The organism is Psychrobacter sp. W2-37-MNA-CIBAN-0211 (assembly GCF_040309405.1).
Classification (GTDB): domain Bacteria; phylum Pseudomonadota; class Gammaproteobacteria; order Pseudomonadales; family Moraxellaceae; genus Psychrobacter; species Psychrobacter glaciei.
Genome location: NZ_JBEOOU010000002.1, coordinates 1 through 57,671 on the forward strand (window position 1 = coordinate 1; position 57,671 = coordinate 57,671).

Annotated in this window: 51 protein-coding genes and 1 rRNA gene (1 of these 52 running past the window's edge); 31 read left to right on the forward strand and 21 right to left on the reverse strand. The window is 42.9% G+C overall.

Translation table 11 applies throughout. The features are described 5' to 3' along the window. Positions 1–101 precede the first annotated feature (101 nt). The 7 genes from rrf (at position 102) to AAEY72_RS02880 (ending at position 5,711) form a co-directional block, all read left to right on the forward strand. Positions 102–216, forward strand: a 5S ribosomal RNA gene (gene rrf, locus AAEY72_RS02850). Positions 217–595: 379 nt separating this feature from the next. Next, the gene (locus AAEY72_RS02855; RefSeq protein WP_189586626.1) at positions 596–1,654 is read left to right on the forward strand and encodes a TRAP transporter substrate-binding protein; all 1,059 of its coding nucleotides are present in this window, start codon (positions 596–598) and stop codon (positions 1,652–1,654) included. A 17-nt stretch (positions 1,655–1,671) separates the two neighbouring features. Further along, positions 1,672–2,199 (forward strand): TRAP transporter small permease, encoded by a 528-nt coding sequence (locus AAEY72_RS02860; RefSeq protein WP_010197787.1) that lies wholly within the window; start codon positions 1,672–1,674, stop codon positions 2,197–2,199. Beyond that, complete coding sequence (locus AAEY72_RS02865; protein ID WP_194621109.1) at positions 2,196–3,485, forward strand: TRAP transporter large permease; 1,290 nt, start codon at positions 2,196–2,198, stop codon at positions 3,483–3,485. The genes AAEY72_RS02860 and AAEY72_RS02865 overlap by 4 nt, the downstream gene beginning before the upstream one ends. Positions 3,486–3,629: 144 nt before the next feature. Further along, entirely contained in the window at positions 3,630–3,848 is a 219-nt protein-coding gene (locus AAEY72_RS02870) for a dodecin family protein (protein WP_194621108.1), read from the forward strand. Positions 3,849–4,014: 166 nt separating this feature from the next. After that, positions 4,015–5,067, forward strand: coding sequence for a 5'-nucleotidase (locus AAEY72_RS02875; protein ID WP_194621107.1), 1,053 nt, complete (start codon positions 4,015–4,017; stop codon positions 5,065–5,067). Between the two features lie 41 nt (positions 5,068–5,108). After that, positions 5,109–5,711 carry a rhomboid family intramembrane serine protease gene (locus tag AAEY72_RS02880; protein WP_194621106.1) on the forward strand — a complete coding sequence of 201 codons (603 nt, stop codon included), beginning with the start codon at positions 5,109–5,111 and terminating at the stop codon, positions 5,709–5,711. A gap of 125 nt (positions 5,712–5,836) precedes the next feature. Here the strand turns inward: AAEY72_RS02880 and AAEY72_RS02885 are convergent, their stop codons facing one another. The 3 genes from AAEY72_RS02885 to AAEY72_RS02895 all read right to left on the reverse strand — a co-directional run bounded on the left by AAEY72_RS02885 (position 5,837) and on the right by AAEY72_RS02895 (position 8,679). Continuing rightward, complete coding sequence (locus AAEY72_RS02885) at positions 5,837–6,385, reverse strand: hypothetical protein (RefSeq protein WP_352309384.1); 549 nt, start codon at positions 6,383–6,385, stop codon at positions 5,837–5,839. Between the two features lie 160 nt (positions 6,386–6,545). Further along, positions 6,546–8,414, reverse strand: coding sequence for a sodium:solute symporter family protein (locus AAEY72_RS02890; protein WP_189586642.1), 1,869 nt, complete (start codon positions 8,412–8,414; stop codon positions 6,546–6,548). Positions 8,415–8,418: 4 nt separating this feature from the next. Beyond that, positions 8,419–8,679: a DUF4212 domain-containing protein gene (locus AAEY72_RS02895; protein ID WP_010197775.1), complete on the reverse strand. Its 261-nt coding sequence runs from the start codon at positions 8,677–8,679 to the stop codon at positions 8,419–8,421. A 759-nt stretch (positions 8,680–9,438) separates the two neighbouring features. Here AAEY72_RS02895 and AAEY72_RS02900 point away from each other — a divergent pair. Next, the gene (locus AAEY72_RS02900; protein ID WP_194621102.1) at positions 9,439–10,935 is read left to right on the forward strand and encodes an alanine/glycine:cation symporter family protein; all 1,497 of its coding nucleotides are present in this window, start codon (positions 9,439–9,441) and stop codon (positions 10,933–10,935) included. A gap of 107 nt (positions 10,936–11,042) precedes the next feature. Here AAEY72_RS02900 and AAEY72_RS02905 read toward each other — a convergent pair whose 3' ends face one another. Beyond that, positions 11,043–12,680, reverse strand: a complete 1,638-nt coding sequence (locus tag AAEY72_RS02905; RefSeq protein ID WP_352309606.1) for an electron transfer flavoprotein-ubiquinone oxidoreductase — start codon at positions 12,678–12,680, stop codon at positions 11,043–11,045. Positions 12,681–13,420: 740 nt separating this feature from the next. On the opposite strand from AAEY72_RS02905, the gene AAEY72_RS02910 reads away from it, so the two are divergent. The 4 genes from AAEY72_RS02910 (at position 13,421) to AAEY72_RS02925 (ending at position 17,318) form a co-directional block, all read left to right on the forward strand. After that, the gene (locus AAEY72_RS02910) at positions 13,421–14,104 is read left to right on the forward strand and encodes a DUF1285 domain-containing protein (protein WP_352309385.1); all 684 of its coding nucleotides are present in this window, start codon (positions 13,421–13,423) and stop codon (positions 14,102–14,104) included. Between the two features lie 175 nt (positions 14,105–14,279). Next, positions 14,280–15,281 carry a glutamate racemase gene (gene murI / locus AAEY72_RS02915; protein ID WP_352309386.1) on the forward strand — a complete coding sequence of 334 codons (1,002 nt, stop codon included), beginning with the start codon at positions 14,280–14,282 and terminating at the stop codon, positions 15,279–15,281. Between the two features lie 428 nt (positions 15,282–15,709). Continuing rightward, a complete protein-coding gene (locus AAEY72_RS02920; RefSeq protein ID WP_352309387.1) occupies positions 15,710–16,714 on the forward strand; it encodes a DUF4062 domain-containing protein in 1,005 nt (334 codons plus the stop codon). 304 nt (positions 16,715–17,018) lie between these two features. Further along, on the forward strand, positions 17,019–17,318 hold the full coding sequence (locus AAEY72_RS02925; protein WP_010197759.1) for a hypothetical protein: 300 nt from the start codon (positions 17,019–17,021) through the stop codon (positions 17,316–17,318). A gap of 276 nt (positions 17,319–17,594) precedes the next feature. Here the strand turns inward: AAEY72_RS02925 and AAEY72_RS02930 are convergent, their stop codons facing one another. Beyond that, positions 17,595–19,076, reverse strand: a complete 1,482-nt coding sequence (locus AAEY72_RS02930) for a lytic murein transglycosylase (RefSeq protein WP_352309388.1) — start codon at positions 19,074–19,076, stop codon at positions 17,595–17,597. Positions 19,077–19,370: 294 nt separating this feature from the next. On the opposite strand from AAEY72_RS02930, the gene AAEY72_RS02935 reads away from it, so the two are divergent. Together AAEY72_RS02935 and AAEY72_RS02940 are read left to right on the forward strand one after the other, a co-directional pair. Continuing rightward, positions 19,371–20,897, forward strand: coding sequence for an AAA family ATPase (locus AAEY72_RS02935; protein ID WP_352309389.1), 1,527 nt, complete (start codon positions 19,371–19,373; stop codon positions 20,895–20,897). Continuing rightward, on the forward strand, positions 20,884–21,489 hold the full coding sequence (locus tag AAEY72_RS02940) for a retron system putative HNH endonuclease (RefSeq protein WP_352309390.1): 606 nt from the start codon (positions 20,884–20,886) through the stop codon (positions 21,487–21,489). Before AAEY72_RS02935 ends, AAEY72_RS02940 begins: the two co-directional genes overlap by 14 nt. Before the next feature lie 23 nt (positions 21,490–21,512). Here AAEY72_RS02940 and AAEY72_RS02945 read toward each other — a convergent pair whose 3' ends face one another. The 3 genes from AAEY72_RS02945 to msrA form a co-directional block, all read right to left on the reverse strand. After that, positions 21,513–22,226, reverse strand: a complete 714-nt coding sequence (locus AAEY72_RS02945; protein WP_352309391.1) for a DUF1499 domain-containing protein — start codon at positions 22,224–22,226, stop codon at positions 21,513–21,515. Positions 22,227–22,295: 69 nt separating this feature from the next. Beyond that, entirely contained in the window at positions 22,296–22,964 is a 669-nt protein-coding gene (gene tmpT / locus AAEY72_RS02950; protein WP_352309392.1) for a thiopurine S-methyltransferase, read from the reverse strand. Positions 22,965–23,138: 174 nt separating this feature from the next. After that, positions 23,139–23,660 carry a peptide-methionine (S)-S-oxide reductase MsrA gene (gene msrA / locus AAEY72_RS02955; protein WP_189586668.1) on the reverse strand — a complete coding sequence of 174 codons (522 nt, stop codon included), beginning with the start codon at positions 23,658–23,660 and terminating at the stop codon, positions 23,139–23,141. A gap of 263 nt (positions 23,661–23,923) precedes the next feature. Between msrA and cmoA the strand changes: the two genes are divergently transcribed. Together cmoA and cmoB are read left to right on the forward strand one after the other, a co-directional pair. Then, positions 23,924–24,721 carry a carboxy-S-adenosyl-L-methionine synthase CmoA gene (gene cmoA, locus AAEY72_RS02960; protein WP_352309393.1) on the forward strand — a complete coding sequence of 266 codons (798 nt, stop codon included), beginning with the start codon at positions 23,924–23,926 and terminating at the stop codon, positions 24,719–24,721. Positions 24,722–24,771: 50 nt separating this feature from the next. Further along, positions 24,772–25,815, forward strand: a complete 1,044-nt coding sequence (cmoB, locus tag AAEY72_RS02965; protein ID WP_352309394.1) for a tRNA 5-methoxyuridine(34)/uridine 5-oxyacetic acid(34) synthase CmoB — start codon at positions 24,772–24,774, stop codon at positions 25,813–25,815. 113 nt (positions 25,816–25,928) lie between these two features. Here cmoB and AAEY72_RS02970 read toward each other — a convergent pair whose 3' ends face one another. After that, entirely contained in the window at positions 25,929–26,147 is a 219-nt protein-coding gene (locus AAEY72_RS02970; RefSeq protein ID WP_010200696.1) for a DUF2788 domain-containing protein, read from the reverse strand. 557 nt (positions 26,148–26,704) lie between these two features. Here AAEY72_RS02970 and argS point away from each other — a divergent pair. From argS to AAEY72_RS02985, 3 genes are all read left to right on the forward strand, one after another. Beyond that, complete coding sequence (gene argS, locus AAEY72_RS02975; protein ID WP_352309395.1) at positions 26,705–28,534, forward strand: arginine--tRNA ligase; 1,830 nt, start codon at positions 26,705–26,707, stop codon at positions 28,532–28,534. 101 nt (positions 28,535–28,635) lie between these two features. Beyond that, the gene (locus tag AAEY72_RS02980; protein ID WP_352309396.1) at positions 28,636–29,451 is read left to right on the forward strand and encodes an SPOR domain-containing protein; all 816 of its coding nucleotides are present in this window, start codon (positions 28,636–28,638) and stop codon (positions 29,449–29,451) included. 143 nt (positions 29,452–29,594) lie between these two features. After that, the gene (locus AAEY72_RS02985; RefSeq protein ID WP_352309397.1) at positions 29,595–30,689 is read left to right on the forward strand and encodes a PTS sugar transporter subunit IIC; all 1,095 of its coding nucleotides are present in this window, start codon (positions 29,595–29,597) and stop codon (positions 30,687–30,689) included. 108 nt (positions 30,690–30,797) lie between these two features. On the opposite strand, the gene AAEY72_RS02990 is transcribed toward AAEY72_RS02985, so the two are convergent. The 5 genes from AAEY72_RS02990 to rdgB form a co-directional block, all read right to left on the reverse strand. Beyond that, complete coding sequence (locus AAEY72_RS02990) at positions 30,798–31,814, reverse strand: SDR family NAD(P)-dependent oxidoreductase (RefSeq protein ID WP_194621089.1); 1,017 nt, start codon at positions 31,812–31,814, stop codon at positions 30,798–30,800. 369 nt (positions 31,815–32,183) lie between these two features. Beyond that, on the reverse strand, positions 32,184–33,461 hold the full coding sequence (clpX, locus tag AAEY72_RS02995; protein ID WP_189586686.1) for an ATP-dependent protease ATP-binding subunit ClpX: 1,278 nt from the start codon (positions 33,459–33,461) through the stop codon (positions 32,184–32,186). A 116-nt stretch (positions 33,462–33,577) separates the two neighbouring features. Continuing rightward, the gene (gene clpP / locus AAEY72_RS03000; RefSeq protein WP_026037287.1) at positions 33,578–34,273 is read right to left on the reverse strand and encodes an ATP-dependent Clp endopeptidase proteolytic subunit ClpP; all 696 of its coding nucleotides are present in this window, start codon (positions 34,271–34,273) and stop codon (positions 33,578–33,580) included. A gap of 391 nt (positions 34,274–34,664) precedes the next feature. Further along, positions 34,665–36,008 carry a trigger factor gene (tig, locus tag AAEY72_RS03005; protein WP_352309398.1) on the reverse strand — a complete coding sequence of 448 codons (1,344 nt, stop codon included), beginning with the start codon at positions 36,006–36,008 and terminating at the stop codon, positions 34,665–34,667. A 612-nt stretch (positions 36,009–36,620) separates the two neighbouring features. Continuing rightward, positions 36,621–37,283: an RdgB/HAM1 family non-canonical purine NTP pyrophosphatase gene (gene rdgB, locus AAEY72_RS03010; protein WP_352309399.1), complete on the reverse strand. Its 663-nt coding sequence runs from the start codon at positions 37,281–37,283 to the stop codon at positions 36,621–36,623. Between the two features lie 552 nt (positions 37,284–37,835). Here rdgB and sodB point away from each other — a divergent pair. Continuing rightward, positions 37,836–38,465 carry a superoxide dismutase SodB gene (sodB, locus tag AAEY72_RS03015; RefSeq protein ID WP_352309400.1) on the forward strand — a complete coding sequence of 210 codons (630 nt, stop codon included), beginning with the start codon at positions 37,836–37,838 and terminating at the stop codon, positions 38,463–38,465. Between the two features lie 109 nt (positions 38,466–38,574). Here the strand turns inward: sodB and AAEY72_RS03020 are convergent, their stop codons facing one another. From AAEY72_RS03020 to AAEY72_RS03030, 3 genes are all read right to left on the reverse strand, one after another. Next, on the reverse strand, positions 38,575–38,973 hold the full coding sequence (locus tag AAEY72_RS03020; RefSeq protein ID WP_352309401.1) for a hypothetical protein: 399 nt from the start codon (positions 38,971–38,973) through the stop codon (positions 38,575–38,577). 352 nt (positions 38,974–39,325) lie between these two features. Beyond that, positions 39,326–40,144, reverse strand: a complete 819-nt coding sequence (locus AAEY72_RS03025; RefSeq protein WP_352309402.1) for a DUF72 domain-containing protein — start codon at positions 40,142–40,144, stop codon at positions 39,326–39,328. 70 nt (positions 40,145–40,214) lie between these two features. Then, the gene (locus AAEY72_RS03030; protein ID WP_352309403.1) at positions 40,215–41,303 is read right to left on the reverse strand and encodes a polyprenyl synthetase family protein; all 1,089 of its coding nucleotides are present in this window, start codon (positions 41,301–41,303) and stop codon (positions 40,215–40,217) included. 806 nt (positions 41,304–42,109) lie between these two features. Between AAEY72_RS03030 and fadB the strand changes: the two genes are divergently transcribed. The 6 genes from fadB to AAEY72_RS03060 all read left to right on the forward strand — a co-directional run bounded on the left by fadB (position 42,110) and on the right by AAEY72_RS03060 (position 49,833). Beyond that, on the forward strand, positions 42,110–44,269 hold the full coding sequence (fadB, locus tag AAEY72_RS03035; protein ID WP_352309404.1) for a fatty acid oxidation complex subunit alpha FadB: 2,160 nt from the start codon (positions 42,110–42,112) through the stop codon (positions 44,267–44,269). A 230-nt stretch (positions 44,270–44,499) separates the two neighbouring features. Further along, positions 44,500–45,672 carry an acetyl-CoA C-acyltransferase FadA gene (gene fadA / locus AAEY72_RS03040; RefSeq protein WP_189586714.1) on the forward strand — a complete coding sequence of 391 codons (1,173 nt, stop codon included), beginning with the start codon at positions 44,500–44,502 and terminating at the stop codon, positions 45,670–45,672. Between the two features lie 239 nt (positions 45,673–45,911). Further along, on the forward strand, positions 45,912–47,627 hold the full coding sequence (locus AAEY72_RS03045) for a rhomboid family intramembrane serine protease (RefSeq protein ID WP_352309405.1): 1,716 nt from the start codon (positions 45,912–45,914) through the stop codon (positions 47,625–47,627). Positions 47,628–47,806: 179 nt separating this feature from the next. Further along, complete coding sequence (locus tag AAEY72_RS03050; protein WP_189586717.1) at positions 47,807–48,382, forward strand: isochorismatase family protein; 576 nt, start codon at positions 47,807–47,809, stop codon at positions 48,380–48,382. A 124-nt stretch (positions 48,383–48,506) separates the two neighbouring features. Further along, a complete protein-coding gene (locus tag AAEY72_RS03055) occupies positions 48,507–49,136 on the forward strand; it encodes an HD domain-containing protein (protein ID WP_352309406.1) in 630 nt (209 codons plus the stop codon). Positions 49,137–49,227: 91 nt separating this feature from the next. After that, the gene (locus AAEY72_RS03060; protein WP_352309407.1) at positions 49,228–49,833 is read left to right on the forward strand and encodes a DUF1287 domain-containing protein; all 606 of its coding nucleotides are present in this window, start codon (positions 49,228–49,230) and stop codon (positions 49,831–49,833) included. A 147-nt stretch (positions 49,834–49,980) separates the two neighbouring features. Here the strand turns inward: AAEY72_RS03060 and asd are convergent, their stop codons facing one another. After that, positions 49,981–50,823, reverse strand: coding sequence for an archaetidylserine decarboxylase (gene asd / locus AAEY72_RS03065; RefSeq protein ID WP_201593197.1), 843 nt, complete (start codon positions 50,821–50,823; stop codon positions 49,981–49,983). Between the two features lie 116 nt (positions 50,824–50,939). Here asd and dtd point away from each other — a divergent pair, with 116 nt between their 5' ends. From dtd to phoR, 3 genes are all read left to right on the forward strand, one after another. Continuing rightward, entirely contained in the window at positions 50,940–51,392 is a 453-nt protein-coding gene (gene dtd, locus AAEY72_RS03070) for a D-aminoacyl-tRNA deacylase (RefSeq protein ID WP_201593198.1), read from the forward strand. A 144-nt stretch (positions 51,393–51,536) separates the two neighbouring features. Further along, positions 51,537–52,241 carry a phosphate regulon transcriptional regulator PhoB gene (phoB, locus tag AAEY72_RS03075; RefSeq protein ID WP_010200659.1) on the forward strand — a complete coding sequence of 235 codons (705 nt, stop codon included), beginning with the start codon at positions 51,537–51,539 and terminating at the stop codon, positions 52,239–52,241. Positions 52,242–52,312: 71 nt separating this feature from the next. Further along, entirely contained in the window at positions 52,313–53,392 is a 1,080-nt protein-coding gene (gene phoR, locus AAEY72_RS03080) for a phosphate regulon sensor histidine kinase PhoR (protein WP_201593229.1), read from the forward strand. Here phoR and AAEY72_RS03085 read toward each other — a convergent pair. After that, complete coding sequence (locus tag AAEY72_RS03085) at positions 53,389–53,979, reverse strand: M23 family metallopeptidase (RefSeq protein ID WP_352309408.1); 591 nt, start codon at positions 53,977–53,979, stop codon at positions 53,389–53,391. The two genes, phoR and AAEY72_RS03085, sit on opposite strands and share 4 nt — an antisense overlap. Before the next feature lie 180 nt (positions 53,980–54,159). Between AAEY72_RS03085 and AAEY72_RS03090 the strand changes: the two genes are divergently transcribed. Further along, positions 54,160–54,900 carry a putative quorum-sensing-regulated virulence factor gene (locus AAEY72_RS03090; RefSeq protein ID WP_352309409.1) on the forward strand — a complete coding sequence of 247 codons (741 nt, stop codon included), beginning with the start codon at positions 54,160–54,162 and terminating at the stop codon, positions 54,898–54,900. A gap of 70 nt (positions 54,901–54,970) precedes the next feature. Here AAEY72_RS03090 and AAEY72_RS03095 read toward each other — a convergent pair whose 3' ends face one another. Continuing rightward, on the reverse strand, positions 54,971–55,924 hold the full coding sequence (locus AAEY72_RS03095) for an alpha/beta hydrolase family protein (RefSeq protein ID WP_352309410.1): 954 nt from the start codon (positions 55,922–55,924) through the stop codon (positions 54,971–54,973). A gap of 504 nt (positions 55,925–56,428) precedes the next feature. Here AAEY72_RS03095 and AAEY72_RS03100 point away from each other — a divergent pair. Further along, positions 56,429–57,106: an LOG family protein gene (locus AAEY72_RS03100; protein ID WP_201593202.1), complete on the forward strand. Its 678-nt coding sequence runs from the start codon at positions 56,429–56,431 to the stop codon at positions 57,104–57,106. Positions 57,107–57,262: 156 nt separating this feature from the next. On the opposite strand, the gene AAEY72_RS03105 is transcribed toward AAEY72_RS03100, so the two are convergent. Next, a protein-coding gene (locus AAEY72_RS03105; protein WP_352309411.1) for an FAD-dependent oxidoreductase crosses the window boundary here: on the reverse strand, positions 57,263–57,671 show its end. The gene runs 1,259 nt beyond the window's last position; 409 of the gene's 1,668 nt are visible here — the last part of the coding sequence; its start codon lies off the right edge, out of view; it ends in the stop codon at positions 57,263–57,265.

The window sequence follows — 57,671 nt, forward strand, 5'->3', positions numbered from 1 at the left end:
TCACCTTTAACCTTGATTCAGTTAGGTTACAAGTTGGTCGACCAATAGATAATATCTTGACGTCAATAATAACAACATCAGACTCATATCTAACCCCCTTTGCTGACGACAATAGCGCGATGGCCCCACCTGATCCCTTCCCGAACTCAGAAGTGAAACATCGTAGCGCCAATGGTAGTGTGGATTCGTCCATGTGAGAGTAGGTCATCGTCAGCTCTCTATTCAAAAGCTAAACCCCCCTTTGCGAAAGCAGAGGGGGGTTTTGTTTCGTGTGCGGTTTGGTTATTTACAAACATTCGTTGTTTGAAATATTTTGCTTGCGGTCGGTAATCGCTCAAAATTTAGTACTCTGAGAGTACTATTAGATTTGTTAATTGAGTTTCGTTAATCTATGCTTATTTTTGAATGGATTATTACCTTATATGCTCAAAATGATTTGACTTATATCATTATAGCTGCTAATTTTATATAGTATATTTATTGCAGATTTATTAGAAAGACGTTTTAACTTTGTAAATGATTAATTATTTCATCGACTTAGAGTGCTAAACGTAAGCTCTACTCCTCATCTCATAATTATCAAAAGGAATTGATAATGAAGCTAGCTCCTCTTTTTTCAATTGGTGCCTTGGCAGCGATCAGTCTTTTAGGCTGTTCTAACCAATCCGCTGATACTACTGATGGCTCATCAGCAACTTCTCAAGAAACCACCGTTTTACGCTTTTCTCACTTTTGGCCAGCAACATCATCTATTAGTACGGAGGTTTTTGAACCTTGGGCTAAACAAATAGAGACAGATTCTAATGGTCGCTTGAAAGTAGAATTGTATCCCTCAGCAGGTCTTGCTAAAGCAGATGTTACCTATGAATCTGCTGCAAAAGGTACGATCGATATAGGCTCACAGGCTCATGGCTATACTAACGGCCGCTTCCCTTTAACTCAGATTACTGAGCTCCCCGGACTATCAAATTCAGCCACTCAAATGGGCTGTATGCTCCAGACCCTTTATGATGATGGCACACTTGCTAGTGAATATGAAGATTCTCATCTCCTGTTTATGTACGGTGCTGGTCCTGGCGCACTTCATACCACTGACAAGCTAATTCGAACGCCTGAAGATATGAAAGGTATGCGTATCCGTCGTCCTTCAGCCGTGGCTGGTGATATCATCGAAAGCGCTGGCGCTTCACCGGTAGGTCTACCTGCTAATGATATGTATACCTCTTTACAGCGCGGAGTTGTGGATGGCTTGAGTTTCCCTTGGGAAGCAGTGACTGCTTTCAAAATCGATGAGATTACGAAATATCATACCAATATTCCTTTTTATAGTTCAGCGCTTATGGTGACGATGAACAAAGATAAGTACGATAATTTGCCTGATGATCTAAAACAAGTCTTGGATAAAAACTCAGGGATGGCATTGGCTAATAAGGTCGGTGAAGTGTTTGATAAGCATGATCAGATGGCAATTCAAGCTGCCAAAGATAAGGGTGACGAAATTATCGAAATTCCTGATCCACTAAATGATCCAGATTGGAAAGGTCCGCTGGAAAGAGGAACGCAAAAATATCTAAAAGACGTTAATGCTTTAGGTTTGGATGCTGATAGTGTCTATGAAAAGGCCAAAGCTGCCAGTGCTGCCTGTAAGGTATAACCTATTGGAGGTGTCACATGGCATTTTTAGTCAAAATCAGTACCTTTATTTCTAGATTATGCCAATTTTTTGGTGGTGTCAGTCTTATTATTATTGTTCTAACCACCATGTTGGATGTGACGGCTCGTTATATATTCAAGCTCACTGGTGGTGAGTTTGGATTTACGGTCAAGGGTAGCGTGGAAATTGTGTCTTATTTCATGCTATTTTCCTTGCTTGCCGCCTTTGCCGCTTTCGTCGAACGCTCACAAATCATCGTTGATGTCTTTACTCAAAAGATGCCTCAAGCCGTTAAAGGCTACATGATGGGCATCTTTATGATGGGCTTTTTTGTCATTGGTATTGTGTTCTCATGGGGTCTCTATGAGAGCGCCATTGATGCCATAGAATACGGTAAAGTTACCCAAGATCTTCGACTATCAATGATGCCCATCTATGCATTTAGTGCATTCTTAAGTCTTTTACTCGCTATTCGCTCGCTAATCGAATCCATTAATATCTTTAAAACGGGCGAGTTCTTTGACGCCGAGGAGACAGGCGCATGAGTCCAGAAATTATTGGAGCCATTGGCTTAGTCATCATGATCCTGCTTGTTGTCCTGCGAGTGCCAGTGGCACTTGCCATGTTGGGTGTGGGATTGGTTGGTTTTGGGGCAGTGACTGCGCCAAGCGGTGCTTTACAGATGCTCAAAGACATTCCGGTAGATGTCTTGGCAAAATATGACTTTAGTGCTATTCCGTTGTTTATTTTAATGGGAGTCTTTGCCACACATTCAGGTATGGCAGGAAAGTTGTTTGAAGCTACCCGAACCATTTTTGGTGGAGTACGAGGGAGTCTTGGTATCGCGGGTATCGGATCATCTGGTATTTTTGCTTCTATTTCAGGCTCATCATTAGCTACTGCCTCTACTATGACGAAAGTTGCGTTGCCACAGATGGAGAAGTATGGTTATCAACCTGGTTTTGCTTGTGGTATTTTAGCAGCAGGTGGCACATTAGGTATTATGATTCCGCCTAGTATTGCTCTACTGGTTTATGCCATCCTAACTCAGCAGTCCGTTGGTGACATGTTTATTGCAGGCTTTTTGCCTGGTATGTTAGGGATGGTGATGTACTCAATCACTGTCATGATTATGGTACGCTGGAAACCGCATTTAGCGCGTCGTGGCGAGTCGACTACTTGGAAAGAGAAGCTCATATCGTTAACCGGTTTGATACCGTTTAGCTTCATTTTTATCGTGATTATTGCGGGTATTTTCTTTGGGCTATTCACTCCCACAGAAGGCGCAGCAGTCGGTGCATTTGTCTCTTGGGCTTACGCTTTTGTTAAAGGCATGCGTATGAAAGGCCTTAAGCAATCGCTGATTGAGACGCTCGCATTATCAGCAGTGGTCTTCTTTATGCTACTGGGTGCAGAAGCTTTGGGCTATTTTATCTCAGTGTCACGCTTGTCTTATACATTAGCGACATGGATTGGTACGTTAGCAGTGAGTCCAATGGTCGTACTGATCTGTATCTTGATCATGTACTTCCTCCTAGGGTTGTTCATGGATGCTTTAGCGATGCTGGTTATTACCATTCCAGTGGTGTATCCAATCATTGTTGCTTTAGGCTTCGATCCAGTATGGTTTGGTATTATTGCCGTATTGACGGTAGAGCTTGGATTGATAACGCCGCCGATGGGAATGAATATTTTCGTGATTAAGGCAATGGCTCCGCATATCAAACTGTCCGATATGTTCCGCGGGGTAGCCCCATTCATTGTTTCTGATGTGATTCGATTGGTTATTCTGGTCGCGTTTCCAGCGATATCTTTAGTGCTATTAAGTTAATTCCTACATAAAATAACACTGAAGCATTGTTGCATACTATGTATAACGCTAGAATAAATGAGAGACATCGCTTTGAAATATTATCTCTACGATAAGCTTGTCTTAAAACACTCATTTTAGAATCACATGGATGCGAGAAATATTATGACAATTGCCAAGAATATCGAGATCAGTAGTACCTCTGAAACCAGTTTTGAAGATGCTATTCAACAAGGTATTGAACGGATTTCTAAGACCGTTAATAATGTTGAAGGCGCTTGGATAAAAGAGCAAAAAGTAGGGGTTACTGATGGAAAAATCACTAAATATCATGTCATTATGATTGTAAGTTTTGTCATTAATGATGGTGCTGATATTAGCTAAGTGTTCCTTGAAACCTAAAAAAGACTGCGATTGCAGTCTTTTTTTTGTCGTAAAAAATATATATTGAGGATTGTTGTGATTAGCAGGAGTAGCCACACAGCTTGCCTATATATGTAGTAAAATAAAACGCTATCATTTTGAATATTTAGAATAGAAGTAAACATTTATGGCTGTCGATTTTAGTAACACGCTCATAGTCGCGATTTCTGCAACCGCGCTGTTTGATTTAGCAGAATCAGAAAATTATCTATTACAGCTATTAGAACACCGGCCTGAAAGTGCTATAAAAGAGTTTCGTGACTATATGGCAGCGCGTGAAAACGAGCCGTTAAATATTGGCGCGGGCTATCCGCTTATCAAAGCACTGCTAAATTTGAATCATTATTGTGAAGACGATACTGTACAGCTCCCTGATATTGAAGCGCCTTTGGTCGAAGTAGTGATTGTCTCGAAAAGCAGTCCAGATACGGGTATTCAAGTACTCAATGCCATTCGTGAACATGGACTCAATATTTCTCGATCAGCATTCATATCGGGTAGTCCTGTTTCGCCTTATATCAGAGATTTTAATATTGATCTGTTTTTGACTACCAATCGTGAGGATGCGCAGCAAGTTGCTGATACCAATATCTGCGCTTGTGCGATATTGGATGCGACCCCTGTTAATACTTATAAATTGGATACCAATCAGCTGCGTATCGCTTTTGATGGTGATGCCGTGCTGTTTGATGATTCAGGTGAGCTGCTCTATAAGCAAAAAGGATTACGTGCCTTTCATGATCGTGAAGCACAAATGCGTGACTTGCCAATTGAGAAAGGGCCTTATGCTGAATTATTAATTAAGCTATCGAACTTGCAAGAGCGTCTACCAGCAGGCCTTCAATATTCTCCCATAAAGATTGCGTTGGTGACGGCTCGCAATGCACCCGCTGACCTGCGTGCGATTAAGACATTGCGAGAGTGGGGCGTCAATGTTGATATGGCGTTTTTCTTAGGAGGTCTGGAAAAAACGGCTGTACTTAGAACGTTTGCGCCACATATCTTTTTTGATGACTCTATTAAACATATCGATGCCGCGCGCAGTTTTGTTCCTACCGCCTTAGTGCCTTATCATTCAACGTCGTTACTGCATGCCAATAGTTATTTAACAGCGGACAAAGATGCTTCATTATTATCATTCAAGCCGATACAGCAACCACTGTTTTCAGTGAACCATTAGGGTCTGTTGAATAAAATAAAATCAATAGGATAAAAGATTATATGAAGTGGCGGCAATTACTCACGTTGATATTGGTACGAATCAAGCAAGTTATCGGCTTATATGCTTTTGTCTTAGTGCCGATGTGGGGTATGTTTTTTCTCAATAAGTTTGCGCTGTTTGGACTGTGGAATATCTTTGGCATCGTGCCGCGTGCTCTTGATATCGGTAGCATGATTGGGGTGTTTGCTTCATGGACGATGCATGGCAATTTTTCACATTTGCTTGGCAATAGTGTAACTTTATTACAAATTTTATTTTTATTTGGGCTTTTTGAGAACAATGCTTATCGTACGATTGTTAAGCTCATTATCGCTTCCGGTTTGGTCACTTGGGTCATTGGCTCGCCGCTATCAATTCATATCGGGGCATCAGGGTTATGCTTCGCGATGCTTGGTTATATGATAGGGGGAGCCGTGTTCGCTCGGCGTTGGGGTTATTTAATCGCTTGTATCGTTATGGGGGCAGGGTATTGGCTCACTATCAAAGAAGGCTTAATGCCGCAAGAAGGTATATCATTCGCGGCGCATTTTGGTGGTTTATGTGCGGGGCTGCTGCTAGGTGCCAATTCTAAGCACACTTATACGACAACGTCTCATCATTGAAAAGCAAAGTAAATAAGGCAGTATTTTCAGATTTTTTATTCGTCTAAAATATTGCCTTATCATCACATGTCTCTTTGAAGACTTCCCTGTTGATGGATGCACTGTTCTAAATCTCTCTTAATTCGTTAGCTTTGTTTATCAGTGCAAATACTGATAAATAGCGGATCATCTGTTGCTAGGTCTCGCCATGCAGTCGTTTGCTTTACATGTTCATCAATTGATAGCGTATTGCCTTTCTCAGGTATTACGTAGTCTGCACGTGCAGGAATACTACAATCGATAACTTGAGGGACTGTCTCTACGGCTCTTCGTCTTTCAAATAAATATAAATTGAATAAATTTATATCTGGGTTATCTATTTGTACACTAGCATTTCCAATATCGGCAGCGATAAACCGTAATATTTGCGGCTTAGCATAAGACCATGGGCGGAACCACTCAGTGCTTTTAGCTGTTTTGACGACTTCTACACCTTTTGGTAGCTTCTCCACTTGTTGACCATACCAGCTGTACTCCTGATTTATCTGAAATGCAAACATACCAATAGCAGCAAATAAGGGAATCAGCCATTTAGGGGCGCGTTTGCCTGCCAGTTTGCTGAGGTGAGTTATGATAAGTGCTAGTCCAGCCATGCCAAATGCGGCAGCGATGGTAGCGATAAACTCAAAAAGCATAAAATATTCCTTAATGCGTGAGATATGTTTAATTGAACTTATTGGATATAAGGAAGAATTTAAAATATCGTTATTATAGCGCCAAGATAAAAAAATCACTCACAAGCAGTGACTGCCTGTGAGTGATATATTAACAGAAGATATATCCTCAGTTGCAAGCTTAGTGGTCGACGGCACCACCAGCGCCACGTGGAGAACGTACGCTCTCAACCAACTCTTGGATATGTGCTGGTGGTGGGGCAGTAGCATAAGATACGGCGAATGCTACGATGAAGTTAAGCAGCGCACCAACTGCACCAAATGATAATGGTGAGATACCAAATAACCAGTACTCTTCAGTATCAGGGAAGTTAGCAGTACCACTGATGAAGAACCAACCTTTGAACATAAAGATATAGACAAGAACAACTATTAAACCAGTCAACATACCTGCAATAGCGCCAAGATTGTTGATGCGTTTAGAGAAAATACCCATCATCAACACAGGGAACAATGAGGATGCCGCAATACCAAAGGCTAAGGCAACAACCTGCGCAGCAAACCCTGGTGGGTTAATACCCAGATAAGTCGCTACTACGATTGCCACACCCATCGTAATACGAGCATATTTAAGCTCTTGTTTATCAGTGATATTTGGGTTTAAGTTACGTTTAATTAAGTCATGACTAATCGCTGATGAGATCGCAAGGAGTAGTCCAGCTGCTGTTGATAGTGCTGCTGCCAAACCACCTGCAGCGATAAGACCAATAACCCATGATGGCAGATTAGCAATTTCTGGGTTAGCAAGTACTAAGATATCAGCGTTTACATCAAGCTCGTTACCTGCCCATCCGGCATCAGCAAAACGACCATCAAGCTCTGCATCATGAGCAATGCGAGCTTTTTCTACCGCTGCAGTTGCGGTAGCAACATCGCCACCGTCAGCTTCAGCCGTATTAAGGGCTATTTGCGCGGCACCAAGTCCACTGTCGCTATATAACTGGATACGACCATCATTATTTAGATCGTTGTACTTAATAAGACCAGTCTCTTCCCATGTTTTCATCCAGTCAGGACGCTCATTATTGAGAATAGGTTGATTTTCGACACCTTGTGGATAGATAGTATCTACTAAGTTTAAGCGCGCCATAGCACCAACGGCAGGAGCGGTGAAGTACAGTAGCGAGATGAATACCAGTGTCCAGCCTGCGGTCCAACGCGCATCTGCCACTTTAGGTACAGTGAAAAATCGAATGATAACGTGTGGTAAACCTGCAGTACCGATCATAAGCGTCAAGGTAAATAGCACCATGTTTAGCTTGTTAGGCACATCAGCAGTATACGATGCAAAACCTAAGTCAGTAACCACTTGATTCAGCTTGGTCAAAATAGGAACACCTGATTCAACATGATTTGAGAACAAACCAAGGCCTGGAATAGGGTTACCCGTTAATTCAAGTGAGATGAAAACCGCAGGAATGGTATAAGCAATCATTAGAACGACATACTGTGCAACCTGCGTGTAAGTAATCCCTTTCATACCGCCCAATACCGCGTAAAAGAATACAACGACTGCTGCGATAATCAGACCAGTGGTACTTTCAACTTCTAAGAAGCGCGAGAATGCAACACCAGCACCGGTCATCTGACCGATAACGTAAGTGGTCGATGCGGTAATCAAACACACCACAGCAATCATAGCTGCCGTCTTGGAATAAAAGCGATCACCAATGAAATCAGGAACGGTGAACTTACCAAATTTACGTAAGTAAGGGGCTAAGAGCATCGCGAGTAGAACATAACCGCCTGTCCAACCCATTAAATAGGTGGAAGCGCCATAACCACCAGCAGCAATAAGACCTGCCATTGAGATAAATGACGCCGCACTCATCCAGTCAGCAGCGGTTGCCATACCGTTGACGACTGGATGGACACCGCCGCCTGCAACATAAAATTCACTGGTCGAACCAGCACGGGCCCAAATCGCGATACCGAAATACAGAGCGAAGGATAGACCCACAAATATAAGATTAACTACAAATTGACTCATGGGGCTATTCCTCGTCTACGCCATATTGTTTATCTAACTTATTCATACGCCATGCGTAAAAGAAAATCAGAATAATAAACACTCCGATGGATCCTTGTTGGGCAAACCAAAAGCCCAAGTCAGTACCACCGATCTTGATACCAGCTAAGAGGGGACGTAATAAGATAGCAAAGCCGTACGAGCATAGTGCCCAAATAACTAGGCTACCTACGATGAGACGGATATTGGCACGCCAATAACCGGATGGATCGTTATGATTTTCCATAGGACAACTCCTTTTGTCTTACCTAAAAAATACCAACAATATAAAAAAGACAGTGGTTATTTCTTATCAAAAAAATCAATATAAAAAATAGACACGTACTGCTTTATATAATGAAAACGATGACGCGCAATAGTATGTTTATTTATTGGTGGTTTTTTACTTAAAATAAAAGCAACTACTCTTGTAGGCATCACATTGATTGAAACCATTGATCTAAACCATCGAATGGTAAAAACAGCATTTCTTGAGGAAGGCAGAAAGGGTGGACTATCCAGTGTCTTTTTTGCAATCTCGTCTTCCTGACAAGAGTTTTAATGTTTTGAGCACTCTAACTCTTTGTGCTGACTGGTAATTATAAAAGCAGCACAAATAGGTATGAAATTCATCTTAGCACGATTCAATAAATATCATTGCAAACAACTGAGCATAAATTATGGGGAATATACTGATAATTAGTTTGGTTACTATTATAAAAGCGACATTACTGAAATTGAACGCAAAATGTTCAGTATATGCAGCTAAATTATTATTTATTTATATTCTATATAATATGAGATACAAGCATTATTTATTTTAGAAATAAATATATGAAACTGATAACCAAACGTGATACTCGCAAGTCATTTAATATCTATATCATGCACAGGATGTTTTAGTATCAGACATTTTGTCCATAACCTTGTGAGGTTTTGAATCGTTAAAATATGATATTAATATAAAATTTAAGTAACGTATATAAAGAGTGAGTAGGGAGCCCATATGAACGAAGGGATAGTAAGTTGGTTTAATAACATCGTAAATTATGGTGTCAGTATTATCTGGGGTAACAATGACTGGTTAATTGCGAGCAATCCTTGGTATGGATTACTGATGTTCGTGCTGATTGGCGCAGGTCTTTATTTTACCGTGGCCACACGTTTTATACAGTTTCGCCACTTTGGTCATATGTGGCAGCTGTTACGTGTCTCAAACCAAGGGCGCAAAGATGGCGGTATCAGCTCGTTTGAAGCCTTGATGACCTCACTCGCGGCGCGCGTTGGTACGGGTAACTTGGCAGGGGTCGCAATTGCTATTTATCTCGGTGGTCCGGGTGCTGTTTTTTGGATGTGGATGACAGCGATAGTCGGCATGTCGACCAGCTTTATTGAGTCTACTTTAGCGCAAGCATACAAGGTGCCGCATAACGATAACGTTTACCGCGGTGGACCAGCTTACTATATTGAAAAAGGTCTGGGGAAACGCTGGCTAGCAATATTTTTCTCGTTATGTTTGCTGGTGGCTTTTGGTTTGGCGTTCAATGGCGTGCAGTCAAATACCATTGCTCAAGCAACCAATGAAGCCTTTGGTATTCCAACATGGATGACAGGCTTAATATTAGTAGTACTGGTGGCGCCAGTGGTGTTTGGTGGTTTACGCTCAGTGGCTCGTATCGCGGGTAAAATTGTGCCGGTGATGGCGATTTTATATATCTTATTGGCGCTATTCATTATCGTTACTAACTTTAGCCAATTCCCCGCAGCGATTGCGTTAATTGTAAAATCCGCCTTTGGTTTTGAGCAGGCAGCAGGCGGGGTCATCGGCTACGGTATTGCTCAGGCGATGATTAACGGTATCAAGCGTGGTTTGTTTTCTAACGAAGCAGGTATGGGGTCAGCCCCGAATGCGGCGGCAACAGCAAAAAGTCATCCTGACCATCCAGCAGTGCAAGGATTTATGCAAATGCTCGGTGTCTTTATGGACACGCTGATTATTTGTACTGCCACCGCATCGATTATTATCTTATCGGGTGTGGTTGACCCGAACGTTGAGCAAGAAGGTATTCAGCTTACGCAGTTGGCCTTGTCCCAGTATGTTGGTGATTTGGGTGTGGTCTTCGTCGCAATTGCTATTTTCTTTTTCTCATTTACGTCCATTATTGCCAATTACAGCTACGGTGAATCAAATCTTGAGTTTATCTCTGGTGCCAAAAACGCCAAAGTGATGATTATGATTTTCCGTTTTATGGTGTTGGGTATGGTCTTTGTCGGTGCGATTGCTAGTTTGCCTGCCATCTGGAACTTCGCTGATTTGTCGATGGGTCTGATGGCCTTGGTCAACTTAGTGGCGATTTTGCTTTTGTCTCCAGTAGCACTTAGAATTTTGCGTGACTACGAGCGCCAAGTGAAAGAAGGCAAAACAGGAGATCAGATTAAGTTCAATCCTGATGACTTTGTGAAGTTAAAAGACGAAGCCAATCGTGATGCCTGGACGGATTAAGTTGACAGATTAGTTGTGACTGTTAAATAAAGTGTATGAGTACAAAAAAAACCGCCCTTATTATTAAGAGCGGTTTTTTATTGATTTCTATTTATCTCAATCATGACTTACATGTTTGGATAGTTAGGACCGCCGCCACCTTCGGGCGTTACCCAAGTAATGTTCTGCGAGGGATCTTTGATGTCACAGGTTTTACAATGCACGCAGTTTTGCGCATTGATAACAAACTTAGCACCTTCCGCATCTTTGACCACTTCATAGACACCCGCTGGGCAGTACAAACGTGCTGGCTCAGCATATAGGGGTAAGTTGATTGAAATAGGCACCGTTTGATCGGTGAGTTTCAAGTGCGTTGGTTGATCTTCGGCATGGTTGGTGTTAGAGATAAATACCGACGACAACTTGTCAAATATCAGCTTGCCATCAGGCTTAAGGTAGGTGGGCTGATAAGCGTGGTTGGCACGCTCTAACTGATCGTAATCTGGCAGGTTATCGTGCAAGGTAAATGGCATTTTACCTTTCAATAAGTTGTGCTCGATAAAGGTAAACGCTCCGCCCATAAACAGACCCATACGATGTATCGCAGGTGAGAAGTTGCGCGACTCGTAGTTATCTTTATACAACCATGACTCTTTATACATGGTGGTATAAGCAATCACTTCATCGTGCTGACGATCTGCTTGTAATGCTTCAAAAATAGCTTCGGCTGCTAGCATGCCTGACTTCATCGACGTGTGCGTACCTTTGATTTTTGCTGGGTTCAAGAATCCAGCATCATCACCGACCAATACACCACCTGGGAAGGTGAGTTTTGGTAGTGAGTTTAAGCCACCTTTAGTCAAAGCACGAGCACCGTAAGAAATGCGCTTACCACCTTCTAATACATTCTTAATGACAGGATGCGTCTTTAGGCGCTGCATTTCATCAAATGGTGACATGTATGGATTGTGATAGGACAGATCTGCGACGAGACCAAAACTGACTTGGTTGTTTTCGTCGAAGTATAACCACCACCCACCAGTAGAGCCTGTTTCGGTCAATGGCCAGCCAAGTCCGTGCATGACCACGCCTTGCTCGTGTTTCTCTGGGACAACTTCCCACAATTCTTTTAGACCAATACCGTAATGCTGAGGATCTGAGTCTTTATCAAGATCAAAACGGCTGATCAAGCGCTTGCCTAGATGACCACGGCTGCCTTCGGCAAAAATAGTGTATTTGGCAAGCAGCTCATAACCTGGCTCAAAGCTTGGCTTGGCTTCGCCATTGGCGGCGACACCCATATCACCAGTTAGGATACCGCGTACCGAACCATCGTCGTTATACAAAATATCATCAGCTGGGAAGCCTGGGAACATCATGACTTCTAGCTCTTCAGCTTGTACTGCTAACCAACGAACCACATTACCTAGCGAGACAATATAATTACCGTCATTGTGCATCGGTGCTGGAATCAACGGATCAGGCACTTTAGTAGAGCGTGTGGCTGAATTTAAGTAGTAGAAGCGATCTTCGGTGGCTGGTACGTTAAGCGGTGCGCCTTTTTCTTTCCAGTCTGGAATTAACTCGTTCAACGCACGTGGTTCGATAACCGCGCCAGATAAGGTATGCGCACCAAATTCAGAGCCTTTTTCGACCACACAAACCATAAATTCATCGTTGCCAGCTTTAATAGCGAGCTGACGCAGACGAATCGCAGCAGATAGACCAGCAGGTCCACCGCCAACGATAATAACGTCAAATTCCATGGATTCGCGCTCAATCTCAGGCTCTGCCGCGACAGGTTCTACTACTGGCTCAGGCGTTTTTTCGATCGCTACTTTCTCAGCAGGCTCTTTATCCGCGGCTACCGTTTCGACTGCTTCTTCTGTCGCAGTTTCATTGGTCTCTGCTTTATCGAGGTCGGCGGTTTCGACAGCAACTTCTTCAGCTGGCGCTTCTTTGGTCAGCGTCGTTGACTCTGGTGTTGTGGTGTCTGGCTTGGCCGTATCTGTCGCGACTGGTGCATCAGTGTGAACGCTATCACCGTCGACGACTGGCTTTTGATTGTCTTGCTCTTGCATACCTACTCCTAAACTTTTAGTGGCTTATCTCAGGGCATCATTAGCTTAACAATTGCATAATAAGGCTTGCGGCGCTAATTTCACTCAGACATATGGCTGCTCGACAGAAACTGTCTTTGCGGCATCAATTGACAACGTTGCTATTAAACTAAACCTAGTAGTTAAACTCAGTTAATGAAAAACTATTAACACATCAGCTAAAATGTGTCGTTAATACAACGCTCACTTGACTGTTTCAATAAAAAATCGTTACTCATTATAAAAGAAAAGTCCTATAAACACGATACGCATTTACGAGTATCAGTGTTAAGGTGAAATTCATGTAGCAAAGGTATAATGTTGATATGGTCTCATCATACCCGAAACTAAAATTTATAGTAATAACAGATTTGCCAAACTTTAATTACTAGGTAAAGGATGAACTGATGAGTAATGACAATAGTAAGATAGATAATAATATACAAAGCAGCGCTAATAGCCCACAGCACGTGGCATCCAACCAAAATCCGATGAAAGCACTTAACCAGTATTTAAAGTCTGCCGCAGGCACACGCGAGGGAAGAGCGATACCACCACTGGAAAAATGGCACCCTGAACAAGTGGATGATATGGATTTGGTGATTAAAGCCAACGGTGAGTGGTGGCATGAAGGCGGACAAATGACCAGAGAGTCATTGGTGAGCTTATTTGCCACTATCTTATGGAAAGAAGAAAATAATGGCGTAGCAGAGTATTTTTTAAAGACACCCGTACAAAAACTTCGCATTCAGGTAGAAGATGCACCATTATTGATTAATGATGTCGGTATCGTCGATGAAGCTAATAATAGCTGGCTAGAATTTACCACAACGACTGGTGATGTGGTACGTTTAGATGACGAGCATCCAATTACTTTACGGGCTTATAGCCTTGATGGTACTACTGACGACCAATCTGACGTGCAAGTAAGACCTTATATGCCAGTCAGAAACGGTTTGACTGCATTAATTGGTCGTAATGTTTTTTATCATTTGACTGAAATCGGCGAACTGACAGAGCAAAAAGGTGAGACGATACTAACCTTGCAAAGTGGTGGTCGATCTTACGAGCTTTCTATGCCAACTGGCTAATTATTACTAAGTCTTATTTATTATTGCGATAAGCTGCCTTTCTATTTATATTAAGAGTAATATTCTATATTAAGAGTAAAGTTTTATATTAAGAGTAAAGCTCTATATTAAGAGTAACATTTGAAAATTGCTATCAAAATGAAGGTATCGACATGAAGACAGCGGTAGCGTACCGATGAATATTGCTGCAACCAATCTGTTAAACGTAGTTGAGAGGCCATCGATTGCCGTTGAAAAGCGAGATTCTAAAAAACCTGTTATTGATACCGCTAAAAATGCCACTTCGGTTAGCCAAGCTATGACTAATAAAGAGCGCAATGCCCCGATTGGCTTATTTGATTCTGGTATAGGCGGTCTGTCTGTCTATCTGCATTTAGCCCAACAGCTGCCTGCCGAGCGTTATATTTATTATGCAGATACTTTGCATGTGCCGTATGGCAATCGTGATAGTGAAGATATCGAAGCCTTGACCCTGACAGCAGTAGAGTGGCTGTATCAGCAGGGCTGCAAGCTCATTGTGATTGCCTGCAACAGTGCTTCGGCCTATGCTTTAGAGACAGCTAGACGATGTTATCCGCAGTTGCCTATTGTCGGTTTGGTACCAGCGCTCAAGCCAGCAGTGTTGGCCAGTAAGAGCAAACACGTTGCTGTATTGGCTACCAAAGCAACTTTGAATGGCATGTTACTGAATGAAGTTATTACTGCTATTGCCAGTCCTAATCGCACACTAGTGACCAAATATTTCGATCCACAGTTGGTACCTTGGGTAGAGGCAGGTATGCCAGAGAATTGTGAGACTGCGAAGCGGTTACGGCAGCAGCTACAGATATTTGCACAAGATGGAGTGGATCAGTTGGTACTAGGCTGTACCCATTATCCATTTTTTAAAGCATTTTTGTTGGATGAGATTGCGCAGCAGCAACTATCGATACAAGTGGTGGATTCAGGACAAGCGATCGCTGAGCGGGTCAAGCAACTCTTGGTTGCAAACCAATTGTCTGCTTTGCTTAATAGTAGTGCGAAAAATGATGGTATAGAAGGTAGGGAGACGGGTAAAAAAAATCGACCTCCGTTGACTTTTTATGCGACCAAATATGATGATAAGTTGGTTATGCTAATACAGCGCTTACTGGGTAAAGAGACGTGCTTACAGTACTATACTAAGGGCGTGTCCTAAATACTCAGGGCGTGTCCTAAATACTCAGGGCGTGTCCTAAATACTCAGGGCGTGTCCTAAATACTCAGGGCGTGTCCTAAATTCAATTGATCATATCTGAACGGAAGCAACTAGATGAGTCAAAATAGCTAAATCTTGCCAAACGGCGTTAAATAGCTGGTCAATATATTGATATTATCTATGCTGTTTTTCTTATCTTTATCACTATTTTCAAAATGAAGATACGGACTAGTAAGCGTTGACATTGATAGGCGAAGACAAAACTGTTTATAACCATCTCGCTATATCTGTATTAGACAGCATAGACCTGATTATAAAATAAGCTGAGCGTACCTCCATAGGATTATGCTGGGCTGTGCAAGACATGATATTTGTGCTATTTTTACGTTCATATTTATTCCTGTCATCACCCAAGCGCAGAGGTTATTTTGCCAAACCGTCGTTATCACATTCATGTCATATGCGCTGACAACGATCAGTTGCTAGTGCTAGACAGTTTGGCGGTTTTTTTTCAGGCGCGCGCATTTCTGACCTACGATGTCTCCAGCAAATTGCCAAAAGCCTCGTTGTATGGCCGCCAATGTATCGATGCGTGCGATTATGCGCTAATGGTCGTTGGGGATAGCTACGGCACAGTACAAAATACTGGTGTCAGTCAAATGCATTTAAGCTATTTGAATGCCAAAGCCAAACTCAAGCCCTTACTAATATTAGTCAAAAAGCATCACCAGGGTGCAGATATCAGTCGGCAGTTGCAAGAGTTTATCAACACAGTCACCCAGCAAGCCAAGCATGTTCATTACTATGATGCGGATACAGATATCGAGCAACTGCTTATCCAGGCCTACCATAATATGGTGATTCACTATAGTGTAAAAGACGTGTGGTTAAAGGTCAGCGAAGAATCGATAAGATTAATCAAACAAGCTTCACCTGATTCGATAATCTCTCGGCCTCCTATGAATACGCCGCTGAAACAAAATAGCGGTGTTGTCGACGGAGGTGTTGCGGATAGTGTTAGCAAGCCGATTGTCTTAACAGATACTTTTTCTATTCAGTATAGCGCGCAAGCCTATGCCGGTGGCAACTTGACAGATGTCACTAGATCGATGACATTAAGTTGGCAGGAGGTATTGTGCACGCTGATGAAGATACCTGCGACTTTCTCAAGTTACGGTTTACAAAGTGCCATGAATCGTCTCATCGCCTCCAAGGCTGAGCATGACATCAAACAAGAGATGCCCAATGTCCACGCCGTAGCACGCTGTCAAATCTCCCAAAAGGACCTGAACCATTTGCAACGCCAGCTGGTCGCGGCTAACTGGATACAGTTAACGACTTATGGTACGCGGGTCTCGCAAGAATTGTGGAAACTAACTTTCTATGCTCAAAACCTATTAAAAAATAAACAACCGGCCATTCGGACTCAGTAATGGTCATCAGAAGCTTTAATCAATGGCATGGTAAGGATTGTCAACGGATTTCCTGTGTTTCCTACTACGTTTTGTAATACAAAGCATACGCGGTAACGGTTGTGAATTTAGCCAAGACTCTTGATAATAAAGCTCATTAACGTAAAAAATATTTTATGATATTGGTTATTGGAACAATAGTTATTGAGATAATAACTGAGATAAAAACGATTCAAATGATGTACTAGCCTATATAAACTTATCTACCGTAAAAACGACAAACATAAAAGCGTATAATAATATTGACTGATTAAGGAGCACTATCATGAGTAATGATAAACATGACGAGTTAAGAAAAGAGATTGATGGTCTAGAGAAAACCATGCACGATGCTGAACAGTATCACACGCTAGAAGAGCAAGTGGCTGATATGAAGCGCCGTGGCATCGACCCTAGCAAAGCCTATAAAGATTGGGACAAAAAACAGGAAGACGAAGATTGGGGCGACGACACCTGGAAAGAAAATGGTAAATGGGAGCCGAAGACGCCTGCGGATTTAGATGATAAAGCCCGTGAAAACTGGGATGGTGATAATGGCAAACCCAATCCACCACCGATCGTATAAATGATCTCAATATAGTCAATCCACTATAAAAGCGTTACAGCGTTAACCTCGCTTGAGGTATTAAATATACATCTACACTCGGTTGCCTTGTACCACTTTTAAATTGAACCGACTATAGGTAATCGATATTTATAGATAATTGATTTTACAAATAAAAAGGCCACGCTAATAATATTAGCGTGGCCTTTTTTTGATCAATAACAGTAAGATTTATAAAAGAGCTGGCGCGTGTCCTCATTTTAAAAATGATAATAAAGATGAGGACATGCCGTCGTGCTATGAGCCTTCATCAACACGAACGAGCTTCACGCTACCATCAGCACTAGTCACGCGGCGATAACGCGTATTGCCAGAACTTGATGGTCGAGCCGACGACTGAGGTGAGTAAGTGTTGGGACTGCTCGTTTGTTGTTGAATCAACTGTCCCATGCGATCAGCAGAGGCAGGCTGTAAAGGCTGACTGTTCGCTGGTTGACCATATTGATTGCCATATTGTGTGCTTCTTGGAGCCGCGTTTCCGGCGTTTCCAATGATTGCGCGGTAGAATTTCTGTCCTGCGCGTCCATCAGCAGGGAAAATGCCCTTACTGGTTTGGTACTGCTGAATTGCGGTGCGAGTATTGTCTCCAATAATGCCATCGACTTCACCAATATCATAACCAGCATTTAACAGCGCTTGCTGAATGTCTTTGGCTTGCTGGCGACTGATACCCGGATCATCGGTAGGCCAAGCAGTGACAAAGTCAGTTTTGCTGCTGTCTTCTTTGGTGATTAGGTCTGATAAATGCGCGATGGCTAAGGCGTAGTTCTCTGACGCATTGTACGAATAAAACGTATCAAAGTTTTTACCCACTAAGAAAGCAGGGCCTTCAGCGCCTGCAGGTAGTAGTAATCCTGCACTATTCAAGTCGTAAGGCAGTGGACTGCCATTAGCGAGCGTTAGCCCTTGATCGCGCCAGTGGCTGATAGACTTTTTATTTTTTCGGTCAGACGCTGCCCAATAACCACTGGGCAATTTGACCTCGTAACCCCACGGCTCGCCAGTACGATAACCACGATTGTCTAAGAAGTTAGCGGTAGAGGCTAGCGCGTCAGGGACACTATTAACCAAGTCGCGACGACCATCACCATCAAAATCAACGGCCAATTCTAAAAAGGTGCTCGGCATAAACTGCGTCTGTCCAAAAGCACCTGCCCATGAGCCGGTCATATCACTTGGCGCGATATCACCATTTTGGACGATTTTTAGTGCATTGGCATATTCACCTTGGAAGTAGCTCTGACGACGGTCAAAACAAGAGAGCGTCGCTAAGGATTCAAACAACGGCTTTTTGCCCAATGTCTGACCGAAGTTTGACTCAACACCCCAGACGCCTAGTACGTGCTCGGCTTTGACCCCATAGCGTGATTCGATTTTACGCAAAGTATCTGCCCATTGGCGCTTGGCACGAATACCGTCCTCTACGCGCTCGCTATCGACCAGCGATGAGAGATAATCCCAAACGTCTTTTTGAAATTCAGGTTGATAGTTCAACGATTGAATGACACTAGGATCAGGCTGGCTTGGGCGATAGTTGTTAAAAGTGTAACTATCAACTCCCCTAAACTTGCTAGAGTTTTTTAATCCATCTAGACATTGTTGTAGCTCGGCATTAGATAAGTTTGGGGCTGGCGGTTTGGCCGCTTGGGCAGTGCTAGCAAAACTCAAACCAACAGCAAGGCTAAGTAGCGATAAAGTAGAAACTGGAGTCAAACGCATGAAAATGTCCTATAAATGTCAAAGTGGTCATTAAAAAAGGATGCAGAACTGGTTAAGGCAGTATGGACTTAGAGTAACCAATCTAAATAGTAAAGAAAAGGTATCGAAGCACTCAGTTACTATAAATGGACGCTGGCGTGAGGTTAGGAGAGGGTTTTAGGTACGTTGAAGCTTTTTTCCCAAAACAATAGCATTCCTTACTTGTCTTTTAAGTTGTTATACTGATAGGTAAGAATTACCACAGAAATTGATAAAATACCTAAATATTTACTACCTATAAAAATAAGGTAAACAATGAAAGTCAAACGCTTACACCTACAAAACTATGGTCGCTTTGAAGACTTAAAAATAGACTTTGCGCCAACTTCTGAAAAGGCGGGTAATGTCACTGTTATCGTGGGTAATAACGGTGCAGGAAAATCGCAAATTTTGCAGGCATTGGCGACGAGCCTTAGTTGGTTTGTAGGTTCTTTGAAAACGGGTGAAACCATCGGGTCTAAAATAGATTTGCACTCAATCAAAAACGAAAAAAACGAAGCTTCAATAAAAGTGATAATGGATTGTGCAAAAGATAACGAACCTGATAACTCTAAATCTCAGTTATCTTGCGTCCAATGGCAATTGTCTGAAGTAAGAGATGGTAGGGTCCGACAACTAGGTAATAATTTTTCTCAACTAAGTGCTTTAGTGAAGAGATATAGAAATAAATTAACTCATGTAGAAAAATTATCACTGCCTTTATTTGTCTTTTATCCAGTCGAAAGAACTATATTACAATATGTTGAAGCTGATATTGTGTCTCATGGTCATGACCAACTTAAAGGATATTATGAATCTTTAGGTGGTGCTAGTATAGATTTCTCTAATTTTCTTAGCTGGTTTAGGAATGCTGAAGATATTGAAAATGAAGTTAATGTTAGTAGAAATCTAAATACAATTCAGCACCTAAACGCTTCTAGTGAAGAAAGAAGAAGTCAGCTTGAGAGTGAAATTTCTCAAATTAAAAAATCTATCGAGCTAGAAATAGATATAAATGAAAGAGTTAAATTATCAGAGAGTGTAGTTCGAAAGTATGAAGAAATCATTGATGCAATCAATTTGGAGTCTCAAAATATAACTCTAGCGCTTAATTTACATACCCAGAACTTATCTTTTATATCTGCTAAAGATGCAATAAAATATTTCACTGACTTTAAAAATATTCGCATACGCCGTCAAGGTACACCTACTATGATCGTAGAAAAAGATGGTGAAGAGTTGGATGTCAATCAGCTGTCACAAGGTGAAAAATCCCTATTTGCTTTAGTAGGTGATATTGCGCGTCGCTTAGCTTTGCTTAATCCAAGTCTGGACAATCCATTAGAGGGTGAAGGCGTGGTGATGATAGACGAAGTAGATTTGCATCTACACCCAAAGTGGCAGCATGACTTAATTGACAAACTGGTCGCTACTTTTCCAAACGTTCAATTTATTCTAACCACCCATTCGCCACATGTTATCAGTGATCGTAATGATATTTTATTGTACTCATTAGATGATGGTGAATTAACAGAAATGCCTAACATTTACGGTGAAGATGCGAATACGGTGCTTACCAAAATATTTGGTGTGGATATTCGTGACAGTAAAGTTGAAGAGCAGTTTACGGTTATTCGCCGTGCTATCAGTAAGCATGATTATGTGACAGCAGAAACTCGTATAACAGAGCTAGCTGAAAAGCTGCCATCTGACCATTTAGAGCTATTGAAATGTCGCTTGTTATTAGCCCAAGCTAGACTGGTAAATAGCAATACAGATGAGTTTAATCATGCAAAAGATTGATAAATTGGGTTCAATGCCAGTTGATGCGAAAAAAGGTTTTGAAAAGTATAAAACCAAAAGCTGGGGCGAAATTCCAGAAGCTATTAAAGCGCCTTTGCGCCAGCAGCTATATGATGAACAGCATGGGGTTTGCTGTTACTGCTGTAAAAGTTTAGGCAATGAAAAAACCACTATCGAACATTTAAAAAGCCGCAACGACTATCCACATAAATGTTTTGACTATGACAATTTATTATTAAGTTGTAGGATTGCTAAGCAGTGTGACAATGCTAAAGGCAGTCAAGAATTGCCTTTAACACCGCTTATGAATGAGTGTGAAAATGAAATTATTTTAAATTTAGCTGGTGAACTAGAGTCTGATAGTGAAAGAGGTAATGAAGCCATCAAAATATTAAATTTAAACAGCCGTCAAGCCTGTCAGCACCGAAAAAATTTGTTCACTATGATGAGTGATGTTTTTGGTTATGATCTGCCTTACAGGCCACCTATTAAAATAGCAAATGAAAATGCTCTTGAGATGCTTTTAAAGTTTTTACCCGATGTAGGTCAAAGAAGTGAGCTAGAATATATTGTCAAAAAGCTTACTAAATGAGTTATAAGAGGTTTCAAACCCAACTACTCCCCCAAGACCTTATCCAACTCATTAATAAAGTCATGAATACGCTCAGCATTTTTGCCCAAATCACTACCGCCAACCCGTGACTTACTGCGAATATCGAGCAGACGCTCACTGCCGTTATCTGTGATACGTACGACGACATCATCTTTAAAGCCGAACCACATCGTACTATCTGTCGCTTCGACAATGCCTTTATCCACATCACTATTTACCAAATCCCAGCCTAAATTATTGACGGCTTGTTCGGTCGCCTTGACCAATTCAGATTGTGATTGCGCATAGCTCAAGGTTTTCAGATCCGGATAGGCGTCACGCTGTTGTTTTGCAGTTGCTTCACCTGCGTACTCAACGGGATTTGGTGCATCAGCGCGTAGTGGGGCAATGGCCTCAAACTTAGGTGGATTGATCAAGTCGGTCGATATATCGTGAATAGGCGGTACACTTTTGCCTTTATTCATCATGCTAAGCGGCATAGCTATGGCAATAGCAGACAGTAGCAGCGCTATTACCGTGCTGCCAAGCGTCACTGTTTTGCGTTTAAATATCATTTGTAAAACGAGCAAGATAAGGGCGGCGATGCCAGCAAACACGCCGAATTTAAATCCTGTAAAGGCGGTACCCAAATCGACGATGCCATATTTATAAAGCGGACCGGGTAACGTCACCAGTAAAAAAGCGATTAAGCTTACGAGACTAACTAGAACTTTCATTAGGTTTCTCCGTTATGATTTAATCGTCGCTTAATCACTATTGAATCACTGCGATAATTAAGCCTATGTTTAATTCAACAGCCAAACATGCTCAGTGACTTTTAGCTTAGCTGCGGAGCCAATAGTAGCAGGTTCATTTATCAGTTCGTTAATTTGATAGTGCTCGCCATAGTATTGCTGTATTTGCTCACTACTGATGGAGAAGGGCGGTGCATTCTTTTTATTTTGATCATAATTGAGCGTGATTAATAATTGCGGTGCAAATTTTTTATCAGCAGTATCGCTAAGCTGTCGCACTTGCTCGCTATATTTCATACGCATATTGGCTGGTAAGGCAATCAATGCCGCTTTATCGTATACCGCATCGACAAAGCCAATATCCTCAGCCGTTAGCGCAAAAATATCAGCGACCCATAGCGTGATGGTTCGTCCTGCCAGCTGACCTTGATAGGATTTAATGGTTGGATTATCCGCATGTTGATATACAGTAGGCACGATATTTTGCTCAGTAAAGAATTCTTGTACGGCTGTCTCAACCAATTCAACGCCAACGACATTATAGCCCTGCGCTGTTAGCCATGCCATATCAATTGACTTACCACATAAAGGCACAAATACTCGACCACCAGCGGGCACGTTTAAATGGCTAAAGCACTTCATTAATAACGGATTCACTTCAGACTGATTAAAACCAATGCGTTTCTCTTGCCAGCGCGTTTGCCAAAACTCAGGGTTCATACGTTAGCCTCTATTGGTTAAGGTTTATATTATTAGTTATTTTTATAATAATCTTTTGGGTGATGATGCTAAAGGTATTAAAAAGCCAAACACTTATATAATAAGCGTTTGGCTATGATTAAAATTCGCTCTAAAATCTATGCTTTTTCAGCAGTTTCTTATGTAACGTTTTGCTTAGCTCACCATGTATTTACTGAACTCTTTACGCAATTTGGCAAGCTTTGGCGGTATAGCGAAGTTGCAATAAGCTTGTCCTGGGTTTCTATTAAAGAAGTCTTGATGGGTCTCTTCTGCTTGATAAAATTCAACAGCAGGATGTATTTCTGTGACCACATTGACACCCATGTCACGCAATTTATTGATTGTGCGGTCGACGGTTGGTTTTTGATCTTCTTCGGTGTAAAACACGACGCTGCGATACTGGCTACCGACATCATTGCCTTGACGATCCATCGTGGTGGGATCATGAGTGGCAAAGAAAACATCTAGGATGACTTCTAGCGGGACGATTGAGTCATCAAACTCAACCTTGATGACTTCAACGTGTCCTGTCGTACCACTACAGACTGCCTCATAGTTGGCAGATACTGCGTCACCGCCCATGTAGCCTGAAACGACAGATTGCACGCCTTTTACAGATAAAAATACTGATTCGGTGCACCAAAAACAGCCACCGCCTAATATAATGGTTTGCATAATTTTTCCTATTATTATAGATGTTGTTATAGAGATGGGCTAAGGTCTTTATTTGGATGCAGTATTGTCATTTTTCAATGACTTATTGCTTTGAAGAATTTATTACCCTTAGCGCTACCTAATCAGCTTAGCAGGGCATCTGACCGCGATAAGTAACAAACAGTAATGTTATAATGGGCTTTTGCTACGTTGAGCAGCTTTCAACTAAATAATGACAAGCAAGACTATCAATTATTTCCTACTTTAAGTTCTATTATTAACCAATGAGTCGTACCATGAGCCAATCCAAGTCTGCTATCAAACATGACACCCTATTTGACAAACCGTTCACCACGCCACTCGATAAAGCAGCGCGCTTTTCTTTCGATGAGCAAGTGGTGGCTTGTTTCCCTGATATGATTCGTCGCAGTGTGCCTGGTTATGGTCAAGTGCTCGCGATGCTACCTATCTTTGCTCGTCGTCATTGTAAATATCGCCAGCAGGATGATAATGGTCAGCGTGTCAGTCGCATCTATGATTTGGGCTGCTCACTTGGTGCCGCAAGTATGACCTTGGCAGGCGAGTTTGAGCCGCAAGACTTGCAGATCAAAGCGATTGATATCTCACCAGCGATGACGACGGAAGCAAGCACTCTACTGAGTGAAAATTATCCTGAGCATGACATCGAAGTCATCACTGCTGACATTCGTGACGTGACGCTTGAGCCATGCGATATGGTAATTCTGAATTTAACGCTACAGTTTTTACCCGCCGCTGATAGAGTAGAAGTGCTAGAGAAGATTTATGCGGCATTAAGTGAAGGCGGCATATTAGTGTTAACCGAAAAAACCCACGCGTTTGATGAGCAGTACGATGCATGGTTGGTTGAGCGCTATTACGACTTTAAGCGCGCCAATGGCTATACCGAGATGGAAATTAGCGGCAAGCGTAACGCGCTAGAAAACGTCCTTATTACCGATACCTTAGATGAGCATCATGCACGTTTAACGCAAGTTGGTTTTGAGCGTCATCTGACATGGTTTCAGTTTTTGAACTTTGTCTCTATTGTGGCGTTTAAATAATCCTTATCTTTAACACAGTTATTTTTCAATCAATACGGTAACCTTCTTTTATGCTCAACGACACTATCATCAACGCCGAACGTGAATTATATCTAACCTTGCTAGAGCTGGCGCAACAGCAGCCGATCGCTTATGAATGGCTCAAGCAATTACCAACTTGGCTAAATGCGATCAAAGACAAAGCCAATTATGCGCACGCGCCTGCCTACCAAGCGTCAGTCGCTCGTTTGCCAACATTAACCGTCAATAATGTCGATCTAAACAGCGATACATTGACTATTGATGCCAGTCTCAATGAGTCTGAGCGTAAACAAGCAATGGCACTACTAAAGCAATTGATGCCGTGGCGTAAAGGGCCTTTTCAGATTGGTGGTCAAATTGGCAGTCAGATCGGTAATGATGAATCATTTATAAAAATTGATACTGAGTGGCATAGTGACTGGAAGTGGCAACGAGTGGCGCCGCATTTGGGTGAGTTAAAAGGTCGCCGAGTGTTAGATGTGGGCGGTGGTTCAGGTTATCACGGTTGGCGCATGGCAGGTGCTGGCGCGGATACGGTTATTATCATTGATCCATCATGCTTGTTTTATCATCAGTTTATGGCGATTCGGCACTTTGTGGGTAATGCCGATAATTATAGGACGCACTATATTCCCGTACCGCTAGAAGCCTTACCTGCGCATAGCCAATTGTTTGATACCGTATTTAGCATGGGCGTGCTTTATCATCGTCAGTCACCTTTTGAGCATTTGCAGCAGCTTCGAGGGCAATTGGTCAAAGGCGGTGAGTTGGTACTTGAGACGTTAGTCATCGAAGGCGATGCCAATACCGTGCTGGTGCCGCACGATAGGTATGCGCAAATGAATAACGTGTATTTTTTACCGTCAGTGGCAGCATTAATTGGTTGGCTAGAAAAAGCTGGATTCTCAGATGTGCGCTGCGTGGATGTGGCAGTGACATCGACGGAAGAGCAGCGTAAAACAGAGTGGATGACCTATCATTCGCTAGCAGACTTCTTAGATCCTAATGACTCAACTAAGACCATGGAAGGCTATCCAGCACCAATGCGCGCGACCTTGATTGCCAAGAGGTAGAGCGCTATTAGTATCTGCCATGAATAAATAGACCTCTTGCACAAGTCATTGCTAACCCTAGTAACAAGCTAGGTGTTTATGACCCATCATTAGAAGGTGAAGATATGCCCGAATTAAATGAGCCACTTCTTAAAAGCGACTTCTAATAATATCTTGAGTAAAAATCCTACAAAGCCCGCACCCAGGGCCAAGAAAATCCAAAAAGTACCTGCTCGCCCAGCTTCAGACTTTTTAGAGATATCCCAAACAATAAAGAATAAAAACGCAATGAATATAGGTAATAATACGTATAGTCCCCAACTGGTGACGGTACTGGCGGCAATGGCAAACATGGCATAATCCTATAAAGTGGTAACATACCGTCTATTTAACGCTGTCATTCTATGGTTTCTTTGATAGAAATCGCCCTAAGAAAAGCGTATCACCCTCAAATAATGAGCAGTAATAAATAAAACAATAAATGAAAATTAAATAGAAGGAAAAAATACAAAGCATCATTATAACGCGGAAGCAAGTGGGTATAAACTGATGCTAATGAGTCGACAACAGTAACGCTACAATTAGCAGAGCTAACTGTTCATTGCCCATCTTAAATTGCAGCCTATTTATACCGTCTCTTTGGGGTTTATAATGAACGATAGCATAGCTAGGCCTTTTAACTGCATAAATTACTCGCATTAACTGTTATAACCGTAAGATTTTAGTGCTAATTTTGGTGCAAATGGTGCAATAAAGCGCAAAGATTGTTATATTTACAGGTTACTTATCCTTTTGTACTATTTTATCCCTTGCAATGTCGGTCGCTATCATAATGGGCAGTTATCGACTGCTCGCATTCGCCACATTTTTACACCGTTTTTGTTGTTTATTTAACTGAGTTCAAATCCTTATGTCACAAGCCCAAATTGATACACTTGCATCACTATTCAACGATGCTATTCATACCTTACAAGCCGATGGCACACTACCTGCTGACTGGCAAAACAACAGCCAAATCACCCGTACGAAAGACTTAAGCCATGGTGATTTTGCCAGTAATATCGCGCTTACTGCTGCCAAAGCTGCCAAGGCCAATCCACGCCAGCTTGCCGAAAAAATCGTCAATGCGCTACCTGAGAATCAAGACATTCGCCAAATAGAAATTGCTGGTCCAGGCTTTATCAATGTCTTTTTAAATGCCGAGGCTAAGTTTTCGGTACTAGACGATATCTTTGCGTTACAAGATCGTTTTGGTCTAAGTGATCAGTTTGAAGGGCAAAAAATTCAAGTTGAGTTTGTCTCTGCCAATCCAACGTCCAGCCTGCATGTCGGTCACGGGCGTGGTGCTGCATTTGGCATGAGCGTGTCAAACCTGCTAGAAGCGATTGGCTATGACGTCACCCGCGAATATTATGTCAATGACGCTGGCCGTCAAATGGACATCTTAGCGACCAGTACGTATCTACGTTATCTAGAAGCCAACGGCGAGGAAATACAGTTTCCCGTTAATGGTTATCAAGGCGACTATGTCAGTGATATCGCAGAAACGCTAAAAGCGCAACATGGCACGAGCTACGTGCATAGCTTTACAGACGTTGCTAAAGATGCGCCAGAAGATGCACAGTTTGAAACCAATGCCGATGGCGAAAAAGTTTTGCTATCAGGTGATAAAGAAGCCCATATCGATGGCCTGATTGCCAATAGTAAAGCATTGCTTGGTGAGGGCTATGAGCTGTTTCTAAATGCCGCATTAAGCAGTATTCTGGCTGATATTAAAGACGACTTAAATGACTTTGGTGTGCGTTACGAGTGTTGGTTCAGTGAAAGATCGATCGATAGCGAGATTGAGCCAGTACTGCAAGTTTTAGATGACAAAGGTTATCTGTACGAAAAAGACGGTAATATTTGGTTCAAATCGACCGACTTTGGCGATGAAAAAGACCGTGTGGTACGCCGTGCTAATGGTCAATCTACCTATTTTGCTTCTGACATTGCTTATCATAAAAATAAGTTTGATCGTGGTTTTGATAAAGTCGTCAACGTTTGGGGCGCGGATCACCATGGTTATGTGCCACGGGTAAAAGCGGCTTTGTTGGCTTTGGGAATTGATGCAGAACGCCTTGATGTGGTGCTGGTACAGTTCGTGGCGCTATGGCGCGGTAGTGAAAAAGTGCAAATGTCATCGCGTTCAGGTCAGTTTGTGACTATGCGTGAGCTGCGTGCAGAAGTCGGTAATGACGCTGCGAGATTCTATTATGTGGCACGTAAGCCTGAAGTGCATATTGACTTTGATTTAGAGCTCGCCAAATCACAAAGCAAAGACAACTTGGTTTACTACATTCAATATGCACATGCACGGGTTTGCCGCGTATTAGAAAAACTGGCAACCTATGATTTGACAGTAGATGATGCCGTTGGTTTGGCGCATCAAAATCTGCTTAGTGCACCCAATGAAGATGAGCTGATTAAACTGCTAGCAGGATATCCAGCGACACTGTTACGAGCGGCGACTGGCTATGAGCCGCATGTACTGACCAACTATCTAAAAGAGTTGGCAGCGCTATTCCACGGCTGGTACGATACCAATCGTATTTTGCCAGTGAGCTTAACTTCGGGCGAAACACCAAGTCAGGTAGAGATTGAATTGATGCAAGCACGTCTGCGTTTGTCTAAAGCAGTACGCCAAGTATTGGCCAATGGGCTTAGTTTATTAGGGCTATCCGCACCGTCTAGCATGTAGTGTCTTTCTAACATGTGGTAATTTTCTAACATGTAGAATGAGTATAGGCGACCGATAGCAATAATTCGATAATGATAGATTCAGTAGGGAGAAAGAGATCCATGCTAGCCAAAAAACCTAAAGGCGCGACCGAAAAGCGCAAATCAAGTAGCGTATCAGGTTTATTATGGATGTTTGTCGGGGCAGTATTGACCTTAATGATTGGCGTGTTTTTGTACCTTTCGCCATTGTTCGATTTCAGCCCCGCTGATAGCACTGCCGGCAATGATCCTGATCGGCAGGTAGAGCCTCGCATCGATACTGATACTGATAATAGCGATTACGAGTTCTACGATATATTGCCCAATCAAGAAATGGCCACTATTCCTGATGAAAATATCAGTGAGATAGGTAATGATGGTTTGGGTAGTATCGGTGCTTTTGAACCGGATGTCGTCGTCACTCAACCAGAGAACAACTCAGCCAGTCGCAACGATGATACGGGTAACTTCGGTATTTCTGAAAGCACCTCTATCGAGCCGAGCCGTGGTAGCAATGCTGGCACGAGTAATAATAGCGATGATATTGTTATCGTTGAAGAAGACGCTACCTATGATAGTGCGCCGGCTAATGGCAATACAGCAAACCGTACCAATAACACAGGGGCGAGTACGGCTAGTATTCAACCTGCGAAGCCTGCAGCGACTTATATCTTACAGATTAATAGCTTCGGTGATGCTGATGAAGCCGATCGTCGCCGTGCCCAAGTGCTGATGGCAGGTGTAGACGCTAGAGTGGTCAAAAACACCACGGGCAATGGCTTGCCTATCTATCAGGTTATTTCGCGCCCAATGAATAACCGTCAAGCAGTCACTACTGCTCAGCAGCGCCTACAAAATAATGGCATTGATTCTATTATTGTTGAGCAGCGCCGCTAAGTTGCGCCTAATAGCTGCCATACTCATTTATTAATAATAAAAAAAGCGTCGCAATGGCGTTTTTTTTATCTCTGCTTTTTAGCAAAGTTATTTTTTCTATTGGTTTATTATCTCTCATCAAAAATTTCATAAAGAGCGTGGCCATGACTGTCTCTGATTCAGCAACACCGCCTAACAGCTTGATAAAAGCATTTTTCCAAAAGTATTTCATTGATGCCTTTACTGGTATGGCTCTAGGACTTTTCGTCACATTGATTGCTGGTTTGATTATTTCACAAATCGGCGGTTGGTTAGACATGCCAGCACTCATTGCGGTCGGGAAATTGGCCTCTATATTAATGGGGGCTGGTATCGGTGTGGGCATTGCGTATTATCTTAAAGCACCGACTTTGGTTATGCTCAGCTGCTTGGTCGCAGGGATGCTTGGTGCTCACTCTGAAGCGTTGATGGCAGGCATGCTTTTTAACCCGCAAGTGGGTGGACCGGCGACATTCGTGGCTTTGCCCGGAAATCCTATTGGCGCATATTTGACCTCAGTATTTGCTTATCGCGCTGGTACTTGGGTCGCTGGCAAGACCAAACTTGATATTTTGTTAATTCCTTTATTGGTCTGTGCCGTCGCATTGGCAGTTTGCGCCTTGCTTAATCCGCCTATCGTTGCGGCTGTTGCTGCTATTGGTCAAGGTATTCAAGCAGCCACTGAGTTACAGCCACTACTAATGGGCATTGTTATCGCAGTCGTGGTCGGTATTTTGCTGACAATGCCCACTTCAAGCGCTGCCATTTGTATTGCGATTGGACTTGGTGGTGTAGCAGGTGGCGCTGCTGTGGTTGGCTGTGCGGCGCATATGATTGGTTTTGCCGTTGCCAGTTTCAAAGACAATGGAGTTAGCGGTGTGATATCTCAGGGCCTAGGCACTAGCATGCTGCAAATTCCCAATGTGTTAAAAAAACCTGTGGTCTTATTACCTGCCGTTGTCGCTAGTGCCATCGTTGGTCCTATCGCCACGGTAGGCTTTGGCTTGGCGTGTACGGCGACAGGCGCGGGCATGGGCACTGCTGGACTGGTCGGGGTGTTTGGGGTCATTGAAGCGTCACAAGAGATTATGAGTAGCGCTCAGTTATGGACAGCGATTATTTTATTGATGTTCGTATTGCCTGCGCTGATTGCTGGGGTCGTCGCTTATATGATGCGTCGTCTGGGCTGGTTAGTTGATGGTGATATGAAACTGCCCTAATCCTCAAGGACTATTTGATCTTTTTGATAAGGCTAAAAATCAAAAAAGCCCTGATAATGTAGCAGGGCTTTTTTGACCGTCTTTATCTTTATCTGAATCTTATAGCGACTAGGCCGATTTACGAGCACCAGTTCTGGCAGGTTTCTTGCCTTTGAATTTGCGTGACAGCTTATGGACGTCATTCAGTATCTTGCTATAGCTTGATGGAAACACGCGCTGTACGGCGTCGATTATTTTGGCATCGTTACCGATCAAGCAGCGTGGCTGATTGGTCGCGGCGGCTTGCAGAATAATCCAAGCCGCTTCACTGGCATCAAACTTTAAAAATTTATTAAAACTACTGATCGCTTTGCTGCCACCCCGCATGCCAAGGTCACTGATGCTGTCATTACCACGCGCACTATTGGCGATATTGGTTTTGATGCCACCTGGATGGATGCAAGTGGCTGAGACGCCGCAGCGCTGAATATTCAGCTCTTGACGCAGGCTTTCGGTAAAGCCACGTACCGCAAATTTGCTAGAGTTATAGGCAGATTGCGAAGGCTGAGCGGTCAAACCAAAGAGACTTGAGATATTAATGATATGACCGTGCTCAGTAAATTGGCGTGCTTTGCTGTCTTTACCATTTTTAGTCGATTCGCTTTCTTTGACGCTATTTTTGATTAAAGGTAAAAATGCCTTGGTGCCATAGACCACGCCCCAAAAATTGATATCCATGACCCATTCCAGCTCATCGATACTGCTACCTTCTACGGTCGAGTATAGCGCTACGCCTGCATTGTTAAAGATAAAGTTTACTTTGCCGTGATCTCTCATGACGTCGTCTGCCCATGCTTGCACCGCTTTATTGTCTGAGACATCGAGTACGGTCATGGTGACTTTGACATCATAACCGACGAGCAGTTCTTTGGTTTGGGCTAACTGCTCGGGATTGATATCGGATAGCGCGACATGACAACCCATTTGTGCTAAATGCACGGCAAGCTCACGACCCATACCAGATCCTGCACCGGTAATGGCGGCAACATGATTGCGATAATAAGGGGCAATATCATGGTTTTTATTGGCAGAAAAAGGTAGGTGCTGACGCAGGGAGGTTGCTATAGAAGTAACGTTGTTAAGCATGATAAACAGTCCTTTGTATCATCTGTGATGGAGTCTGGATAGTGCATTTGGCCTTAGCTCTACTGGGCATAAACTCTGAGAGTAAAGCATAAATAGAACCTCTACCTTAGCATGGTTTATAAGGTTAGCTGCCTGCGATTGATAAACGCAGCTGTCATTTTTTGAGCCACTTATAGTCAGTGAAAAGTAATATCGAACCATGAAGCACTGCTGATATCCATTTTTCTTGCTTGCTGTGCCTGCGCAGACAGAGGCGACAAAAAACAGACATAAAAAAAGCGTCTTAGCATAATGCCAGACGCTTTTTTTGATGACAGCCAATTAAGTAATTAGCTGTCATCATTGAACTATAAATTAAGCCATTTCAAATTAAGCAATTTCAGGGGTTTTGCCGTCATTAATCACTTCCTCATCGACGAGCACGGTCTTCGCATCTTTCATAGATGGCAGCTCATACATAGTATCAAGCAAAGCATTTTCTACGATAGAGCGTAAACCGCGAGCACCCGTTTTGCGCGCCATTGCTTTTTTGGCAATCGCATCAAGCGCTTCTTTGGTAAAGCTAATATCAGCGCCTTCCATATCGAACAAGTACTTATATTGCTTAACCAAGGCGTTCTTTGGCTCCGTCAATATCTGCACCAACGCTTCTTCATCAAGCTCTTTTAGGGCAGCGAGCACTGGCAAACGACCAATCAGCTCAGGAATCAAACCGAACTTGATTAAATCTTCTGGCTCGACTTGCTGTAGCAAATCTGAGCTACGTTTACTATCGTCTTTTGAGCTGACATCAGCATTGAAGCCAATACCGGTTTTTTCTGTACGCTGCTGAATCACCGCATCAAGACCGGCAAAAGCACCACCAACGATGATAAGGATGTTACTGGTATCGACTTGAATCAGCTCTTGTTGTGGATGCTTACGACCACCGTGCGGCGGGATAGCAGCAACCGTACCTTCAATAAGCTTTAGCAAGGCTTGCTGTACGCCTTCACCTGATACATCACGCGTGATAGAAGGGTTGTCGCCTTTCTTACTGATTTTATCAATCTCATCAATATAGATAATGCCTTGCTCAGCTTTAGCTACATCGTAATCTGACGCTTGTAGCAGCTTTTGTACGATGTTTTCAACGTCTTCACCCACATAACCTGCTTCAGTCAAGGTAGTCGCATCTGCCATTGCAAAAGGTACATCAAGTAGACGAGCCAAGGTTTGTGCCAGTAGCGTTTTACCAGAGCCTGTCGGGCCAATTAGCAAGATGTTACTCTTAGCCAATTCAACCATGGCATCGTCAGCGCCAATCTTAGATTTTTTGCTGTCATTGGCTAAAGTCTGGCTGACTTTGAGACGCTTATAATGGTTATAAACAGCGACCGCCAGTGCTTTCTTAGCAGCGTCTTGTCCGATGACATATTCATCGAGCTTGGCACGCAACTCTTTTGGCGTTGGTAGCTTTTTATTGACCCAAGAGGTATCAATCTCGCTATCAGCATCGTCATTGTCATTGTCGGTATCTGCAATGAGGTCGGTACACAATTCGATGCACTCATTACAGATATTGGCATCATCAGCGGCGATTAGCTGTTTTACTTCGCTTTTTTCTTTGCCACAAAAAGAGCAATGCGGTGTTTTATCTTTTGCCATATAAAGGCGCTCCTAAAATTTAAAACTTACAAATATTTTGATTTTTGACATCAAAGCCAAAACGTATAACGTTCAGGCTTTTAATGCTCATCAAAGCTTGTGCTCTTATGCAGTAATTATAAAGAAGCAGGGCGACGCTCTAATACTGCATCGACCAGACCGTATTCTTTGGCTTCTTCGGCATCCAACCAATAATCACGCTCGACGTCTTTTTCAATTTTTTCTACTGGCTGACCCGTACGCTCAGCTAATATCTTATTCAAACGTGCACGAGTTTTTAGAATTTCGCGCGCATTAATTTCGATATCAGTTGCTTGACCTTGTGCGCCACCTGATGGCTGGTGAATCATCACTCGAGCATTGGCTAGGGCATAACGCTTGCCTTTCTCTCCAGCTGCCAATAGGAATGAACCCATGCTATACGCGCCGCCCATGCAAATGGTCGATACTTCAGGTTTGATAAAGTTCATGGTATCAAAAATAGCCAAACCAGCACTTACTGAGCCGCCTGGTGAGTTGATATACAAGTGAATATCTTTATCAGGATTTTCAGCTTCTAAAAACAATAGCTGTGCGACGATCAAGTTGGCCATATGGTCTTCGACTTGACCAGTCAAAAAGATAACGCGCTCACGTAATAGGCGTGAGAAAATATCGAACGAGCGTTCACCGCGTGCTGATTGTTCTACAACCATAGGCACTAGTGCAGCCTGAGGTGCGCTTTGAGTGTGTTGCGCGCTTTGGGCAGTATTGTGCGCACTCATCAGCATATCAAAATGCGGGTTAGCAGTAATACGATCATAATCTGTCATAGAGATGTCCTGTTTATAAGTACATAAAATAAAGAAATAGAGATTAGCGAACAGCCAAGCTTTTATTAATGCTTATCATTGTAAATGTTGCCATCTTTTAATAATACTAACTGGCTAAAATAATAAGCGCCAGATGTCGCTAAAAATAATTGAGCCAATGGTAACTTTTTTATGGGGGCAATAGTAACGTTTTAATGTGACAAACGATAAATGACTCCCTATTAATAAGGCGTCTATATGGATTTATCAAGGGGAGCTGCTATAAAGTATGGATAAAGATAGCACATAAACCACCAATAAAAATGCCCCAACAAAGTGTTAGGGCATTGCTCAAGCATTGTTACCGATTAGCGCTGATGTGACGACACTGATGAATAATCAGAGCATCATCTTACATCGCTTGCTGCTGTTGTTGCTGAGCAGCTAGCAAGTCTTGGTAGCTAACTTCTTTGTCAGTTACTTTACCTTGCTCGATTAGATAATCAACCACTTGGTCTTCTAGTACAACAGACTCAATGTTAGCGCGCTGTTGCTTATCAGTGGTGTAGTACTCGATCACTTCTGCTGGATCTTCGTAGTTTTCAGCGGCTTCTTTGATGAACGTTTCAACGCGTGCTTGATCTACTTCTAAGCCTTTGGTATCGATAACACGAGCAACGATGATGCCAAGACGGGCAGCACGTAGCGCTTGCTCTTCAAATAGCTCATTTGGTAGCATGTCTTTATCAAAGCTTTCAGCGTTAGAGCCGAACTGCTGAGAAAAACGTTGCATCATCATGTTGCGCTGACGCTCAATTTCTTGCTCTAGCATAGCGTTTGGTACATCAAACTCGTTCTTTTCTAGCAATGCGTCAAAAGTCGCTTGCTTAACTTGGCTACGCGCAGCGTTTTTGATTTCGCGTTCCATGTTTTTGCGTACGTCGTCTTTTAGTTTTTCAACGCCGCCTTCTTTTACGCCGAATAGCTCAAGGAAAGCATCGTCGATTTCAGGTAGCTTAGATTTTTCAACCAATTTTACGTTGATTTTGAACTGAGCTTCTTTACCCGCTAAGTTTTCAGCTTGGTAATCTTCTGGGAAAGTCACTTCGATGATTTTTTCTTCGCCAGCTTTCATGCCTTTGATACCCGCTTCAAAGCCAGGAATCATTTGGTTGCTACCGATAACCAATTTGAAGTCTTCAGCAGATCCGCCTTCGAATTTTTCGCCGTCGATAGAGCCTTCAAAGTCAAAAGTCACTTGGTTGTCTTTCGCAGCCATGCCTTTTTTCTCAACGAATTCTTCACGTTGCTTTTGTAGGTTTTCGATCATGGTGTCAACGTCAGCTTCATCAACCTTAGCAGTATGACGCTCAACTTCGATCTCATCGATACCTTGTACGTCTACTTCTGGGAAGATTTCGACAGTCGCTTGATAAACCAAGAAATCATCTTCAAGTTTTACGTCGTCGATGTTAGGCATGCCAACAGCGCGGATGTCTTCAGATTTGATCGCTTCAAAAACAGTATCACGGATCACATCGTTGATAACTTCTTGTTGAATGCCAGCACCGTACTGAGAGCGGATGTGTGACATAGGGACGTTACCTTTACGGAAACCGTCAATCTTGGCAGTTTTCGCAACTTGGCGAATACGGCCTTCGACTTTGTTTTGAATTTTTTCAACAGGTACTTTAACTGTCAATTGGGTTTCTTTGTTAGACAGCTTGTTGGTTGTGACTTGTAAATCTGTAGCCATGTTAATTACACCTTTAGGATTAGATAGTACTTAAAATTAAGCAGTACTTAGGATTAAATGGTAATAGACAAACCGAGCCTCAAAATACGGGCGTGTACAACGGATTGCCGTTGGAATAAATAGGGGATAATGATAGCCCGCAACGTCGATATTAGTATCAGTAGCAATCGCTACCAGCACAAAATATAAAACTGCTGAGGTTGTAAATGCTATCAAATATCAATAATAAACCGTTAATGCACCGCATAATAACGCTTTTTGGTGAATTATACAGACAAATAACGGTTTTCGACAAAATTTTTAAAAGTAGAACAGTATAATCTATCTGATTATTAAAGTAAAAATTATCTGTTTGCCGCTTGTTCGCTCAAAAATTACCGCGTTAGTTTCACTTCATCTATTATTCATGCTTATGTGATTGATGCGGTGTCGAGCTTAACTATATAGGGTCTAACCGTATTGGTTTAAAGTAGACCAAATACGATACAAGCCGTTTTATATATAGTCAGTTCAATATAATTTCGATACAAGGAAACCGAGTGCAAGTTATACATTAGTATGCTTAGCGAGGATGACGATGTAGCGGATTTATATAGACTTGACTATAGTTGCTTATAAAGGTAACTGCGCCAATAGCTGCTGAATGGCCTGACCACGATGACTTATGCTGTTTTTATCAGCAGCGCTCAAGCTGGCCGCACTGGCTTGCAAGTCAGGTAACCAAAATAATGGATCATAGCCGAAGCCACCATCACCATGCGCTGTCTCTGAAATCTCGCCATGCCATAATCCTTGAGCGATAATCGGTAGCGGGTCATCAGCATGACGCACCATCGCCAGTACGCAAACAAACATACCTTTAACAGAAGTATCTGGCTTCGCTTCGCGGATAGGCTGTAAGTCAGCAATGAGCTTAGCGTTATTTTTACTATCGTTACCATGCTCACCAGCGTAGCGAGCAGAGTAAATCCCCGGTGCGTTACCGAGTACAGGCACACACAGTCCTGAGTCGTCAGCGATAGCAGGCAGTCCACTGATACGACTGGCATGACGGGCTTTAATAATGGCATTTTCTACAAAGCTCAAGCCATCCTCAATCGCATCTTCGATATCGAGCTGACCTTGCGGGATGATCGTTACCTCTAGATTGGCCTCAGCGAATAACCGTTTAAATTCAGCCAGCTTGCCTTTGTTATTACTGGCGAGCACCCATTGGGTACTTGGTGCTGATTGTGTTGCGTGTAGGGGAGTGTCGATGGTGCTTGTGTTGGTCATAGTGTCTTTCCGTTAAATGATTATGTAGAGTTTGGTTAATCTAATTTTGCCTTTTGACGTTTTTTTATTGTTGATATAAACCTATCTAACCGTCGTATTTGCAGTAGTCATTGATGTCTGTGAGGTAGCTTGGGCTATCGGCTGAGCCATCCGCTAATACATAGCTTATGGCTATACTGATTGTACGGTCTATAACATTTGGTAACTGATACTTTTGGTCATTGTTGCTATAATACTCAGCAAGCTACAGCGAGTTATATCCTGTAACTTTTGAATATTTAATTAATAAATGCTTATGAAGTCAAACACTTGGCTTTTAAGCAAAGAATAATAGCAAGCAGTAACCGCTAGGTTCATTTTGGATTCATAATAATACGTGATATTGTATTGAGCAGTACCCTGTATCAAGCAATAATATTCATTTCAAACAATAAACTCAGCCAATTTAGTCCGCTATTTTATAGTGTTTTTTACGGTGTAAAAATAGCGTAAAATTCAGTTTCTATAATCAGTTTTATAAACTAACGGCTAAACAGCAAGGATAAAATAACTATGTCAAACATTACATTGCCAGAACTACCATATGCAAAAGACGCACTAGAGCCACATATCAGTGCCGAGACGCTAGAGTATCATCACGACAAGCATCATAATGCATACGTGACCAAGCTTAACGATTTGCTACCAGGTTCTGGTCTAGAAGACAAAACATTGCCAGAAATCATCCTAGCGACTGCTAAAGATGACAGCAAACAAGGTATGTTCAACCAAGCAGCCCAAGTATGGAACCACACGTTTTACTGGAACTGCATGACGCCAACAAACGGCGGCGGCGAACCTACTGGTGATCTAAAAGCGAAAATCGAAGAAGACTTCGGTAGCTACGACAAGTTCCGTGAAGAGTTCAAAAACGCAGCATTGACTCAGTTCGGTTCAGGTTGGGCATGGTTAGTCGCTGATAAAGTCGGTGGCAAATTATCAATCGCTAAAACTGCTAATGCTGATACCCCACTTGCACATGACCAAATCGCTGTATTGACTTGTGATGTGTGGGAACATGCGTACTATATCGACTATCGTAACCGTCGTCCTGACTACGTAGATACGTTCCTAGACAAGCTAGTGAACTGGGACTACGCAAATGCAAAATATAAAGGTCAAGACGCTGGCGTTGAAGCATAAGCTTTAACTGCTAAGTATTTGATTGATAAAAAAGGACGCCGCGAGGTGTCCTTTTTTTTGGTTTGGATTAAACCTCTCTTCGCTCTAATAAAGCTTAAGCTTAGTTTTTTTAATATTCTTCAATTCTAATTTGTGAGCGACCTAGGTATTCCTCAACACGGTCTCCTATATCAACTATACGTGCAAAATTTACTTCAGATGGTCTTACTCGAAGACTATCCATTGATTCAGGTATAGGTAATGTCGCTCTATGACCATCTACTGATACTAATTTATGTCGTTCTATGAAAGAAGAACAATACTTTACAGTATATTCGACAGCACTAGAAGTAGAGTCAGGATGACCCGTTGCCCAAGGCTCATCGAAACTTCTATATGTGTCATAATCTGCTCTTTCTATATGAAGGTTCAAATTATCTTTATACGTAAATGAACCAGTTTCGTCATCAATAATCCATTGGTCTTGAGATGAAGTTGCTAATACATTTTTAATTTCATCAAGCTTCATAAGCTTTTAACTCCTGTTTATATTTATTTTTAATAATGAATATCTATGTACATAGACAAGAGATTCATAATCACCAAAGTCGAACGCAGAGATTTAGTTTTATAAATAACTGATTTTATCAACAGAAGTTTATATATGGATTAGCAATAGAATTTTCAAGTATATAAAATATATAATAAAAAATTTAAGTAAAATGTTAGGAGTGAGATTAAGATAATTTGCTTAAAATAAGCTATTTAGTAGGTACAGTAAAGTTAGCTGATTCTCTAAAAGGATTTTGATAAAACATGATCCACCGAATGGTGATTTTAATTAATTATTAATTGGTAGGTCACGTGCTTCTAAACACACATTACAACACCTCGAACCCAAACTTACCCAACGCCTCTCTCAGCATCGCAATATTATAATAAGCATGTGCTTTAGTGGTGTTTTGAAAGAAGATATATAACGTATCGAAATGCTGACGCTGATTGGCAATCGCTTGCGCCCAGTCCTGCATCTCCGCTTCGCTATAGCGATAATCATGACGATCAGCTGCGCTCATCGCATCCCACCAGTTTAGGTTATTACCATGCATACGCAGATAGCCAGTGCGTTCGGTAAATATCAATCGTGATGGTGGCAACCCGCTGACTTTGGGATAATCAACGCTACACCAAATGAGACCTTGCTGCCGAAAGCTATCGACCACTTGCGGCGTGTGCCAAGCGTTATGACGAAACTCAATGGTGAGTGGGTAGTCCTGAAACCAACTGACAAGCTCTGCCAGATAGAGACGATGCTCGCGAGTACGATCAAAGCCGTGAGGGAACTGGAGCAGCAAAGGTGCTAAAGCATTTGCTTCGATAAGCGGGGATAAGGCGTTTAAAAATGCCTGTGCGTGCTCGACAGTGCCTTTACGTGCATGAGTAAAGTCTTGATGCAGCTTGACGGCGAACTTTAACTCGCTGTCGGCTTGAACATAAGCTTTATTAACCATCCCCGCAAAGGCTTTTTGTCCAATGGGTGCGTAAAAGCTGCTGTTAATCTCCACCGCACCATACTGCTTGGCGTACTCACGTAAAAAGTCGGTTTTTTTGGTGCCAGTAGGATACAGCGTACCGAGTAAGTCAGTATCGCTATAGCCGCCAGTGCCGAGATAAATACGCGGGGTAGGGGAACTGTCCATGTTGACCACTCACTGCCGTTTGGGTAATAAAGTTTGCTGAGCTATTTTTATTCAGCGGCTATTCGCTAAACTATTTCTTACGCGACCATAGCCATTCAATTAATGCCAATAGTGCGTCGTTATTTGTATTAGGATGATTGTCGGTGCTACTGCTAAGCTCACCACTGCTTAGTTCACGAATAATAGCAGCGCGCCCATCATTAAACAGCGATTGCGCATAGCTGGTCGCCTGATCAACACCCATCAGCTTCACGTAAGTAGATTTGTCTAACTTTTCATCACTGCCGGCAGGTTTGCCCAGCGTATCGGTGCTGGTGGTCACATCTAAAATATCGTCTTGAACTTGAAAGGCTAGACCAATATGTTGAGCGCACTCTTGTAATGCCATACGCTGCGGAGCCGTCGCGCCAGCGCAAATGCCGCCCATGAGCATGGCCGCTTCAATCAATGCGCCCGTTTTATCACGGTGAATGGCTTCCAAGTCGCTTTGTGAGATGCTGTCACTGGCTTCTGCATTGAGATCCAGCATTTGACCAGAGACCATGCGTCTGGCACGCGGTGCAAATATAGCGAGCAGCTGGCTGGCGATATCCGTATCAAATGGGGCAAAGGTAGGCAGCTCTGCGGTCAATACTTCAAAAGCTAGCGTCTGTAATACGTCACCGGCGAGTAGGGCGGTCGATTCTTCAAATACGATATGAGCCGTTGGCTGACCGCGGCGCAGGTCATCATCGTCCATACACGGCAAATCATCATGCACTAACGAATAGGTATGCAATAGCTCTACCGCCAACGCGGCACGGCGCGCCATATCATAATCTGAGTCGTTTTCTAATAACGATGCTAATTCATCGCTGACTGCATTACCTTTATCAACATTCTTATCACTGTGATCATTCACGTTGGCAAAGGCGCTGGCGACCAGCAGTGGACGCACCAATTTACCTTGACCCGTCATAACATAACGGCAGGCATCCAACAGTGGGCTTGGTAACTGGGCATAAGCAAACAGCACGTCGATGTCTTGCGCCAATTGCTCGCGCACAGCACTATGGAATTGCTTGGTACTATTATTGGCATTGCTATCGGTGCTGCTGTCAGAGCGATTAAAAGACTTAAAGCTAGTAGGCATAACGCTTGGCGTAGAAGAAACAGTCATAATCCAACCATTTATCAGAGGAGTAATAAAATTATCGTTAGTGTAGCATGAACGATTATATTGCTTGTGTGAGACAGAGTATCAATCGATTGTTTTTGACATTTTTCTGTTGCGGTCTGTTTGGGACAAGGCTCACTTCAGCCGAAAGATAACAACAAGATTTCGTTACGCATAGATGATTTCACTCATTGGTTGAATATGTTCTGATAAAAGAGCAAGCTAAGCGAGGTACAATTAATCGGATAGCACCAACGGTCTACCATCTTTGAGATGGTACTCATTCAATATTAGGTTCATTGTTTATCTAAGTTAGTGATTCAATTCGATAACTAAGTATACAGTTGTTCACTAAACAACTTTTAGCGTAAGGTAAATGTCTACAAGCGATTTAAGAGTGACTTGCGAGTATGGCATTAGCTTGTGACAGTGAGGGGCATAATCCCCTACACTAATTGACGTGAAAATGATCTGGTGACGATGGCAATAGGTTTTTACTCAGGTTATTTGGTCGTCGATGCCTCATATCGCACCATATCTCAGTCAATATTTATAACATCAACACTTGCAACAGCAGCACCTTGAAAGAAATTATATAAATGAAGTGTCATATGATGTCATGTAAGAAACGCAAAATAAGTGCATCATCATGAGCGCTAGATAATAAAGACATCTTCACTCGTGCGTAGACTCTGTGTTGGTTTTTATGACACAACAGGCGCACAGTGCTATTACCCATTTTACTAACAGTAACTGGCTATTTATTTTAATTTAAAACGTAGCTTTCGTTATATAGAAAGGAGTTTCAGATGGTATACCAAGGAAATCGCATCACGGTGACAATGCTAGAGGATGGCATCGCCAACATGCAGTACAACGCCGAAAATGAGAGCGTGAACAAGTTTGATGCCGAAACCAACAAGCAGTTTGGTGAAGCCGTCACCGCTTTAGAAAAAGCTGATGACGTAAAAGGTCTTATCGTAACTTCGGCGAAAGGCGTGTTTATCGCTGGTGCTGACATCACAGAATTCGTCGGTTCTTTCAAAAAGTCAGAAAGCGAGATCAAAGATTGGGTCGTTCATGTTAATGACGCTTTCAATCGTTTCGAAGACTTGCCGTTTCCAAAAGTAGCTGCCATTAATGGTGCGGCAATGGGCGGCGGTTGTGAGATGACATTGGTTTGTGAATACCGTGTCATGAGTGACAAAGCGATTATCGGCCTACCAGAAACTCAGCTAGGCATCTTCCCAGGTTTTGGTGGTACGGTTCGTAGTACGCGTATTATTGGTATCGATAATGCACTTGAGCTTATCGCGACTGGCGCTCCTAAAAAAGCATTGGCAGCATTAAAGATAGGCTTGGTTGACGCGACGGTTCCTGCTGATGACTTGCAAGATGCAGCGATTGACTTGGTCAAAAAATGTATCTCAGGTGAGCTTGACTGGAAAGCAAAACGTGAAGAGAAATTAGTGCCTGTTAAGCTAAATCAGCTTGAGCAAGCCATGGCATTCAACAGTGCCAAAGGTATGATCTTTGCCAAAGCCAATCCTAAGCAATATCCAGCACCAGCGCTCGCGATCGAAGCAATCGAAAAGCATGTGAATTTATCACGTGACAAAGCGATCGACGTTGAAGCGACCTATTTTGCAAAAGCGGCGAAAACCCCACAAGCAGAAAGCTTGGTTGGTCTATTCTTAAACGATCAATTGGTTAAGAAATTAGCGAAACAGCACAGCAAGCAAGCACACGAAATCAATGAAGCGGCTGTACTAGGCGCTGGTATCATGGGCGGCGGTATCGCTTATCAGGCAGCCAGCAAAGGCTTGCCAATCATCATGAAAGACATCAAGTCTGAGCAATTAGACCTTGGTATGGGCGAAGCCAGCAAGCTACTTGGCAAAATGGTCGATCGCGGCAAAATGACCCCAGCAAAAATGGGCGAAACCTTAAGCCGTATACGTCCAACGCTTAACTATGGTGACTTTGCTGAGACTGATATCGTCATCGAAGCGGTCGTAGAAAATCCGAACGTGAAGCGTGCGGTACTAAAAGAAGTAGAAGGTCTAGTAAAAGACGATTGTATCCTAGCGTCAAACACCTCAACGATTTCTATTACTTTCTTAGCTGAAGCACTTGAGCGTCCAGAAAACTTCGTTGGTATGCATTTTTTCAACCCAGTAAACCGTATGCCGCTAGTAGAAGTTATTCGCGGTGAAAAATCTTCTGAAGAAGCTATTTCAACGACCGTTGCTTTGGCCACAAAAATGGGCAAAGTGCCTGTCGTCGTGAATGACTGCCCAGGTTTCCTTGTGAACCGCGTATTGTTCCCATACTTTGGCGCATTTGATTTGCTGCTTAAGCAAGGCGCTGATTTCGTCCATGTTGATAAAGTTATGGAAAAATTCGGCTGGCCGATGGGTCCTGCTTACCTAATCGACGTTGTTGGTCTAGATACGGGTGTACATGGCGCAGAAGTCATGGCAGAAGGTTTCCCTGACCGTATGAAGCCTGATTATAAAGGTGCGATTGAGCTTTTATATGAAAACAAACGCTTAGGTCAGAAAAACGGTGTTGGTTTCTATAAGTACGAAATGGACAAGCGCGGCAAGCCAAAGAAAGTTGCTGACGAAGCCACTTATGAGCTACTCAAAACCACGACAGATAGTGAAAAGCAAACGTTTGATGATCAAGCGATTATCGACCGCACCATGCTGGCTTTCTGTAATGAAACCGTACGCTGCCTAGAAGACAATATCGTTAGCACGCCATCTGAAGCCGATATGGCGATGATTATGGGCGTTGGTTTCCCGCCATTCCGCGGTGGTCCTTGCCGTTATGTTGACCAAATGGGTCTAGATAACTACTTGGCATTGTGTGAAAAATACGCCCATCTTGGCAAAGCCTATGAAGCGCCGCAAAAGATTCGCGACATGGCAGCAGCAGGCGAGACCTTTTACGCCACAGCGTAATAGGCAGTCACTACTAGGATGAAGTGCCGTACGTTTACTATTTAGGCTAAGAGCAATTGAGACATGAATCGTCTCCAATAGTAAACGTACGATTATAGTGAGTTTCATTTAATGCTAGCACAAGGAAATCGAGTGCAAATGTACGTATTGTACTTTAAGCGAGATTGACGAGGTAATAGCACTAAAGTGGACTGACTACACTGACAATAAAAATTGAAAAGGAAGATAGTATGACAATTTTAAGTCCAAAAGACGTGGTCATCGTAGATGGCGTACGCTCAGCGATGGGTAAAACCAAAAACGGCATGTTCCGTCACGTTCGCGCTGATAGCATGTCTGCTGAATTGGTACGTGCATTGGTTGAACGTAACGATTTCGATCCACGCGACGTTGAAGACATCATCTGGGGTTGTGTCAACCAAACGCTAGAGCAAGGTCTAAACATCGGTCGTAACATCGGTCTGCTGGCTGGTATTCCAAAGACTGCTGGCGGTCAAACCGTTAACCGTCTATGTGGTTCTTCTATGCAGGCGCTACACACTGCCGCTGCCCAAATCATGACCAATCAAGGTGATGTGTTCATCATCGGTGGTGTAGAGCACATGGGTCACGTCGGCATGATGCATGGCGTTGATCTCAACCCTGAAGCATCAAAGCATTATGCAAAAGCGTCAAACATGATGGGCTTGACCGCTGAGATGCTGGGCCGTATGAATGGCATCACCCGTGAAGAGCAAGATGCCTTTGGTCTTGAGTCACATCGCCGTGCATGGGCTGCGACTACTGAAGGTCGCTTTGACAATGAAATCATCGGTATCGAAGGTCATGATGCTGCTGGTCGCTTGCAACTATGTACCGTAGATGAAGTGATTCGCCCAGACGCGACGATGGAGCAAATGCAAAATCTACGTCCAGCCTTTGATCCTAAAGGTGGTACGGTGACGGCTGCAACATCATCTGCATTATCTGACGGTGCATCTGCAATGCTAGTGATGAGCGCACAGAAAGCCAAAGAGCTAGGTCTTAAGCCACGTGCTCGTATTCGCAGCATGGCTGTGGCTGGTTGTGATGCCGCTATCATGGGTTACGGTCCTGTACCTGCTACGCAAAAAGCACTTAAGCGTGCTGGTATGAGCATCGATGATATGCAAACCATCGAGCTAAACGAAGCGTTCGCAGCGCAAGGCTTATCAGTATTAAAAGCCTTGAACTTGACGGACAAGCAAGACATCGTCAACATCAACGGTGGCGCGATTGCGCTAGGTCATCCACTCGGGTGTTCTGGCGCTCGTATCACGGTTACCTTGCTAAATGCGATGGAGCAATCAGATACTGAAATCGGTCTAGCGACGATGTGTATCGGTCTTGGCCAAGGTATTGCTACTATCATTGAGCGTGTGTAATTTTAGTCTGACTTATACATAGTAGTAAATATTAATAAAACTGATATTTGTTGATTAATTTTATATTAATGTCTTGTAAAATGAGCGCCTCTCACTTAATGTTGGAGGCGCTTTTTTGTGCCCGCATAAAATAAAACAATGTAAATAAGTATGTTGAATTCAATCATATCGTTATTGGTGGAGTGAAAAAGGCTAACAAAATTAGGACGTGGTTCATTGTAAATGAATGGTGATAGGGCATGGATGATAACAATAAGCAAAGCCAATATAGATATAAGAATAAAAACAGAAGCAGAGGAAGTAAACAGGAGAGACGTAAACTTGCTAAGCATAAGGAACAGAAACCACAACGCACTAAAGGATCGATTAAACTAAAATTAAAGCAGGTATTTTTGCCTTATTTGGGTTTGAGTATCCTGACCATTTTACTTTTTGGTGCTTTACGTTGGATTCTTGATATTTATCTAGATGTTCTGCCTTTAAATGAAGGCTACTGGGATTTTGGTATTCCTTTTCTTTTATCCGTCTTGGTCGTTACCATCTGGATGTGGCCGAGGTATGAGCTTTTGACGTTGAAATGGGCTAAGCGTAGTAGTTCAAGCTATTTCTTTATAACGATGGTTTTAGCATTAGTGATACCACTTTTAATCAGCCAAAACTATTTGTCCAAAGCGGCTTACGAGATCATTGAAGTAGACAGCTTGAATGATATCCGTCACTATCCAAAACAAAAATACTTCAAAGTTGGTAATGTTGAGCCAGTAAAATCAGAGAGTGTTTCTTATGTAGAGACACAAGTAGTAGTCAATGGACGACAATTCGAATCGACATTGTATATTGATTATTACATTGTTACACCATTTACCGCTGCTGATAATATTTGGCTAGGTTCCAGCTACCACACGAAATACGATAATCGTGCAGATCAAAACATTAAAGACAGACAATACTCAGCGTTTATTAATGACTCGAGCTATAGATACGCCGCTGCTGACCTCTCTAATATCAGATATTTTAGAAAGCTGAAGTCATCAAATGACAGAAGCGCCTATTTGTATACTATCTCTAAAACTAATAAGCAGTCTAATTTACCACCCTTGGTGTTAGTACCTGAATCAGAGATATTCGTTGACAGTTTAGATCGTGACTTTGTCTGGGGATTTAGTTCATTTTTTATCGGCATGGGGCTATGCTTTTTGCTTATTCTTGCAGCAGATATTGATAATCAAGAAAAAAAGGGCACGCGAAAACTTACACCTATCAAAAAACAAAAGCCCGTAAAAAAACGAGCACCAGTGAGTGATGTATCAAAAAGCCTAGTAGCTTTGTTTAGAAGTAATAAAAAGCGACCTGCAACGTTGGTTTTAATACTGACCTGTATAGGTACATTTATACTCACCGTATTCATGGGTATGGATATTATTGCCCCTTTATCCAGACAGGTAAATAGTGTAGGTGGGTTGACGATGGACGCGCTGCAAGCTGGTCAATATTGGCGAGTAGTAACATCGCTTTTTGTACACGCAGGGATTATGCATTTAGCAATGAGTCTGGGAATGCTTTTTGCGATAGGTTATGTTTTAGAAAAAGTATTAGGTCCTGCACGTTTTATCCTCGCCTTTTTTATATGTGGCATCTTTTCTAATGTTTTAGGGGTTTTCTATTATCATATGGACATGGCGGGTACTTGGGGCGCTATATTGGGTATGTTTGGTATTGCGATAACGTTAGTTGTTTATAAGATTTTTAACAAAAAATACAGAGAAATATATGGGGCTACTATGGCTGTCATACTAATCATCCTCTCATCCAGTATGTTTGTAGCTTTCATAAATATGCTCAGTTATATGGTGTATTATCTTCTGACCTTATGTATTGGTATGGTTTTCGGTGTGGTCATGGTTATGACCCAAAAACAGTCTTTACTACGTAATGCTAGGCGACACAATCTATAGTTACTTGCTTTTGGGTAGATGATAGTTTGAGTCAAGAGTGACAAGTTGTTATTAAAGCGGATGCTGATTGACGCACTGAACAAACTATGACTAAATGAGCATAAGGCTAATAAAGACAATATCCATGATAAAACTAACATAGCCTTTAACAATAAAGTCAGCCGTACAAGGAGTGTGCCATGTCTACTATGATTACCGATCGTACCTATCGAATCGCTCGCGAAAATACCCAAGCGATGATAATCGATGTCCAAGAACGCTTAACGCCGCATATTTATGACCATGAAAATATCGTCAAAAAGACAGTCACTTTGATCAAAGGTCTACAAGCCCTTAACATCCCAATTATGCTCAACGAGCAGTACAAAAAAGGTTTGGGCGATACGCTACCTGAGATACGTGAAGTATTAGAAGGCGACAATGCCAAAAGCTTTGAAAAGGTCACCTTTAGCGCTTGTGATAATAATGACTCATGGCATTATCTAGCGCAGCAAAATCGCAGCATTGTCCTATTATTTGGTGTCGAAGCCCATGTTTGCGTCATGCAAACGGCGCTGGATTTATTGGATAATGGGATGCAGCCAGTTATTATTGGTGATGCCGTTGGGTCGCGCTTTCCTTATGACAAAAAGCAAGCCATTCGCCGTATTCGACGCGCTGGCGGCGTGATTACGACAGTAGAATCCATTCTTTTTGAATTATGCCGCAGTAGCCAAGACCCTGCCTTTAAGACTATTAGTAATTTGATTAAGTAGCGGATGCGATAAAGGGTCGAGAATGACAAACTCTTAGCGTTGTTGTTTCAATTACTGTAAATTATTTTCGTAAAAACAGCGCTTGATAAGACAGGCGCTGTATTGCATTTAATCAGAGAGAAATATGTCCTCAAACATACCTATAACATTGACCGATCCAACGCGCGATGCAAATATTAAGATAGATGACGTCACGCATTTTTTATTAGAGCTTGATGCCCTAAAACGTGTCAATCGACGCAGCTATGTGACGGGGACGACTCGCTTGGAAAACTCTGCTGAGCACTCATGGCATTTAGCAATGGCATGCTGGTCAATCGCTGAATTGTTTGAGTTAGACGTCAATCATGAAAAATTGCTTAAGATGGCACTGGTGCATGATTTGGGTGAGATTGATGCGGGCGATACTTTTTTATATGCTGATACCCGTCGTGATGCGCACCTCGAAGAGCGCGAGGGTATTGCTCGATTACAACGCGAGCGTGGTAACGGTATTACTGATTTAAGTGAGATCTGGGAAGAGCAGGAGACAGGTAATAGTAAAGAGGCTGATCTACTTAGAGTGGTCGATCGTTTATTGCCATTTTTGCTTAATTTAAATACTGAGGGCAAAACGTGGATTGAGCTTGGTGTTGCACGCTCGCAAGTGGCTGGCGCGCATGAATTTATCAAAGACAGCTTTCCGATTATCCATGATTGGTTATCACAACACATTGAATACGCGACCCAGCAAGGGTGGTTGGTTGATAAATAAATTGATAACATCACCTTGTTACTGACTCGCAACGTTTGACGCTGTTTAAAACCTTTATATTGAATAGTGTCAATAATAATAGAGAGGTTCCATGCACTTATTTAAGAACTATAAAACATGGTGCAAATCGCTAGCCTTTGTCAGCATGCTGGGACTAGCGCAAATGGCGCAAGCGCTTGCTCCTATCAGTGATGGCGATAAATTGGCGCACGATGCTAAAAAACAGATTGGTGTCACGGTGAGTTATGATCCTACTTACCGTAAGCTGGACTTTCCGCGTGGCGATGTACCAATAGAGACTGGCGTCTGTACCGATGTGATTGTCCGTGCTTATCGTTTGCAAAATGTGGATTTGCAGCAGTTGGTCAACCATGACATGAAATCAAGTTGGTCGGACTACCCAAAGATTTGGGGCTTAAAGTCAACGGACAAAAATATCGATCATCGACGCGTGCCCAACCTTGAAACGTTTTTTGCGCGTCATGGACAGACGTTATCTACGACCGATAAAGGCAGTTTTCAAGCGGGAGACGTTGTGTCATGGCGGCTGCCAAAGGGTAACTTGCCGCACATCGGTATCGTCTCAGATAAAGTAGCTGCTGATGGTACGCCGCTGATTATTCATAATATCGGAAGTGGTACGCAGGAGGAAAACATCCTATTTGCTTATCCTATCCATAAGCACTTTCGATATTGATAAAGGCTTTTGGAAAAGGGAGCCTAAAGTAGTAAAAACAAGCAATACAAAATGGAAGTAGTACAAACTAACAGCCATTAAAAAGCCCAGTCAAACGTCATTATCTACGTTTAACTGGGCTTTTCAGTATTATGAGCTTCTTACAAATTAAGCTTGCTGAGTTTTTGCTTGACCCAATAACTGTCCCATTTTTACCACGCTATTGGCTTTCATGCTGTCCTGCCAATCCGCTTTTGCGGCTTTTGGTAAAACGACAATCGCCGTTGAACCCAAATAAAAGCGTCCAAGCTCAGCGCCTTTTTCAAAGCTCATATTGTGCTCTGATTCTTGGATGTCCTCAGTGCGGCTGATTTTGCCAGTGGCGACGGTTTCGATACCAGCGACAATCATAGCGCCGACCATTACCACGGCAGCTTTGCCGTATTCTGTATCAAATAAACAAACCAAACGCTCATTACGAGCAAATAAATCAGGCACGTTCTCGGCCGTGGTATTATTGACAGAGAATAGTGTACCTGGCACATATCGGGTCTTAGTTAATGTACCCGCAAATGGCATATGCACACGGTGGTAATTACTGGGTGCGAGATAAACAGTCGCAAAGCTACCATCAGCGAAGTAGCTACCATCTTCGCTGTCAGCAAGTAATTGGCCAACATCATAATGACGACCTTTTGCCTGCAGTAATTTATGGTCTTCAATTTGACCTAGCTGCGAGATGATACCATCAGCAGGACTGACAATACCGTTGGCGCTGCTGTCGATAGTACGTGCATTTTCTTTGAGCTCACGGGTAAAAAAGTCATTAAAGCTCTCATAAGCATTAAAGCTCTGACGTTCATACTCACCTAAGCTGACGCCGTAAGCTTTGGCAAAGCCACGAATAAAGGCACGTTTGACGTACGGATGACGGCTGGCGGCTAGACGCCCAGCGACTTTACTCAGCTGCTGCTGCGGGACAAGCTGTTGTAAGGTGGTAAATACATTCATAATAAGGCTACCAAAATAGGATTGGAAATAAGAATAAAAATTAGGCAAGTTAATGGCTGTATTTTATCATGGACAGCATATTATTGTCTGAGCATAATCTGTTAAGGAATCAGTAAATGAAAGCACTTATACAACGAGTGAGCCATGCCAGCGTCGTCGTCGATCAGCATTGTATTGGCAAAATCGATCATGGGATATTGGCATATATTGGCTTGGGGCATGAAGATAGCCTGCAAACTGCCCAACGCATGATCGACAAAATCTTGGCCTATCGTATTTTTGAAAACGATGAAGATCCTGCCAAGGTCGGTAAACTGGATAAAAATGTGCAACAGGTCTGTGGCGGACTACTGTTGGTGTCGCAGTTTACCTTGATGGCAAAAACAGACAAGGGTCGTCGCCCTGACTTTGGTGGCGCGATGGCACCTGATGCTGCTCAAGTGCTGTTTGCACAACTGGTTGATTATGCCAACACTCAGCATCACAATGTTGCCACTGGTCAGTTTGGCGCTGATATGCAAGTTGCCAGCGTCAATGATGGGCCCTTAAACTTTTTATTAGAAGTATAAAAATTATCTGTCATCAAGCTGTCATAATTAGTCCGTTTAATAAGTAGAAACGGGCGAGTGTTTATCGCCTCTTTCTGTATCTTGATTTTTTGAATGCTAACTTTTTGAACGCTGATATTTTGACTATAATAATAAGGTTGCCGTATGTACAATGAGCAAATTTTGATCGTCGAGGATGAGCCTGCGATTCGTGAAATGATTGTGATGACGTTAGAGATGGCTGGATTTGATAGTTTACAGGCTGCCGACGCATCAGAGGCGCATCAGCAAGTGGTCGATCACCGTCCGGCGCTCATATTATTGGATTGGATGCTGACCGGCGAAAAAAGTGGTATTGATTTTTGTCGTATGCTCAAGAACGACGATTTGCTCGCTGAGATACCGGTTATTATGCTAACGGCCAAAAGTGAGGAAGACAGTAAGGTTCATGGTCTTGATGCGGGTGCTGATGACTATATGACCAAGCCTTTTTCGACACGGGAATTAATCTCAAGAATCAAGGCAGTGCTACGTCGTAGTAGTACATTGAGCGCCGACAAGCCTATCGAAATCGGCAAGCTTAGCTTAGATCCCAAAAGCCAGCGCGTAACGGCGGCAGGTCAGCTCATTGATATCGGCCCGACAGAGTATCGGTTGTTAGCATTTTTTATGAGTCATCCAGAGCGTGCGTATACACGGACACAGCTGCTAGATCAGGTTTGGGGCGGCAATGTCTATATTGAAGATCGAACGATTGATGTCCATATTCGGCGTTTACGTAAATTACTACAGCCTTATGACTGTGCTACGCTGATACAAACGGTGCGCGGTACTGGGTATCGGTTTTCCAGCTTGATTGAATCCAATTAGACCAAGACAGAACAAGTCGTGGCAAGCGTAAAACAACGCAGAAGACAGTAGTAAGGATAACGATGACGATAATGCCGATAAAAAATGAGCAACAGGGTGAGCAAGCGCAAGTTGCCCAGCACAATACAACAAATCAACTCAAAAAAATCCGCAGTGCCTTACTAGCACTACGGGATGCGGTCATTTTGCTCAATGATGATGATGGTTTGGAATGGTGGAATCAGGCAGCGGAAGATTTATTGTTATTGCAGTCAAGCAACAAAGGTCAAAGCATTTTTGACTTTATCACCGTGCCTGAATTTCGCCAGTATTATCAGGCTATCACGCCACCGAGCGATGGTGTGCACATGGTGTCATGGCGAGACCCTAAACGTTATCTAAAGTGTGAACTGACGCCTTTCGGCGATGAAAAACTACTGATAATTTATGATGTGACCCGCTTGCAGCATTTGGAGCAAATGCGCCGTGACTTTGTGGCCAATGTCTCGCATGAGCTGCGTACGCCATTGACCGTACTGATGGGCTATCTAGAAAATTTCTCTGATCAAGAGGATATGCCCCCGCAGTGGCGGCGTGGCTTTGAGCTAATGACCCAGCAGACTGCTCGTATGAATAGGATTGTAAATGACTTATTGCTATTGTCTCGCATCGAAATAGAAGAGACGCATGAGCTAAATGATATTGATATGACCAAGTTACTGACGCATATCTATGATGATGCGCAGGCGTATAACCAAGAATATGGTCATACTATTCATTTGCAGATAGACACTTACGATGGACTATATGGCTCAGAGATGTACTTAACGAGCGCCTTATCCAATTTGGTGATTAATGCTATCAAATACACGCCAAAGGGTGGCAACATCGCTATCAGCTGGACAAAAACATCGGAAGGCTGCCGCTTTGCCGTCGAAGATGATGGTCTCGGTATTGCGCCCCAACATATCGAGCGCTTGACGGAACGCTTCTATCGCATCGATAGCGGACGCAGCCGTGCTACGGGTGGTACGGGCTTAGGGTTGGCAATTGTAAAACATGTCTTATATCAACATGAGGCGCAACTAACCATAGAGTCGGTAGAAGGCAAAGGCTCGACCTTTAGTGCCGTATTTCCAAGCGCTTATGTACGTTCTGCCGATGCACCTTAATCTTTTTGTAAAAGTGGGTAGGGGTTCACCGCGCTGCCATTGATATAAATACCATAATGCACATGGGTTGGTGTTCCTTTAGCATTACCGCTGTCGCCAACATAGCCAATGATATCACCAGCATTGACCCAGTCATTGGGTACGATGTCGGCATAATCCTCTAGATGGGCGTAATAATGTCCTGCGCCGCCCGGTCCGACCACCACTACCACGCGTCCCCCTAATGTATTTTCGCCAACTTTGCTGACAATGCCTTGCGTCGTAGCTTGTACCGGTGTGCCCCGCGCTGCAAAAATATCGATGCCTTCATGGGAGCGCCCTTGGCTACGTGCTGCGCCCCAAGTGTCTGTCAGACGCTGATCTGGTAGAGGACTGGGTAGGCTGTTTTCTATGGGTAATGCTTGCTGCAATAAACTCAGTTGCTGCCATTTTGCCACGACAAACGACTGTGTCTGTTGGCTAATGCTAGGTAGTAGTTTGTCAAATACAAATAACAGCGCTAGTAACACTGTAGCCCTTATTATTAGGCTTAGCAAACGGCTCAATAGTGTTGGCTTTGGTGGTCGATTATTGCCATCTGCTAGCATTGATGTCTCTTATATATCTGATGTAGTTTGAGTTCGTATTATAAAACCCCTATCTTTCAAGGTGTGTATAGCATTGTTATCTATGGTTTTTACCCCCATAAATACAAGTACAATAAATAGAGTTTTATCTATTTATTGTTCCTATTCAGCCACGATGGTGCTATTGATGGTTAAATTTTTATGACTGATGCTTTTAATTCTGCGGACATTTCTAACGTGGCTGACATTTCTACCACGGCTGATACGGCGCTGGTTATCGATACCGAAACCGATCAAGGCCGTGACCCACGACCGATTCAGGTGGCGACGATTAATGTGGCCAGCGGATTTGAGTGGATGAAATATTTCAACAGTGGTCGCTCGATATTACCCGTTGTTATCAAAGTGCACGGTATTACGGATGAAGATGTGGCTGGGCTTGAGCGTTTTGATTTGGAGCAATTTGAATTGCCCAAATACTTAATTGGTCACAACGTACGTTTTGATTGGCGGGTAATTGGTAGCCCATCTGCCAAGCTGATTTGTACCGTGAGGCTGGCGCGCGTGGCCTTCCCAGAGTGGAGCGGCTACAGTCAGTCTAAGTGTATCGAGCAATTATTGGGCAAGTCTGAGGCGAGCAGAATGACGATAGCCGCTCATGACGCGCTAGGTGATGCCCGTATGTGCTACTTACTTTATCAAGCTTGCTGTGAGCGTCTAGAGATTGCGCCGACGGATTTTGCGGCGGCACATGCTATCTCTAACAAAGCCAATCCCGTGAGCAAGATGCCCTTTGGTAAGCATAAAGGTAAGCTAATTAAAGACGTGCCCATCAACTACGTGAAATGGATGCTCGGTAACATCCATAACATGCAACCATCACTTTATTCAGCATTGACGAAGCGTATTAAGGCAGCAGACGTAGAAAATGCAAAAGAGTAAAGCGCCCTATAAACTGTTCTATTTTTATTCATGCTCGAAGCTGTAGTTTTGGAAGCTATAATACTTGAAGTTATTGTTGCTGATTTAACCAATCTACCGCCATTTGCCATAACTCAGGTGCTTTGGCATTGGTTCGACCACTAAAATAACGCATATGACCGATGCTGCTTAAGCCAAAATCTTTCGGCTCAAAAAAGCGTTTTTCGACCGGCATCTTTGTATAGACGCGAATCATGTCGTCGATGTTTTTGCTATTCGCAATTTCGTCATCGCTAAAGCCTAACCATAGCGCTGGCATGTGAATGTCATCATAAAAATGCGTGTGAATACTTTTGCCAAAGGCAGTCTTTATATAACCTGAGCCATTGCACCATTCGCGCCACTGACGAGCCACGCCGCGTGGTAGCGGCTCACCCATGCCGATTTTATCTGATGGGGTGTAACCTAATGCAAAATTCGTGACAGGAATGAACGCATCCATAAAACCCATCGCTTTAATTTTATACGGCATGTCCATGTTCTTGATACAACCTGACGAGCAAGCGACATTGAACACCGAGGCGATAGCGTTATAATTGCGCATCAGACCAATCAGCTGACCGCCTGCGCTATGACCGATGAGATGGTAAGACGCATCAGGAAACTCATCTTGCAACGCATCGAGGACGGCTGGCATGTCATGACGACCCCAGCTTATCAGTGAGGCATCACATTTGGCCAAATGTGATGCTAGTGACTCGCCGATACCTTCGTTGTCAAAGGTCAGGACACCGAAACCCTGCGCTGCTAGATGGCTCGCAAAATTATGATAAAACTGACGTTTGATACCAGTGGCGGGCGCTATCATGACAGCGGCTTTGACGGATTCTGTAGGGCGATAAACCGTTGCGGCCAACGCTTGATTGCGCTCAGTCATGATGCTTAGTGAGTAGCTGCCGTTATTGTCGTTGCTTTCATGGTCATTATTAGCGTCGATTGTGTCACCTTGTTGCGTTCTATAAGATGGCGCATGGTTCTTATGCATAAAAATACCTTGATGAGTTTTGTCGTTTTTATTAAGGATGATAAGTATTGACCTGCAACGTTTTATGTCAGGTCAGTGCTAAAAAATGTAGTCATTGCGTAGCGATAAATCGTTGCTACCGCGTGATAGCACGGCTTATGTTAAGATAAACGCTAGCAAATAGCAGGATAATGAGCGTTATTTGATTTTCTCTGTGAGCAACCAGATTTATGCTATTTTTACTGACCACTTATAAAAACAAATATAAAAATCACAAATAGGTGTGAGTTTGACGGATGCTTATTATGCGTAATTAATAGACTGCTGACAAGACTTTAGACCTTATGAGAACGCCTCATCATAAGCTCTTATCAGCAAAGCATAAAAAGAGTAAAAGGTGGCAGCACTACAGAATACAGCGAGTTAACGTTAGTGATAAACGTCATATTGTGTCATTCTAACAAACGATAAACCCCTTTACCGAACCATTCAATACAATAATCTAAGCAAACTTAGGAGCGTTATATGCAAATGAAAATTAATAATGAAAATTATGAAGTTATTACCAGCCAAGATATCACTCATATCGAAAAAGCCGTGGATAAATCAACATTAGCGATGCCACTAGTGGCTGTTTATTGTGGGTCACGACTGGGTAATAGTGAGGTTTATGAGCAAGCAGCCCGTGAGCTTGGTCGTGCTCTAGCAGAAAATGGGTTGGGTTTGGTTTATGGCGGTGCCAGTATTGGTCTAATGGGTGCAGTGGCTGACGACGTTATCAAAGGCGGCGCGCAAGCTGTTGGTGTAATTCCCACCTTTATGCTCAAACACGAAATCGCCCATGAGGGTCTGACTCGTCTGCATCTGACCGATACCATGCACACGCGTAAGACTGTCATGGCAGAATACGCGGATGCTTTTATTACCTTACCCGGTGGCCTTGGTACGCTCGAAGAGATTATGGAAATCGCCACATGGCGTCAGCTGTACCAACATGAAAAGCCAATGATTATTCTGAATATTAATGGCTTTTATGATCGCATGATTGAGCACTTAAAATATACCACGGAACAAGGCTTTATGAAGCAGCAAGATCTTGAGCGTTTGGTGGTTTGTAATACCATCGCTGAAGCGATTGATTTGTTACGGACAATCGTGACGATAGATGATGCGATCGATACTGAAAAAATGGCGGGCAACTAAATATATGTAGATCAGAATATAAGCTGTTAAATGGTCTTATTGTATATAAGAAAAAAGGAGGTCGTCGCTAATCACTAGCGACGACCTCCTTTTTTCTATACTCTTTAGCGTTGGTTTCTACCAGATTTATCGAACGTATTAACAGACGGCAAACGCCTAAGGCTGAGCTGGTGTTAAATTCTCTAACGCCAATTCGCGAATGCTATGATTGACATCCGCCATTGCCGCTGGGAAACCACGATCTTCGGCCAAGACGCGTGCCACTTTATCAATCGTTAAGCTGTCGTTGTTGGCTAGATAGGCCCAGTCGTGCGCATGGCGACTACGATTTTCTGCTGTGTCATTGTCGATTAAGCCAAGAGTCGTCAATTCATTAACGATTTGATCAGCAGCGATCAAGGTAGAAGATGCTTTTACATTCTCCGCGCGGGCGTAACGTATATTAGAGTATAGACTCACATCTGCTACCCGCAAGGTATCGTCCTGACCCGGAATTTGCTGCCCACCGTATAAGGCATTACCGACGGTACGAGCACTGTTAAAGGTAGGCACAAACTCTGCTACG

Excerpts from the sequence above, each read along its gene's own strand:
- AAEY72_RS02905 (WP_352309606.1), bottom strand. The coding sequence starts at position 12,680 with ATGGAATTTGACGTTATTATCGTTGGCGGTGGACCTGCTGGTCTATCT.
- AAEY72_RS02885 (WP_352309384.1), bottom strand. The coding sequence starts at position 6,385 with ATGCTTTTTGAGTTTATCGCTACCATCGCTGCCGCATTTGGCATGGCT.
- AAEY72_RS03055 (WP_352309406.1), top strand. The coding sequence starts at position 48,507 with ATGTCCTCAAACATACCTATAACATTGACCGATCCAACGCGCGATGCA.
- AAEY72_RS03090 (WP_352309409.1), top strand. The coding sequence starts at position 54,160 with ATGACTGATGCTTTTAATTCTGCGGACATTTCTAACGTGGCTGACATT.
- AAEY72_RS02980 (WP_352309396.1), top strand. The coding sequence starts at position 28,636 with ATGCTAGCCAAAAAACCTAAAGGCGCGACCGAAAAGCGCAAATCAAGT.
- AAEY72_RS03050 (WP_189586717.1), top strand. The coding sequence starts at position 47,807 with ATGTCTACTATGATTACCGATCGTACCTATCGAATCGCTCGCGAAAAT.
- AAEY72_RS03030 (WP_352309403.1), bottom strand. The coding sequence starts at position 41,303 with ATGACTGTTTCTTCTACGCCAAGCGTTATGCCTACTAGCTTTAAGTCT.
- cmoB (WP_352309394.1), top strand. The coding sequence starts at position 24,772 with ATGCTCAACGACACTATCATCAACGCCGAACGTGAATTATATCTAACC.
- clpP (WP_026037287.1), bottom strand. The coding sequence starts at position 34,273 with ATGACAGATTATGATCGTATTACTGCTAACCCGCATTTTGATATGCTG.
- AAEY72_RS03095 (WP_352309410.1), bottom strand. The coding sequence starts at position 55,924 with ATGCATAAGAACCATGCGCCATCTTATAGAACGCAACAAGGTGACACA.
- dtd (WP_201593198.1), top strand. The coding sequence starts at position 50,940 with ATGAAAGCACTTATACAACGAGTGAGCCATGCCAGCGTCGTCGTCGAT.
- tmpT (WP_352309392.1), bottom strand. The coding sequence starts at position 22,964 with ATGAACCCTGAGTTTTGGCAAACGCGCTGGCAAGAGAAACGCATTGGT.
- phoB (WP_010200659.1), top strand. The coding sequence starts at position 51,537 with ATGTACAATGAGCAAATTTTGATCGTCGAGGATGAGCCTGCGATTCGT.
- AAEY72_RS02860 (WP_010197787.1), top strand. The coding sequence starts at position 1,672 with ATGGCATTTTTAGTCAAAATCAGTACCTTTATTTCTAGATTATGCCAA.
- AAEY72_RS03060 (WP_352309407.1), top strand. The coding sequence starts at position 49,228 with ATGCACTTATTTAAGAACTATAAAACATGGTGCAAATCGCTAGCCTTT.
- AAEY72_RS02890 (WP_189586642.1), bottom strand. The coding sequence starts at position 8,414 with ATGAGTCAATTTGTAGTTAATCTTATATTTGTGGGTCTATCCTTCGCT.
- phoR (WP_201593229.1), top strand. The coding sequence starts at position 52,313 with ATGCCGATAAAAAATGAGCAACAGGGTGAGCAAGCGCAAGTTGCCCAG.
- AAEY72_RS03025 (WP_352309402.1), bottom strand. The coding sequence starts at position 40,144 with ATGGACAGTTCCCCTACCCCGCGTATTTATCTCGGCACTGGCGGCTAT.
- argS (WP_352309395.1), top strand. The coding sequence starts at position 26,705 with ATGTCACAAGCCCAAATTGATACACTTGCATCACTATTCAACGATGCT.
- AAEY72_RS03085 (WP_352309408.1), bottom strand. The coding sequence starts at position 53,979 with ATGCTAGCAGATGGCAATAATCGACCACCAAAGCCAACACTATTGAGC.
- AAEY72_RS02935 (WP_352309389.1), top strand. The coding sequence starts at position 19,371 with ATGAAAGTCAAACGCTTACACCTACAAAACTATGGTCGCTTTGAAGAC.
- clpX (WP_189586686.1), bottom strand. The coding sequence starts at position 33,461 with ATGGCAAAAGATAAAACACCGCATTGCTCTTTTTGTGGCAAAGAAAAA.
- AAEY72_RS02930 (WP_352309388.1), bottom strand. The coding sequence starts at position 19,076 with ATGCGTTTGACTCCAGTTTCTACTTTATCGCTACTTAGCCTTGCTGTT.
- AAEY72_RS02925 (WP_010197759.1), top strand. The coding sequence starts at position 17,019 with ATGAGTAATGATAAACATGACGAGTTAAGAAAAGAGATTGATGGTCTA.
- AAEY72_RS02945 (WP_352309391.1), bottom strand. The coding sequence starts at position 22,226 with ATGAAAGTTCTAGTTAGTCTCGTAAGCTTAATCGCTTTTTTACTGGTG.
- msrA (WP_189586668.1), bottom strand. The coding sequence starts at position 23,660 with ATGCAAACCATTATATTAGGCGGTGGCTGTTTTTGGTGCACCGAATCA.
- AAEY72_RS02855 (WP_189586626.1), top strand. The coding sequence starts at position 596 with ATGAAGCTAGCTCCTCTTTTTTCAATTGGTGCCTTGGCAGCGATCAGT.
- AAEY72_RS02910 (WP_352309385.1), top strand. The coding sequence starts at position 13,421 with ATGAGTAATGACAATAGTAAGATAGATAATAATATACAAAGCAGCGCT.
- murI (WP_352309386.1), top strand. The coding sequence starts at position 14,280 with ATGAATATTGCTGCAACCAATCTGTTAAACGTAGTTGAGAGGCCATCG.
- AAEY72_RS02880 (WP_194621106.1), top strand. The coding sequence starts at position 5,109 with ATGAAGTGGCGGCAATTACTCACGTTGATATTGGTACGAATCAAGCAA.
- cmoA (WP_352309393.1), top strand. The coding sequence starts at position 23,924 with ATGAGTCGTACCATGAGCCAATCCAAGTCTGCTATCAAACATGACACC.
- AAEY72_RS02900 (WP_194621102.1), top strand. The coding sequence starts at position 9,439 with ATGAACGAAGGGATAGTAAGTTGGTTTAATAACATCGTAAATTATGGT.
- AAEY72_RS02985 (WP_352309397.1), top strand. The coding sequence starts at position 29,595 with ATGACTGTCTCTGATTCAGCAACACCGCCTAACAGCTTGATAAAAGCA.
- AAEY72_RS02940 (WP_352309390.1), top strand. The coding sequence starts at position 20,884 with ATGCAAAAGATTGATAAATTGGGTTCAATGCCAGTTGATGCGAAAAAA.
- AAEY72_RS03045 (WP_352309405.1), top strand. The coding sequence starts at position 45,912 with ATGGATGATAACAATAAGCAAAGCCAATATAGATATAAGAATAAAAAC.
- asd (WP_201593197.1), bottom strand. The coding sequence starts at position 50,823 with ATGAATGTATTTACCACCTTACAACAGCTTGTCCCGCAGCAGCAGCTG.
- rdgB (WP_352309399.1), bottom strand. The coding sequence starts at position 37,283 with ATGACCAACACAAGCACCATCGACACTCCCCTACACGCAACACAATCA.
- tig (WP_352309398.1), bottom strand. The coding sequence starts at position 36,008 with ATGGCTACAGATTTACAAGTCACAACCAACAAGCTGTCTAACAAAGAA.
- AAEY72_RS02895 (WP_010197775.1), bottom strand. The coding sequence starts at position 8,679 with ATGGAAAATCATAACGATCCATCCGGTTATTGGCGTGCCAATATCCGT.
- fadA (WP_189586714.1), top strand. The coding sequence starts at position 44,500 with ATGACAATTTTAAGTCCAAAAGACGTGGTCATCGTAGATGGCGTACGC.
- AAEY72_RS02865 (WP_194621109.1), top strand. The coding sequence starts at position 2,196 with ATGAGTCCAGAAATTATTGGAGCCATTGGCTTAGTCATCATGATCCTG.
- AAEY72_RS03020 (WP_352309401.1), bottom strand. The coding sequence starts at position 38,973 with ATGAAGCTTGATGAAATTAAAAATGTATTAGCAACTTCATCTCAAGAC.
- sodB (WP_352309400.1), top strand. The coding sequence starts at position 37,836 with ATGTCAAACATTACATTGCCAGAACTACCATATGCAAAAGACGCACTA.
- AAEY72_RS02990 (WP_194621089.1), bottom strand. The coding sequence starts at position 31,814 with ATGCTTAACAACGTTACTTCTATAGCAACCTCCCTGCGTCAGCACCTA.
- AAEY72_RS02870 (WP_194621108.1), top strand. The coding sequence starts at position 3,630 with ATGACAATTGCCAAGAATATCGAGATCAGTAGTACCTCTGAAACCAGT.
- AAEY72_RS03100 (WP_201593202.1), top strand. The coding sequence starts at position 56,429 with ATGCAAATGAAAATTAATAATGAAAATTATGAAGTTATTACCAGCCAA.
- AAEY72_RS02970 (WP_010200696.1), bottom strand. The coding sequence starts at position 26,147 with ATGTTTGCCATTGCCGCCAGTACCGTCACCAGTTGGGGACTATACGTA.
- AAEY72_RS02875 (WP_194621107.1), top strand. The coding sequence starts at position 4,015 with ATGGCTGTCGATTTTAGTAACACGCTCATAGTCGCGATTTCTGCAACC.
- fadB (WP_352309404.1), top strand. The coding sequence starts at position 42,110 with ATGGTATACCAAGGAAATCGCATCACGGTGACAATGCTAGAGGATGGC.